This window comes from Macrococcoides caseolyticum (genome assembly GCF_002902665.1).
In the GTDB taxonomy this organism is placed as follows: domain Bacteria; phylum Bacillota; class Bacilli; order Staphylococcales; family Staphylococcaceae; genus Macrococcoides; species Macrococcoides caseolyticum.
Window position 1 is genome coordinate 1 of record NZ_PPRM01000012.1, and the last position, 41,913, is coordinate 41,913.

49 protein-coding genes and 1 riboswitch are annotated in these 41,913 nt (G+C 36.6%); of the genes, 38 read left to right on the top strand and 11 right to left on the bottom strand.

Features of this window, described 5'->3' with window-relative positions; all coding sequences use genetic code 11:
- Window positions 1-169 precede the first annotated feature (169 nt).
- The gene (locus tag CD152_RS02505) at window positions 170-481 is read left to right on the top strand and encodes a sporulation initiation factor Spo0A C-terminal domain-containing protein (protein ID WP_103214346.1); all 312 of its coding nucleotides are present in this window, start codon (window positions 170-172) and stop codon (window positions 479-481) included.
- Between the two features lie 8 nt (window positions 482-489).
- Window positions 490-1,209 carry a glycerophosphodiester phosphodiesterase gene (locus CD152_RS02510; protein WP_232237510.1) on the top strand — a complete coding sequence of 240 codons (720 nt, stop codon included), beginning with the start codon at window positions 490-492 and terminating at the stop codon, window positions 1,207-1,209.
- A gap of 30 nt (window positions 1,210-1,239) precedes the next feature.
- On the opposite strand, the gene CD152_RS02515 is transcribed toward CD152_RS02510, so the two are convergent.
- Window positions 1,240-1,473, bottom strand: coding sequence for a DUF2627 domain-containing protein (locus tag CD152_RS02515; protein WP_041636016.1), 234 nt, complete (start codon window positions 1,471-1,473; stop codon window positions 1,240-1,242).
- A 172-nt stretch (window positions 1,474-1,645) separates the two neighbouring features.
- Here CD152_RS02515 and CD152_RS02520 point away from each other — a divergent pair, with 172 nt between their 5' ends.
- From CD152_RS02520 to CD152_RS02530, 3 genes are all read left to right on the top strand, one after another.
- Complete coding sequence (locus CD152_RS02520; protein ID WP_086038762.1) at window positions 1,646-2,740, top strand: Glu/Leu/Phe/Val dehydrogenase dimerization domain-containing protein; 1,095 nt, start codon at window positions 1,646-1,648, stop codon at window positions 2,738-2,740.
- A 135-nt stretch (window positions 2,741-2,875) separates the two neighbouring features.
- Entirely contained in the window at window positions 2,876-3,313 is a 438-nt protein-coding gene (locus CD152_RS02525) for a BrxA/BrxB family bacilliredoxin (protein ID WP_012657065.1), read from the top strand.
- A 3-nt stretch (window positions 3,314-3,316) separates the two neighbouring features.
- On the top strand, window positions 3,317-4,285 hold the full coding sequence (locus tag CD152_RS02530) for an aromatic acid exporter family protein (protein WP_103214347.1): 969 nt from the start codon (window positions 3,317-3,319) through the stop codon (window positions 4,283-4,285).
- Window positions 4,286-4,310: 25 nt separating this feature from the next.
- Here CD152_RS02530 and CD152_RS12280 read toward each other — a convergent pair whose 3' ends face one another.
- Window positions 4,311-4,409 carry a stressosome-associated protein Prli42 gene (locus CD152_RS12280; protein ID WP_435673498.1) on the bottom strand — a complete coding sequence of 33 codons (99 nt, stop codon included), beginning with the start codon at window positions 4,407-4,409 and terminating at the stop codon, window positions 4,311-4,313.
- A gap of 121 nt (window positions 4,410-4,530) precedes the next feature.
- Here CD152_RS12280 and CD152_RS02535 point away from each other — a divergent pair, with 121 nt between their 5' ends.
- Both CD152_RS02535 and gndA read left to right on the top strand, forming a co-directional pair.
- Window positions 4,531-5,637 (top strand): M20/M25/M40 family metallo-hydrolase, encoded by a 1,107-nt coding sequence (locus CD152_RS02535; RefSeq protein WP_101143565.1) that lies wholly within the window; start codon window positions 4,531-4,533, stop codon window positions 5,635-5,637.
- Window positions 5,638-5,696: 59 nt separating this feature from the next.
- Window positions 5,697-7,100 (top strand): NADP-dependent phosphogluconate dehydrogenase, encoded by a 1,404-nt coding sequence (gndA, locus tag CD152_RS02540; protein ID WP_012657062.1) that lies wholly within the window; start codon window positions 5,697-5,699, stop codon window positions 7,098-7,100.
- Between the two features lie 113 nt (window positions 7,101-7,213).
- On the opposite strand, the gene CD152_RS02545 is transcribed toward gndA, so the two are convergent.
- From CD152_RS02545 to zwf, 3 genes are all read right to left on the bottom strand, one after another.
- Window positions 7,214-8,062 carry an AraC family transcriptional regulator gene (locus CD152_RS02545; protein ID WP_165983000.1) on the bottom strand — a complete coding sequence of 283 codons (849 nt, stop codon included), beginning with the start codon at window positions 8,060-8,062 and terminating at the stop codon, window positions 7,214-7,216.
- Between the two features lie 13 nt (window positions 8,063-8,075).
- The gene (locus CD152_RS02550) at window positions 8,076-8,675 is read right to left on the bottom strand and encodes an SAM-dependent methyltransferase (protein ID WP_101141532.1); all 600 of its coding nucleotides are present in this window, start codon (window positions 8,673-8,675) and stop codon (window positions 8,076-8,078) included.
- Between the two features lie 142 nt (window positions 8,676-8,817).
- On the bottom strand, window positions 8,818-10,296 hold the full coding sequence (gene zwf, locus CD152_RS02555; protein WP_101141530.1) for a glucose-6-phosphate dehydrogenase: 1,479 nt from the start codon (window positions 10,294-10,296) through the stop codon (window positions 8,818-8,820).
- A 106-nt stretch (window positions 10,297-10,402) separates the two neighbouring features.
- Here zwf and rnz point away from each other — a divergent pair, with 106 nt between their 5' ends.
- Window positions 10,403-11,323 carry a ribonuclease Z gene (gene rnz / locus CD152_RS02560; protein WP_101141528.1) on the top strand — a complete coding sequence of 307 codons (921 nt, stop codon included), beginning with the start codon at window positions 10,403-10,405 and terminating at the stop codon, window positions 11,321-11,323.
- Window positions 11,324-11,441: 118 nt separating this feature from the next.
- Here rnz and proC read toward each other — a convergent pair whose 3' ends face one another.
- Window positions 11,442-12,245 carry a pyrroline-5-carboxylate reductase gene (gene proC, locus CD152_RS02565; protein WP_101140844.1) on the bottom strand — a complete coding sequence of 268 codons (804 nt, stop codon included), beginning with the start codon at window positions 12,243-12,245 and terminating at the stop codon, window positions 11,442-11,444.
- A gap of 78 nt (window positions 12,246-12,323) precedes the next feature.
- Between proC and CD152_RS02570 the strand changes: the two genes are divergently transcribed.
- Window positions 12,324-13,070, top strand: coding sequence for an SDR family NAD(P)-dependent oxidoreductase (locus CD152_RS02570; RefSeq protein ID WP_169926147.1), 747 nt, complete (start codon window positions 12,324-12,326; stop codon window positions 13,068-13,070).
- Here CD152_RS02570 and CD152_RS02575 read toward each other — a convergent pair whose 3' ends face one another.
- Window positions 13,071-14,012 (bottom strand): alpha/beta hydrolase, encoded by a 942-nt coding sequence (locus tag CD152_RS02575; RefSeq protein WP_101140846.1) that lies wholly within the window; start codon window positions 14,010-14,012, stop codon window positions 13,071-13,073. It lies immediately after the preceding gene.
- Window positions 14,009-14,920, bottom strand: coding sequence for an aldo/keto reductase (locus tag CD152_RS02580; RefSeq protein ID WP_101140847.1), 912 nt, complete (start codon window positions 14,918-14,920; stop codon window positions 14,009-14,011). The genes CD152_RS02575 and CD152_RS02580 overlap by 4 nt, the downstream gene beginning before the upstream one ends.
- A 65-nt stretch (window positions 14,921-14,985) precedes the next feature.
- Here CD152_RS02580 and CD152_RS02585 point away from each other — a divergent pair, with 65 nt between their 5' ends.
- The 3 genes from CD152_RS02585 (at window position 14,986) to xerD (ending at window position 17,080) form a co-directional block, all read left to right on the top strand.
- Window positions 14,986-15,522 (top strand): NUDIX hydrolase, encoded by a 537-nt coding sequence (locus CD152_RS02585; protein WP_101140848.1) that lies wholly within the window; start codon window positions 14,986-14,988, stop codon window positions 15,520-15,522.
- A 115-nt stretch (window positions 15,523-15,637) separates the two neighbouring features.
- Entirely contained in the window at window positions 15,638-16,117 is a 480-nt protein-coding gene (gene fur, locus CD152_RS02590; RefSeq protein ID WP_012657052.1) for a ferric iron uptake transcriptional regulator, read from the top strand.
- Between the two features lie 75 nt (window positions 16,118-16,192).
- A complete protein-coding gene (xerD, locus tag CD152_RS02595; protein ID WP_099483064.1) occupies window positions 16,193-17,080 on the top strand; it encodes a site-specific tyrosine recombinase XerD in 888 nt (295 codons plus the stop codon).
- A 120-nt stretch (window positions 17,081-17,200) separates the two neighbouring features.
- On the opposite strand, the gene CD152_RS02600 is transcribed toward xerD, so the two are convergent.
- Entirely contained in the window at window positions 17,201-17,719 is a 519-nt protein-coding gene (locus CD152_RS02600) for a DUF309 domain-containing protein (protein WP_157819656.1), read from the bottom strand.
- A 29-nt stretch (window positions 17,720-17,748) separates the two neighbouring features.
- Here CD152_RS02600 and CD152_RS02605 point away from each other — a divergent pair, with 29 nt between their 5' ends.
- From CD152_RS02605 to CD152_RS02645, 9 genes are all read left to right on the top strand, one after another.
- Window positions 17,749-18,465 (top strand): segregation and condensation protein A, encoded by a 717-nt coding sequence (locus tag CD152_RS02605; protein WP_101140849.1) that lies wholly within the window; start codon window positions 17,749-17,751, stop codon window positions 18,463-18,465.
- The gene (scpB, locus tag CD152_RS02610) at window positions 18,458-19,003 is read left to right on the top strand and encodes an SMC-Scp complex subunit ScpB (RefSeq protein WP_012657048.1); all 546 of its coding nucleotides are present in this window, start codon (window positions 18,458-18,460) and stop codon (window positions 19,001-19,003) included. Before CD152_RS02605 ends, scpB begins: the two co-directional genes overlap by 8 nt.
- Window positions 19,000-19,737, top strand: coding sequence for a pseudouridine synthase (locus tag CD152_RS02615; RefSeq protein ID WP_012657047.1), 738 nt, complete (start codon window positions 19,000-19,002; stop codon window positions 19,735-19,737). The genes scpB and CD152_RS02615 overlap by 4 nt, the downstream gene beginning before the upstream one ends.
- A gap of 84 nt (window positions 19,738-19,821) precedes the next feature.
- A complete protein-coding gene (resA, locus tag CD152_RS02620) occupies window positions 19,822-20,355 on the top strand; it encodes a thiol-disulfide oxidoreductase ResA (protein ID WP_101142401.1) in 534 nt (177 codons plus the stop codon).
- Window positions 20,356-20,371: 16 nt separating this feature from the next.
- Window positions 20,372-21,991, top strand: coding sequence for a cytochrome c biogenesis protein ResB (gene resB, locus CD152_RS02625; protein WP_101140851.1), 1,620 nt, complete (start codon window positions 20,372-20,374; stop codon window positions 21,989-21,991).
- Window positions 21,984-23,192, top strand: a complete 1,209-nt coding sequence (gene ccsB, locus CD152_RS02630) for a c-type cytochrome biogenesis protein CcsB (RefSeq protein ID WP_041636012.1) — start codon at window positions 21,984-21,986, stop codon at window positions 23,190-23,192. The genes resB and ccsB overlap by 8 nt, the downstream gene beginning before the upstream one ends.
- Before the next feature lie 18 nt (window positions 23,193-23,210).
- Entirely contained in the window at window positions 23,211-23,918 is a 708-nt protein-coding gene (locus CD152_RS02635) for a response regulator transcription factor (RefSeq protein ID WP_012657043.1), read from the top strand.
- The gene (locus tag CD152_RS02640) at window positions 23,918-25,675 is read left to right on the top strand and encodes an ATP-binding protein (protein ID WP_103214349.1); all 1,758 of its coding nucleotides are present in this window, start codon (window positions 23,918-23,920) and stop codon (window positions 25,673-25,675) included. The genes CD152_RS02635 and CD152_RS02640 overlap by 1 nt, the downstream gene beginning before the upstream one ends.
- 24 nt (window positions 25,676-25,699) lie before the next feature.
- A riboswitch (FMN riboswitch) is annotated at window positions 25,700-25,817 on the top strand.
- A gap of 49 nt (window positions 25,818-25,866) precedes the next feature.
- Window positions 25,867-26,397: an ECF transporter S component gene (locus CD152_RS02645; protein WP_232237511.1), complete on the top strand. Its 531-nt coding sequence runs from the start codon at window positions 25,867-25,869 to the stop codon at window positions 26,395-26,397.
- Between the two features lie 62 nt (window positions 26,398-26,459).
- Here the strand turns inward: CD152_RS02645 and CD152_RS02650 are convergent, their stop codons facing one another.
- Entirely contained in the window at window positions 26,460-26,684 is a 225-nt protein-coding gene (locus CD152_RS02650; RefSeq protein WP_041636407.1) for a ferredoxin, read from the bottom strand.
- Window positions 26,685-26,816: 132 nt separating this feature from the next.
- On the opposite strand from CD152_RS02650, the gene CD152_RS02655 reads away from it, so the two are divergent.
- From CD152_RS02655 to CD152_RS02675, 5 genes are all read left to right on the top strand, one after another.
- A complete protein-coding gene (locus CD152_RS02655) occupies window positions 26,817-27,761 on the top strand; it encodes a helix-turn-helix domain-containing protein (protein ID WP_157820981.1) in 945 nt (314 codons plus the stop codon).
- Window positions 27,751-29,133, top strand: a complete 1,383-nt coding sequence (locus CD152_RS02660; protein WP_101140855.1) for a RecQ family ATP-dependent DNA helicase — start codon at window positions 27,751-27,753, stop codon at window positions 29,131-29,133. Before CD152_RS02655 ends, CD152_RS02660 begins: the two co-directional genes overlap by 11 nt.
- A 76-nt stretch (window positions 29,134-29,209) precedes the next feature.
- On the top strand, window positions 29,210-30,214 hold the full coding sequence (locus CD152_RS02665; protein WP_169926148.1) for a LysM peptidoglycan-binding domain-containing protein: 1,005 nt from the start codon (window positions 29,210-29,212) through the stop codon (window positions 30,212-30,214).
- An 18-nt stretch (window positions 30,215-30,232) separates the two neighbouring features.
- Complete coding sequence (locus tag CD152_RS02670) at window positions 30,233-30,880, top strand: CBS domain-containing protein (protein ID WP_103214351.1); 648 nt, start codon at window positions 30,233-30,235, stop codon at window positions 30,878-30,880.
- A 45-nt stretch (window positions 30,881-30,925) separates the two neighbouring features.
- On the top strand, window positions 30,926-31,906 hold the full coding sequence (locus tag CD152_RS02675) for a YpdA family putative bacillithiol disulfide reductase (RefSeq protein WP_101140857.1): 981 nt from the start codon (window positions 30,926-30,928) through the stop codon (window positions 31,904-31,906).
- Between the two features lie 15 nt (window positions 31,907-31,921).
- Here the strand turns inward: CD152_RS02675 and CD152_RS02680 are convergent, their stop codons facing one another.
- Window positions 31,922-32,887 (bottom strand): asparaginase, encoded by a 966-nt coding sequence (locus tag CD152_RS02680; protein ID WP_101140858.1) that lies wholly within the window; start codon window positions 32,885-32,887, stop codon window positions 31,922-31,924.
- 74 nt (window positions 32,888-32,961) lie between these two features.
- Here CD152_RS02680 and cmk point away from each other — a divergent pair, with 74 nt between their 5' ends.
- The 12 genes from cmk to CD152_RS02740 form a co-directional block, all read left to right on the top strand.
- The gene (cmk, locus tag CD152_RS02685; RefSeq protein WP_012657033.1) at window positions 32,962-33,612 is read left to right on the top strand and encodes a (d)CMP kinase; all 651 of its coding nucleotides are present in this window, start codon (window positions 32,962-32,964) and stop codon (window positions 33,610-33,612) included.
- Between the two features lie 80 nt (window positions 33,613-33,692).
- Window positions 33,693-34,856: a 30S ribosomal protein S1 gene (gene rpsA / locus CD152_RS02690; protein WP_101140859.1), complete on the top strand. Its 1,164-nt coding sequence runs from the start codon at window positions 33,693-33,695 to the stop codon at window positions 34,854-34,856.
- A 108-nt stretch (window positions 34,857-34,964) separates the two neighbouring features.
- The gene (gene der / locus CD152_RS02695) at window positions 34,965-36,275 is read left to right on the top strand and encodes a ribosome biogenesis GTPase Der (RefSeq protein WP_012657031.1); all 1,311 of its coding nucleotides are present in this window, start codon (window positions 34,965-34,967) and stop codon (window positions 36,273-36,275) included.
- 10 nt (window positions 36,276-36,285) lie between these two features.
- Entirely contained in the window at window positions 36,286-37,284 is a 999-nt protein-coding gene (locus tag CD152_RS02700; RefSeq protein WP_103214352.1) for an NAD(P)H-dependent glycerol-3-phosphate dehydrogenase, read from the top strand.
- Between the two features lie 9 nt (window positions 37,285-37,293).
- Entirely contained in the window at window positions 37,294-37,500 is a 207-nt protein-coding gene (locus CD152_RS02705; protein ID WP_050742437.1) for a DUF2768 family protein, read from the top strand.
- Complete coding sequence (locus CD152_RS02710) at window positions 37,493-38,194, top strand: hypothetical protein (RefSeq protein ID WP_232237457.1); 702 nt, start codon at window positions 37,493-37,495, stop codon at window positions 38,192-38,194. Before CD152_RS02705 ends, CD152_RS02710 begins: the two co-directional genes overlap by 8 nt.
- Window positions 38,195-38,305: 111 nt before the next feature.
- Complete coding sequence (locus tag CD152_RS02715; protein WP_041636009.1) at window positions 38,306-38,578, top strand: HU family DNA-binding protein; 273 nt, start codon at window positions 38,306-38,308, stop codon at window positions 38,576-38,578.
- A gap of 100 nt (window positions 38,579-38,678) precedes the next feature.
- Window positions 38,679-39,110, top strand: a complete 432-nt coding sequence (hexs-a, locus tag CD152_RS02720) for a hexaprenyl-diphosphate synthase small subunit (protein ID WP_086038740.1) — start codon at window positions 38,679-38,681, stop codon at window positions 39,108-39,110.
- A complete protein-coding gene (locus CD152_RS02725) occupies window positions 39,103-39,825 on the top strand; it encodes a demethylmenaquinone methyltransferase (protein WP_103214353.1) in 723 nt (240 codons plus the stop codon). The genes hexs-a and CD152_RS02725 overlap by 8 nt, the downstream gene beginning before the upstream one ends.
- A 5-nt stretch (window positions 39,826-39,830) precedes the next feature.
- A complete protein-coding gene (gene hexs-b / locus CD152_RS02730) occupies window positions 39,831-40,808 on the top strand; it encodes a hexaprenyl-diphosphate synthase large subunit (protein ID WP_012657026.1) in 978 nt (325 codons plus the stop codon).
- 71 nt (window positions 40,809-40,879) lie between these two features.
- On the top strand, window positions 40,880-41,326 hold the full coding sequence (gene ndk, locus CD152_RS02735) for a nucleoside-diphosphate kinase (RefSeq protein WP_103214354.1): 447 nt from the start codon (window positions 40,880-40,882) through the stop codon (window positions 41,324-41,326).
- A 171-nt stretch (window positions 41,327-41,497) separates the two neighbouring features.
- Window positions 41,498-41,913: hypothetical protein (locus CD152_RS02740; protein ID WP_205757037.1), on the top strand; the 416-nt coding region annotated here is incomplete at its 3' end.

The window sequence follows — 41,913 nt, forward strand, 5'->3', positions numbered from 1 at the left end:
TTTATCAAATGAAATTTTCTTGTTTCTCAAATTAAAAACTCCCTATAAAATTTTCACTTTTTAAGTGTCTACCTTATAGGGAGCATATCAGTCGTTAGGTGTCGATTATTTCATACTTAAGCCGATTAACTTTGATAATTTTATAAGTAGAATTTATCAAATATGCAATATGGATTTTGTTAATCATACAGATCAGCTATTGAATAATCTAGGCTTTAATAATAAGCATAAAGGAACGAGATATTTAAAGGATGCGCTTGATATCGTAAATAGCCATCCGAATGAGAAGATTCAGCTGACAATCAAGTTGTATCCTGAAATCGCTGAATTACATCAAGTTAAACCGGCGAATGTTGAAAGGTCTATTCGCCATGCGATAGAAAAAGCATGGAGCAATGGATTAGAACAAATTTTTAATGAGCAGGGCAGATACGTAAAGCCGACAATAGGTGAACTTATTAAATTTTTGAAGGATGGATAGTTGTGGTAATGATATTTGCACATCGCGGTTATTCCGCTAGATACCCAGAAAACTCATTACTTGCCTTTAACAAGGCAGTTGAATATGGAGCAGATGGCTTCGAATTAGATATACATCTGACGAAGGATGAACAGATAGTTGTGATTCATGATCATACAATCAACCGAACGACAACTGGACGAGGAAAAATTGCAGAAATGTCATTTGATGAAATTCAGCAGTTTAACATTAAGAAAGGCCTCTTTAATGTAACCGATGAAAAAGTACCACTGCTCAGCGATGTTTTAGATATTGTGAAAAAGCATAATAAGCTATTGAATATAGAAATTAAATCTGAAGCAGGTAAGATAGAGGATAAATTACATGAATTGTTAACACGTTATGATATTATTGACCAGATTATCATATCGAGCTTTAATATTGAAAGTTTAGTAAAGATGGAAGCATTAGATTCATCATACGAAACTGCTTTGCTATTCGATAGATATCATAAGTCACCCTGGGACTATAAAACAAGTCATAAAATAAAGAGCATTCATCCTAATGCAAAGCATATCACGATTGATCATCTTGTTGAACTCGAACATAATGAACTTCCAGCGAGAGTATATACAGTAAATAAAGAAAAAGATCTGAAGACATGGATGAGCAGCAGTATTACCGGTATTATTACAGATGAAGTTGAACGTGCAGTGCATTTAAAACGAATGAAGAAAATCGAGAGCTGAATTTACAGCATCTCGATTTTTTGAATATAATTATTTACGAAACTTTTGCTGTGCTCGTTTACTTTTCTTTTCGATGTGCAGTATATATCCACCAACAAAACTAACACCAAGCACCATCAAAACAAACCCAATAATAAATTGTAGCCAAATATAATGGAGTTCTGGCACAAGAATACCAAAAAGTGCATCTCTCATCCATTTAATACCTAATCCAGCTAAATAGATGGGAATGACAAGCACCATCAATGCAATAACCTTTTTCAAAACATCACCAATTTCATTTTTATATATCGTTATTATAACATGATTGTATCAATTTGATAGCCGAAAAATATGCTGCAATCTAATAACACTTCGTAAATTGAAATATTTATTTATTAGTACTATAATAAAAATGTAATCAGTTACATATTTTGATTTGAAAAGGGGAATAGTAATGATATTTGAAACATTGGAGCGATACGATTATGAACAGGTTGTATTCTGTCAGGATAAGGCGAGCGGTCTTAAAGCAATCATTGCAATACATGATTCTACGCTAGGTCCTGCACTTGGGGGATGCAGAATGTGGCCATATAATAGTGAAGAAGAAGCAATTGAAGATGCGCTTCGATTAGCTCGTGGAATGACGTATAAGAATGCAGCAGCGGGACTTAATCTAGGTGGTGCGAAGACGGTTGTCATCGGAGATCCTAAGAAAGATAAGTCTGAAGCGATGTTCAGAGCGTTAGGACGTTATATTCAAAGTTTAAATGGTCGTTATATTACTGCAGAAGATGTCGGTACATCCGTTACAGATATGGACACGATATATGCAGAAACTGACTATGTTGTAGGATTATCAGAAAGTTATGGCTCTAGCGGTAATCCAAGCCCGATGACAGCATTAGGGGTATATCGTGCGATGAAACGTACGGCCAAAGAAGCATTTGGCGATGACAGCTTAGCAGGTAAGACGATTTCTGTACAAGGTGTAGGAAATGTGTCTTACACTTTATGTAAATATTTACACGAAGAAGGTGCGAAACTAATCGTTACAGATATCTTCCAGGAATCAATTGATAGAGCGGTGAATGACTTTGGAGCAACAGCAGTGAAGCCTGAGGAAATCTATTCTGTTGAAGCTGATATCTTTGCACCTTGTGCATTAGGTGCCGTTCTAAACGATGAGACAATTCCGCAATTGAAAGTTAAGGCAGTGTGTGGATCTTCGAATAACCAGCTGAAAGATATGGAGATACATGCAGCTATGCTTAAAGAAAGAAATATTATCTATGCACCAGACTTCGTAGTGAACTCTGGCGGGGTGATTAACGTAGCTGATGAGTTAAGCGGATATAATCAGGACCGTGCCACGAAAAAAGTCAATGAAATCTATGATCAGATGGATAAAGTATTTGAAATTGCGAAACGTGATAACATTTCCACAGCATTAGCAGCAGAACGATTAGCTGAAGAACGTATTGATCAGATGATGCGTGTACGCAGTACGTTTAGCTTAAATGAACATTCATTGATTTCAAGACGTTAGAGCTACTCTGAGCACCTGCAAAAGATTTTTGCAGGTGCTTACCTATAGGTATTAAAATTTCACGGATTAATCACTAGATTTAACAGGCTTTATTCGTTATGATAGTTGTATCAATTTATAAGAGGTGTTATATCGATGGATATGAATTTTAATATGTATATGGAAGATTTTGTTAACACAGCCCGTCAAGAGATTGAAAATGCAGGATATAAGCAATTAACGACGTCTGAAGCAGTAAAAGACACATTCGATAAGCCGGGTACAACTTTTGTTATGATTAATTCAGTTTGTGGATGTGCAGGCGGAATTGCTCGTCCAGCTGCAGCACATGCTGTTCACTATGATAAAGTACCAGATCAGCTTGTGACTGTATTTGCAGGCCAGGACAAAGAAGCAACAGCTACAGCGCGTGAATATTTCGAAGGTTATCCACCAAGCAGCCCATCATTTGCATTACTTAAAGATGGTAAGATTATCTCTATGATTGAAAGACATGAAATTGAAGGTCATGATCCTATGAGCGTTATTACAAACATTCAAGCATTGTTCGAAGAGCATTGTGAAGAGCGTTAATAGATGAAGATTAGACCTTATCGTATTGGATTCAGAACGATAAAGACAGCATTCGGGATGGCCCTGGGTGTAATTATCTGTAAGTTATTAGGACTTGATAATTACGCATCAGCAGCCATCCTGGTTGTTTTATGTGTGAAGAATACTCGTGTAAAGTCATTACAGGCAGCCAGTGCGCGTTTCTTTTCGTGTATGCTAGGATTACTGTTTTCTTATCTATTCTTTACACATCTTGGGTTTAATCCGGTCGTGCTTGGTTTACTTGTATTATTCTTTATTCCAGTGACTGTTATGTTCGGTATTGAAGAAGGTGTCGTCACAAGCTGTGTCATCATTCTACATTGTTTTAATTTTGGTTATATAAACTGGCATGTAATAATCAATGAAATAACTTTAATTGTCGTCGGACTTGGTATTGCATTATTGCTTAATCTATATATGCCGGACTTATCAAGGAGATTGAATGAGTATAGGAAAGAAATTGAAGCGGAGTTTCAGGTCATCGTCTCAAAGTTGAGTGATGCGCTTATCTATCCAGAAATAGCATTAGATAAACAACAGATTGTTAAGCTGCATGGGACGATAGAACGTGCTAAATCTGTAGCCTATACAGAAGTTGAAAATCACTTTACAAGAAATGAAAATTCATACTATCATTACTTTGATATGCGTGAAGCACAGCTTGAACTTTTGTTGCGGATGGTGGACCTAATTAACCAGATGGATCATAGTGATAAGCTTCATGTTAATTGTAGCAAGCTCTTACAAGACTTATCAAGCAACATATCAAGCAACAATTTCACTGCTATGCGATTACATGATCTGTATGCTATTATGCTGGATATTGATAAGTATCCTTTACCGATGAATAATAAACAGTTGAAATCAAGAGCAGCTTTAATCCAGCTTCTGAATGAGATTGAGCAGTATCTTGAGATTAAATCAAATTTTGGATCACTAAGACTCTACTAAAAAATCAGGACGCAGTCCTGATTTTTTAGTTCATTAAATATGGTAGTACACTGCTTAAAATAAGTGCAGATACGATAAGTACAAGTAAAATGATGATTGTAAAACGTAAAAAATTTTTGTTCAAGGAAACCATCCTTTCATAGGTATTAAAATAATTATAACAAATGTCTCCTTCCAATGCTTAGACTTTTCTGTTTACGCAACCTTTGGTACATTAGTAGTAACGAAAAAAAAGGAGAGATGATATGAATACTGAACGATTAGTAGAAACATTTAAAAGTCTTGTCAAGATTGATAGTGAAACAGGGCATGAAAGAGCAATCGCTGACCACCTTAAAAATGTATTTTCAGAGCTCGGACTACAAGTAGAAGAAGATGATACTCAGCAGAAGACAGGTTTTGGTGCGGGCAACCTTTTTATTACGTTAAAAGGAAATACAGATCAAAAACCGATATTATTATCTTGTCATATGGATACGGTGACCCCTGGTCAAGGTATAGAACCAATCGTAACCGATGGTATCATCCATACAGATGGGAGTACTATTCTCGGTGCAGATGATAAAGCAGGTATTGCAGCAATTATCGAAACGATTCACACATTGCAAGAAGAGCATCGTGACCATGGTGAAATTCAAATCGTGATTACTGTAGGTGAGGAGTCATCACTAGTCGGGGCTAGAGCTTTAGATGGTAGCAAATTAGTTGATGGCTATGGATTTGCACTAGATGCAGGTAACAAAGTCGGTACAATCGTCAATAGAGCGCCTAATAATGCTTCTTTAAATGTCAACATTAAAGGTGTTACAGCACATGCTGGTGTTGAGCCTGAAAAAGGTGTAAGTGCGATTAATATTGCTTCACGTGCAATCAGTAATATGAAGCTCGGAAGAATAGATGGTGAAACCACTGCAAATATTGGCCGTATAGAAGGTGGAGAAAAAACGAATATTGTAGCTGACAGCTGCTCTATCCTCGCTGAAGCAAGAAGCCTGGATGAGGAAAAGATGCATCAACAAGTACAGCATATGAAAGAGGCATTTTTAACAGCAGCCGCAGAACTTGGGGGGTCAGCAGAGGTAGAAGTTACTGTGAATTATCCATCATTCCATGTACCTGAAGAAAGCCAAGTAATAAAGATAGCACAGCAATCAGCACTTAATATCGGTCGAACGCCTGAGGTGGTATCCAATGGTGGCGGTAGTGATGCCAACTTTATTAATAGCTATGGTGTTCCAACAGTTGTTCTTGCGGTTGGTTATGAGAAGATTCATACAGTAAATGAAAGTATTGCAGTTACGGAGATGGAGAAATTGACAGAACAGGTCCTTGAAATCATTAAGCTTGTTTAATCAAAGTGACATTACAATATGTTATAATGAAATGGAATAATTATTGAAAGAGGTAGAGTATGAGTAAACAACAAATAGGTGTTATTGGTCTTGCAGTTATGGGTAAAAATCTTGCATGGAATATTGAATCGAGAGGTAATTCTGTTTCAGTCTATAATCGTTCAAGTGACAAAACAGACTTAATGATGAAAGAATCAGCTGGTAAGAACATTCATCCGACATATACTTTGGAAGAATTCGTAAATAGTCTTGAAACTCCACGAAAGATTATGATGATGGTTAAAGCAGGACAAGCAACAGACGCGACAATTGAAAGTCTATTGCCATTATTAGATAAAGGTGACATTCTAATTGACGGCGGCAATACCAATTATAACGATACGATTCGTCGTAATGTCTATCTTTCTGAAAAAGGAATCAACTTTATCGGAACGGGTGTTTCTGGTGGTGAAGAAGGTGCACTTCACGGGCCATCTATCATGCCTGGTGGTCAGAAGGAAGCTTATGAACTCGTTAAACCAATTCTAGAATCTATTGCAGCAAAAGCTAAGGATGGCAAGCCGTGTGTCGCTTATATTGGGCCAGATGGCGCAGGGCATTATGTGAAGATGGTACATAATGGTATAGAATATGCGGATATGCAGCTTATAGCAGAAAGCTATGATCTGATGAAGAATGTACTCAATATGTCACATCAAGAAATTGCAGAAACATTTAAGACATGGAATGAAGGAGAGCTAGATAGCTATCTTATCGAAATTACGGCTGATATCTTTAATAAGCTTGATGAAGATGGCACACCGCTTGTAGAGAAAGTACTGGACAAAGCAGGACAAAAAGGTACAGGTAAGTGGACATCAATTAATGCGCTTGACTTAGGGGTTCCATTAACGATTATTACTGAATCTGTATTTGCCAGAACGATATCCAGTCAAAAAGATGAACGTGTAATTGCGCATGAAGCTATTCAAAATGAAAAGAATAATTTTGAAGGAAATAAGGATGAATTCCTTGAAGCCATTCGTGAAGCATTATATATGAGTAAGATTTGCTGTTATGCTCAAGGATTTGCGCAGATGAAAGAAGCTTCAGCCAGCTATAACTGGGATTTACAGCTTGGTGATCTCGCAATGATCTGGCGTGAAGGGTGTATTATACGTGCGCAGTTCTTACAAAAGATCAAAGACGCATATGATCTTGATAATGATCTTCAGAATTTATTACTCGATCCTTATTTTAAAGGGATTGTTGAAAAATACCAGCAAAGCTTAAGAAAGGTTGCATCAACTGCAATTTTAACAGGTACACCGGTACCGACTTTTGCTTCTGCAATCAACTATTTTGATTCATATACTGCGAAAGATCTTCCTGCTAACCTTATTCAGGCGCAGCGTGATTATTTTGGAGCGCACACCTATGAAAGAAAAGACAAAGCAGGTACATTCCATACAGACTGGAAATAATATTTTCACCTATAAAATATAATAAGTAAATTAAAATAAACCAGAACAATACTGTCGCTGTACGGTATCGTTCTGGTTTATTTGATAAATGGATGTATAACCTGAACTTTCTTTCAATAAAATTGTCTCTCTATAGGAATCCATAGCTCTACTTTATTAAAGTTGTTGTCGAATGCATAATCTGAAGGAAGGACATATACAAACTGCTCATTCCTCAAATAATTAAGTTGAAGATCCACCTGTTTTTCGATAGAATACCAAATCTCACTGAAAATATAATCCAGATGTCCTCTTGAATGAAATACTGCATATTGAGCACGATTGATAGCGGAAGTTTCATAATGATAAGATCGTTCTGACTGAACACCGATAAATATATGAACGCCCGTTATATCAGGATGAAGTGTTACATATAATTTACCATTCGTACTCAAGTGCAACAATTCATCGATAAATCCATCCTGGTTTTCATTATAGATTAGATCAGGGATTAAAAATTGATTCGATAGATGCTGGTTATCTATTCTAACGGATTTTCCGACTAACTCAGTGTGATCAGCACGTTTTATACTATAATGCGCAGGTGGCTTCGTTGTTGTTGAGAGCTGCAGATAAAGCCGATGAACCATCTGGAGTTTCTCTGGATTTGCACGTGCTTGTATCGGAGAAGTTCCATGAAATTCACTAAAAGCTGTACTGAATTCATGAGCGCTCGTATAGCCGTACTTTTTTGCAACGTCGACAAGTCTATAGTTTCCGTTCAATAAATAGTTTGCAGCTTCTGTCATCTTCCTACTGTGAAGGTATTCCTCCACAGTCATTCCTGTGATCATGGTAAAGGACTGTGTAATATGGAATGCACTCTCTTCAAGGTAATTACTAAGATCATCAAGTGTAAATGGCTGTAATAAATGATCTTCAAGATATACGATTGTTTTTTGGACGGTTTCAATTGATTTCATCATTTCACACTTTCTAAATCTCGTAGTTAATAGCATAGATGTGTAGCATTTCCTGCTTATCTTTATCATAGTCCTCTAGCTTGATCGTATGAAGCAGGGTGACTTCATCGAAATATTGCAAGTAGTTAATATAACTAGCATCAGGATAATACAAGATGAGTAATTTTCTTTGTGAGTCCTTGATTGACAGTAGCGAATCGATAAACTTTTTGAAGATATGTACTGAAAAAGGATTGAATAGAAAGAAAATGCTATCCTGTGCTTTGATATTATAATCCAATATATCACAGTTGATTGCTTCGATATGGCATCGGTGATGCTTTGAATATGCCTGGATATTCTTTAATGCATGCATATAAAGCTGTTTGTTAATTTCAATGCCTTTAGTTTGAACTTGTAGCTGATGGGCCGCAAAGATTGGTACTCGATGCATCCCTGAGCCGATATCGACAAGCACGTCATCAACAGTTATCAATGGCTTGATCTTTTGGAATAGTTTTTCGAGATGTATATAGTCTGTCGGTTCATAGCGATGAATTGCACCACGAGAGTATGACTCATAATAAATTTCTGTCTGGATATTAAGCTGGTGATCAAAGTATGCATCGTTCATAAAGTTAAATCCTTTTTATGTTTAAGATAACATAAATAAATAGAAAATAAAATTATTACTTTGAATTATAGAGTTGAATCGTATTAAATAACACCTGAACAAAAACTGTTCAGGTGTTATTTAATGATAAGGCTGTATATGTTTAGAAGTCCCACCAATGAAAATTGTCACGACTAAGCAGTAATTCGCTCTTGATTGGTCCGTTGCTCCCTGCGGGGTAGTTTGGAAATGGTGCTGGATTATTATCCCAGTATTCCGCTACTGTATCAACATACGACCAGGTTGCTTTCAATTCTTCCCAATGTGTAAAGTTTGTCGCATCGCCACGTAAACAGTCGTAGATTAATCCTTCGTAGGCATCTACGGTATTCATCTTATCTTGTGTAGTCATCGCATAAGAGAGTTTTACAGGCTCTGTATCGATACCTTCTATATATTTACGAGCATTTAAATGAAGTTCAATGCCTTCATTTGGCTGAATATTGATGATCAGCAGATTTGAATCGAGTTCTTTATCTTTTTGATAATATAGATTCATCGGCATTTCTTTGAATTCTACAACCACTCTGATTTCTTTTTCTTTCATACGCTTTCCGGTTCTAATATAAAATGGTACACCAGCCCATCTGAAGTTATCGAGCATGACTTTCGCTGCAACGAAAGTAGGGGTGTTACTATCTGGTGCGACATTATCTTCATCACGATATTTTTTTACCTTCTCACCATTGATTTCACCAGCATCATACTGTCCGCGAACAAAATAGCTTCTGACATGTTCTGGTTTGATCTTGCGAATGGAACGTAAAGCCTTTACTTTTTCATTTCTGATATCTTCTGATGAGAGTGAGATAGGAGGCTCCATCGCCAGAAGAGAAACGATTTGCAGCATATGATTCTGAACCATATCTTTAAGTGCACCACTCTTATCATAGTAGCCACCTCGGTCTTCAACACCAAGGATTTCAGATGATGTGACCTGGATATTTGAGATGTATTTATTGTTCCATAATGGTTCGAACATAGCATTGCTAAAGCGAATAACCTCAATGTTTTGTACCATGTCTTTTCCGAGATAGTGATCGATACGATATATTTCTTCTTCTTTGAATGATTTACGAATCTGCTGATTCAACTGTTCAGCTGATTTCAGATCCTTACCGAATGGTTTTTCAATGATTAAACGTTTGAAACCATCCGTCTTTGTAAGGCCACTTAATTTTAAATGATCGGTAACAGTACCAAAGAATTCTGGAGCCATTGCTAAATAAAATAGACGGTTACCTTGCAGATTAAATTCAGCATCCAAAGTTTCTGAAAGAGCTTTGAGCGATGCATAGCTTGCTGCATCATTTACATCATGCGGCTGGTAAAATACGTGTTCCATAAAGGCATCAATCTTATGTGTATCAGCTACGAAGTTCTCGATAGATGCTCTGATTTCGGCTCTGAATTTATCGTTTGACCAGTCGCGTCGACCTATTCCTATGATTGCAATTTGGTCATTGAGATTTCCCTGTTGAAAAAGGTGGAACAGGGATGGAAATAATTTACGATGACTTAAGTCTCCTGTCGCACCAAAAATGGTAATTAAGCAGGGAATGTTTTGCTTTTTTATATCCAAGATAACTAACCTCGATTCTATTATTATTCTTTATATTTTTTCATAGAACACATAAAAATACAATTAAAACATGCTATAATTACGTGATGAAAAGGTGGTTTTTAATTTGAAGATTATTTGCTTAGGAACGAGCGCCGGATTACCTACAAAAGAAAGAAATACGCAGACGACAATCCTTTCTTTAAATCCACTCTATAATGAATACTGGATGTTTGATTGTGGGGAAGCAGCACAACATCAAATATTACATACTAGCATTAAGCTTGGTAGGCTTACGCATATATTTATTTCTCATCTGCATGGGGACCATATCTTTGGACTACCAGGAGTATTAACTTCAAGAAGCTTTCAAGGGGGTCAGGACAAAAAACTGACATTATATGGTCCGACCGGGTTAAAACAGTTTGTTGATACAGTTCTGACGATCTCCTGTTCACATCTTAATTATCCTCTTGAGATTATCGAGATTGATCATGGTGACGAATTTGTTATCAACGATATCGAAATAACAGTCGGAGCACTAAAACATGGCATACCTTCATTCGGATATAGAATAGTAATGCCTGATACTGCTGGTAACTTAATAAAAGAAAAGTTGATAGCTGAAGGCATCGCTCCAGGTCCAGTCTATAAAGAGTTTAAGTTGCATGAACAAGTCACACTGAATGGGAAAATCTATAACACTAAGGATTTTAAGACTGCCGGAAAAAAAGGGAAGAAGCTCGTGTTCTTTGGAGATACAATGCCTTGTGAAAACGAAGTTTCTTTGGCAGAGAATGCAGATGTTGTTGTACATGAATGTACATATCTCGATGAGGATATAGAATTAAGTCATAAATACTATCACAGTCATATTGATGATGTCCTATCCTTGGTGAGTAGCGGGAATGTGAAGAAACTTATTATCAATCATGTCAGCAATCGCTATACTACTAAAGATATAAATCGATTATCAGCTGAGATAAACACTAAAACAGAATGTGAAGTTTTTATTGCGGATGATTTTTCCGAGTATGATATTGAATAAATTCAAATGAAGGTCTATTAAGAACAGATACGATTAAAATCAAAAAAGACGGAAGGAAACAAAGATTATTTCTTTCCGTCTTTTTGATTTTATTCATGTATATCGGTGTCATGACTTTTTATTCACTTAGTTCCTTGCTTCTGTTCAATGCCTGTTCTAAACAATCAATAAACATCTCTTCTATTGGATGCTTACGCAGAGCATCTAATCCGGCTTTAGTTGTTCCACCTTTAGAGGTAATGTTTTCGCGAAGCTGATCAATTGAAAGTTCTGAGTTTTCCAGCATTCTTCCAGTCCCTATGATTAAGTTTCTTACTGCCATGTCCGTATCATCAGGAGACAGTCCAAGATGCTTTGCAGCTTTTATATATTCTTCATATACATAGTAGAGAAACGCGGGGCCACTTCCTGTTATTGCAGTGACATCATGAAGAGAGTCTTCTTTCACTTCGATAGATGTTCCGAATGCTTCCAGTAATGCAGTAAGATTTGATTTAGCGTTTTCACTGAAATTATCAGAATAAGAAATGCCGGTAACCGATTGTTGAACGTGTGCATTCGTATTCGGCATAATGCGTGCAACCGGGTTATGTGTATTTAATTTATTCTTGATTTGATTGATTGGGATACCAGCCATCATTGATACAAAGTGGTTTTCTTCAAATAGATAAGGTTTGATTCGTTGTGCTACTGAATCAAAGTCGTACGGTTTTACCGCCAGGAAGACGAAATCAGCATCTTTTAACAGAGCCTCGTCATCATAGCTATAATTTATTTGATAAAGTTGATTAAAGCGTTTTAACTCTTCTTCATTAGAGCGGTTCGTGATAAATATATCCTTGCCTTGAATCGTTTTACTCTCAACAAGTCCGATAAAAATGGCGCTTGCCATATTACCAGAACCAAAGAACACGATTTTCATACTATCCCTCCATAAATTGTTCATAGCATTTATTATAGTGTAAACTATATATAATTTACAATTGCGATGGTGAGGATTATGAGTAAAAGAATATTGATAACGGGTGCCTCAGGAGGCATTGGAATTAAACTTGTTGAACAGCTTTTAATAGAAGGAAACACGGTATATGCATGTGCGAGAACATTAAATAAACTCTTTCATCTAAGAGAATCATTCGCTGAGCGATGTGTATTGCTATATGCAGATTTTAAGTCGGAGGAGTCAACTTTGGCTTTTATTGATGAGATATATCGTATTGATATTGATGTTGTAATATTTTGTGCGGGCTTCGCAAATTACCGATCGCTTGTGTCGATGACCCCTGAAATAATGAATGAGATGCTGTTCGTCAACTATCAAAGTGTGGTCTATATTATCAGGTCGATGTTAAATGAACAACGCACCCCCCATTTTATTATCCTTGGGTCATTGGCAGCTTATACAGCGAATCCTGGAGGGGCTATCTATTCTGCTTCTAAAGCTGCTATGAATCAAACGATAAATGCTTTGCGACTCGAGATGCCTGAGATTTTATTTACTGTAGTTAACACAGGTCCAGTTGATACAGAGTTTATTTTCAAAGCAAGTGGCAATGTATCTCGCTTAAATCGTCTGATTATGATACGTAGTGATACACTGGCACAAGAAATAATAAAAGCAATACACCATCCACGAATAGAGATTAATCGTCCAATGTGGATGTATATGGCCTTAAAAATATATAACTTCGCTCCACGCACCATCGAAAAGTTGTTGAAACCATTTTTTATGACGAAGATAAAATGATTATTGCTGAGCTGGAGGTAATAGATTGTATGTTTCAAGAAAGTTTTGTACGACTTTCTTATATGTTAAAGGATTGACGTTATAGCTCGCGGCATGACCACCATGTTCCGGATACCAGCGCATCTTAGGTCCAGTCTTCTTGTTGTAAAGGTCAACAGAATGTGTATATGGAATAAACGTATCTGGTTTTGAATGTATGAACAGGATAGGTTGTTCGACATTGTGTATAACATTGATAGGTGAGACCTGGTTTAAGGTAAAGTGTGTTCTTAGTCTTAATATCCGATTCATGGAATAGAGGAGGAACCCGCTCCCTAATCTCGACTTCTGTTCGATGAGCTGAGTCAGCAGCTGACTAAAGTTACTAAAAGCACAATCGGAAATATAGAACTCTGCTTCATTTGCGAGCTCTCCAGCATAGAGCAATGTCGTTGCTGCACCCATAGACTCACCATGAATACCAAACTTAATATCGTAGCCATGATGCTCCTTTAAGAAAGTGATTACGCTTTCCAGATCGATTTTCTCATAGTATCCATATGTTGAGTGATTACCTTCGCTTTGGCCATGTCTTCTGTGATCGAAGATGATACCGTTAAAGCCTAATGATATGAATAGATTCAAATATTTTATGCTTGTAATCTTATTTTCAGTCACACCATGACAAAAAATCATCCAGTAATTATGTTCATAGGGTTTAACCACTGTTCCGCTAAGATTGTAGCCATTGCGTGAGGGGATTGTAACATCGATTGGATTCAATGCTTTAAAGGCTTGTTCATCCAGCCGTTTTGCTTTGATCTCTCTTCTTCTGATCACCTCAACATCTCTTAGCTTAAAGTTCAGAAGATAATTTGAAGCAATAATACCAGTGATGCTGGAAGTAATGCTGCTCGCAACAGATAGACCGAACAATGTATTCATCAGTGTTCTTGATTTCATTTAATGTGATCCTTATAAACAATATCTTTAAAAAATGTCCTTACTTGTTCGATGTTTGATGCTTGTTGCTTCATCGCATTTTCAAAATGCTTAATATTTTCCAGCAACTGTTCCTTGCTTGATGCGCCGTTTACAATCGATGCTACCGGATACTGCAGTAAATATTGATACGCAAGTTCAGTTAGATTTCCCAAGTGTTTAGCTTGATTGATACTCTGTTTTAATTCTTCATAACTCGAATCTAAAATGCCGTCTTTAAATTTAGTATCTAATATACGGGATGCATGATCTGTCAGTAGACCTTTCATTAAAGGACCTCTTGCCAATATTCGAACATCGTGCTTCTCGATACTTTCAACTAACTGCTCTGGTCTATTATCGATTAAACTGAACTGCATCATTATTGTGTCGATATTGCTATGTTCAAGGTAATAATCAATAACGTTCGGTCTGATAGAGCTTATTCCATAAGCACGAATTAATCCTTCTTTCTTTAAGCTTTCAAACGTGTCTATGACTTCATCCTTATCATCTTCAATTGTCCCGCCATGCAGCATATATAAATCCAGATAATCTGTCTTTAAACGCGCTAAGCTGTCAGTAATACTAAGTTTTATATGAGATTTAGAAGGATTCCATTTGACTTCATCGTTAATCATATTAAACTCATTCCCAACTTTAGAAGCAAGGGTTACTTCATGTCTGAGCTTGTTAGAGTTCAAAAATTCTCCGATAGTTTCCTCGTTACGTCCTTTTTGATACAGGTCGGCAGTATCAATATAAGTAATATTATTTTCTAACGCCGACTTTAAAATTATATCTGCCTTCGCTTGTGTTTGAGGGAGATTCATTGCTCCTAAGCCAAGCTGTGAAAATATAAGCCCGCTTTTCGTATGATTTTTCTTCAAGATTATTCCTCCATTCGTTATAATAAGTATAGTTTAACATGACTAAGGAAAGAGAGTGAATTGATATGGATTTGACGGAACGTACGATTGACAAAACGCAAATATTTGACGGTAAGGTGATTAAGGTTGAAGAACATATCGTTACATTACCTAATGGCAAAGAAACAGTGAGAGAAGTTGTAAAACATCCAGGAGCTGTTGCGATTCTTGCTGTTAAAGATAATAAGATTCTATTTGTAGAACAATTTCGCAAGGCAATGGAGAAATGCCTGATTGAAGTCCCGGCAGGAAAGGTTGAACCAGGAGAAGAAAGAATAGAAACTGCTAGGCGTGAACTTGAAGAGGAAACTGGGTATACGCCTCTGCAATTATCACTTTTAAAAGAATTCTATGTATCTCCAGGTTTTTGTGATGAATTTATTTCGCTTTATTATACTGATACTTTAGTTCCATCTGATCTCCTATCTCCTGATGAGGATGAGTTTGTCAGTCATCATTGGCTGACATTAGATGAAGCCTTGCGCTGGATAGATGAAGGTAAGATAGAAGATGCGAAGACGATTATTGCGATATTAAATTATCAGCTCAAACTAAGAAAATAAGGTATAAATTAATTATCATTTAATAATCATTCTAATCTGAGAATAAATTTATTTGCATTAATTCTCAATTACTGATATTTTATATATATTAATCGTTACCTTTAGGAGTGAGGATATGCAGGAAAGAATTAATAGAATAAAGGAGCAGTTACATGAAGCTTCTTATAAACTAACCCCTCAAAGGGAAGCGACAGTTACTGTATTATTAGAGAATGAAGCAGATCATCTAAGTGCGGAAGATGTTTTTCTGAAAGTAAAGGAAAAATCTCCTGAAATTGGACTTGCAACGGTTTATCGGACACTAGAGCTTTTAGCTGAACTGAAAGTTGTAGATAAAATAAATTTTGGTGATGGGGTCGCACGTTTTGACCTGAGAAAAGAAGGTGCAAAACACTTCCATCACCACCTTGTGTGCATGAATTGCGGTGCGGTGGAAGAGATTGAAGAAGATTTACTTGAGGATGTTGAGAAAAAGGTTGAACGTGATTATCACTTTCAGATTATGGACCACCGTCTGACCTTTCATGGAATATGTAGAGTGTGCAGTGAAAAAGGTTTCAGAGCAGATGAACTTAATAAACGTATCAATGAATAAAGAGACTGCAGTCTCTTTTTTTTATATATTCATATAAAATATTATGGTAAACTTAATCTATAAAGAGGTGAGGATATGCAGGAAATCATAGATGAATTTTTACACTTTATTATGATTGAAAAAGGGCTGAGTGAAAATACGATTGCAGCGTACAGAAGAGATTTGAATCATTATAAGAAGTTTTTAGAAGAATCACATATTGGTTCTATAGATAATATCGATAGATTTACGATTTCATTATTTCTCGGCAAGCTAAAGGACGATGGTAAATCTTCAAAGACGCTTGCAAGAGTCACTGCATCAGTTCGAGGATTCCATCAGTTTGCACTTAGAGAAAAATATGCAGTGAAAGATCCTACAATAATTCTAGAACCTCCAAAGTTCGAAAGGAAACTTCCTGATATACTCACGGTTGAGGAAGTTGACATTTTCTTATCTTCACCGGATACTTCTAAAGTGACAGGTAGAAGGGATCAGGCAATGCTCGAACTACTATACGCAACAGGTATGCGCGTGTCAGAACTTATCAATCTTGATGTTGCGGATGTAAATACTATAATGGGATTTGTTAAAGTGACAGGTAAAGGTAATAAGGAGCGCATTGTCCCTATAGGAACACATATGATTAAGCTGATGGATGCTTATATTGCGAACACACGTCATAAGATGCTTAAGAAAGAAATGACAGATAGCTTATTTCTGAACTTCCACGGGAAGCGTATGACAAGACAGGGCTTCTGGAAGATTATGAAACAGGTTCAGGCGGAGTCAGGAATACAGAAAAAGCTGACACCTCATACGTTAAGACATTCGTTTGCGACACACCTGCTTGAAAATGGTGCAGACTTACGTGCTGTACAGGAGATGCTTGGACATGCTGATATTTCATCTACGCAGCTATATACACATATCGATACGAAACAAATTCGTGAAGTTTATAAAAATACACACCCGAGAGCATAGGAGAAATGTATGAATAAAAAAAGCGCAAGTAAAAAAAAGGTATTCAAACCACAGGAACAACGACAGATACTGAAAGCATCTGAACACAACGATGAAAAGCCTCGTAATAATATGATGCTGCTAACCTTTATTACCATGATGGCCGTTGTGTGGGGACTCGTCTATTGGCTTTTTATTGTATAATGCACTGTGTCTGGCCAAAAGGACTTCTGTTCTATCACGTTTCAAATGTTTGTGAATGATATTTTCGTGGATATCTGATGAAATGTGATGATCTTTATCACTCAATAATGAACGAACTTCTGAACGCGCTGGAAGAGTGATCTGCTTATATACTGCTGAGTTTATAAGCAGATCAATCTCGGATGTTAATCTCGCAATATCAATAAATTGTTCATAATGGGAATCAATATAAAGTTTGAGGATTCGCTTTGCTTTCGACAGTGAGCGATGTCCCCCTGTAATATTGCCACGGCGCATATGATACTGACCAGTTGCAAGTAGTATTAGACCAACTTCAAAGTCCTGCTTGGTAAATTCGGGTTTATTTTTCCAGAATTCTTCTAGTAGTTCATGACATTCGAAATAATCTCTCAGATATTCAAAATAATAGACGTACTCAGCAACAATAGTTTTCAATTTAACCACTCCAGAATATAGGTGAAATAATGTATGAAGTAAAACTGGCGTCCTTTCACGGACCACTCGATCTACTGCTACATCTTATAAAGCAGTATGAAATCGATATCTATGATATATCGATGAAGATTCTAACTGAACAATACATCAATTATATCAAAGATGTCACTGATTTAGATATCAATGTGCATGGTGATTACCTCGTAATGGCGAGTGAGTTATTGCGCATCAAAAGCAGGATGCTTCTGCCAGAAAGTACAGAAACGGTTGAAGAAACCGAGGATCCAAGAGAGGGTCTGATGAACCAGCTTATTGAGTATCAGAACTATAGAATGTTAGCAGAAATACTCAATGAAAAAAAGAAGGAAGAAGAGAAGTATTTTATTAAACGTGGGAATGATCTTTCTCGATTCGAGAAAGTTGATACCTCGTTAGAACTTGAATTGATGGATCTTATAACGGCATATTATAAGGCAAAGCAAAGACAGCACGTAGTAAAACCTACAATATCAATGGCAAGGGACACCTACTCAATTGAAGATGCAACTAAAAATATTATTGAAAATTTGCAGCAAAAGCAAAGTATTACGTTTGCTGATTTTGTAACTTTTTCCGAAACGAAGACGCAGATTGTCACCCTTTTTATGGCTTTATTAGAACTAATGAAGACGGAGACGGTAAAAATACGTCAAGAGCGTACATTTGGTGACATTTATATAGAAAGGGGCAGACGTTATAATGGTTGATAAACTGGAAATAATAACCGGATTATTGTATGCAGCTGGAGATGAGGGTGTGGATGAATCGACTTTATGTGAAGTTGTACAGCTAACACCAGTACAGATAAGTGATATGACTAGGAAATTTCACCATAGTGTATTAGAGATAAGAAAGTTAGGAGATAGTTACTTTCTTATGGCTAATGACAGTTTAACACCGTATCTACAGCACCTTGTTACACATACGAAAGAGAAGAAGCTGACCCAGGCGTCTATGGAAACTTTAGCGATTATCGCATATAATCAACCTCTAACGAGACAAGACATAGAAATTGCACGTGGAGTAAATTCCGATGGACCAGTAAAGACACTCATTGAAAAAGGACTTATTAAAGCAAATGAACAAAAAGATGCTCGAGCTAAAGTATTGGTAACAACACAGGAGTTTTTAAGAGCATTCGGCTTAAAAAGTCTGGATGAGCTTCCGATGGACGAAGAGGGGAATACAGAATCAGATGAAATTGAACGATTCTTTAAAAATTTAGAGACGGAGGATGAATTATGAATGAACAGTTAGAAAGATTGCAAAAAGTAATCGCAAAGAGTGGTGTTACATCAAGAAGGAAAGCTGAAGTGCTGATTACTGAAGGGAAAGTAACGGTAAACGGACAAACTGTGACCGAGCTCGGCACAAAAGTAAAACCAAGTGATATCATCGAAGTAGAAGGCATTCCACTAGAGAACCCAGAGAAAATTTATATTCTTTTCCATAAGCCTACAGGTGTCATCACAAGCGTTTCTGATGAAAAAGGAAGAAAGGTCGTTACAGACTATTTTCCAGGCCTCAATTTAAGAATCTTTCCAGTTGGACGTCTGGATTATGATACGTCGGGCTTACTCCTATTGACGAATGATGGAGACTTTGCAAACCAAATGACCCATCCTAAATATAAGATGAAGAAAAAATATGTTGCTAAACTAAAGGGATTTTTGTTGCGTGAACAAGTAAAGCAACTTGAAAAAGGTATTATGCTTGAAGATGGTAAAACTGCTCCTGCACTTGTAAAAGTTAAATCTCAAGATAAAGAGAAAAACACGACATTAGTTGAAATTACTATTTATGAAGGCAGAAATCGTCAAGTCCGTAGAATGTTTGCTCATTTTGGGCATGAAGTCGTTAAACTATCACGTATTGAGTATGGTCCGCTAACACTAAAAGGGTTAAATGCAGGAGATGCAAGGGAATTAACTCCCCATGAAGTTAAGACTTTAAGAAATATGGCATTAAATAAATCGTAGTCCAAAATTCACATAGTTGCCACAGACTATGTGTTTTTGCATGTTATAATAAAAATTATATTGCAAAAAGGAGAATGGGTTTATATGCAAAAATCACAGAAAAAGTGGATTCAGTATATAATAATGCTGCTGATATTAGTGGCTATCGGTTTTATATTATATGTGAGTGTTGCTAAAGATGGTGAGAAGGTTGTTAAAGTCGGAGATAAGGCACCATTATTTGAACTTAAGAATTTAGAAGGTGAAAAAGTAGCGTTAAGTGATTATAAAGGTAAAGGTGTTATTCTAAACTTCTGGGGTACATGGTGTAACCCATGTAAAGAAGAGATGCCTGATTTAAACCGCATGAACAAAATTTATCACTCTAAAGGTGTTGAAGTACTTACAGTACATGTGAAAGATTCACCACAGCAAGTAAAGCAGTTCTTTAGCGAACTGCCTGAAGAAGTAGAGTTAATGGTTGCGCTTGACGGTTCAGGAGATGTGATGAGAGCCTATAATGCAAATGACTTACCAAATACATATGTTATAGATAAAAATGGTATTATAAAGGCACACCATAAAGGGCAGATGTCACGTGTAGACATAAAAAAATATATGGATATGGTACAACCATAAAGGGGTGCAGTATTAAATGAAAGACCAATCAATTCAATGTACATGTGGACATATTAATCCGCCTGGTACACAGCTTTGTCAAAATTGTGGTCGCTTAATCAACGATAATTATGATAAGAAGAAAATTGCTGATGTAATGCGCTATGATGGACAGGCTATCCGTAGTAAGACGAAAAATAAATCATTGGCAGATAAAGTGTGGAACTTTTTCGCTTCTGTAAAGACGGGAGTTATACTACTCGTATTGACGGTAATTGCTTCTGCAATCGGTACGATGTTTCCACAGCAGTACTTTATTCCGGTTGGGGAAGATCCCTCAACCTTCTATCAGGACAAATATGGAACACTTGGACTGATTTATTATAGATTAGGCTTTGATAATCTTTATACCTCCTGGTGGTTCTTAATCTTACTTGCGCTTGTTGCATTCTCAATTATTGCAGCAAGTATCGATCGAGGTATACCACTTCATAAATCGTTGACGAGACAGACAGTAAAAAAACATCCGTCATTTTTTAAACGTCAAAGACTCACTTTGCACGATGATAGATTAGATATGTCACTCATTGAGACATTGAAGGACAATAAATATAAAGTACGTGAGGAAGCAGGTTTCATTCTTGCAGAAAAAGGAAGAATCAGTAGATATGGACCATATATCAATCATACTGGATTAATAATTCTGCTTGCTGGAGCAATGCTGCGTTTTGTACCAATGTTTTATGTAGATGAATTCGTAGGTGTCGGAGAAGGAGAGACGAAAGTTATTCCTGGTACTGAAAATCAGTATTACATAAAAAATAATCAATTTATCTTTGAACAGTATGATAAAGAATCCATGTCTAATACAAACAGTAAATCAGCTGATGCGACAATGAACAAAATCGCTAAAAACTATGAATCAAAAATTACGCTATTTGAGAATAAATCTGACTCATCAGTTATTGGTAGTAAACCAGAACTTGTAAAACTAAAAGATGATAGTATTCGCGTCAACCATCCAGTAAAGTTTGGTCAGTTTGCACTCTACCAAAATAGTTTTGATCAGTCGCAGTTAAAAACAATGATTTTTAAAGTACAAGATAAACAAGGTAAGCAAATCGGAAAAAACTTCGAGGTCGAGCTTGATAATCCGAACGATGATTACAAAATCAGTGATACGTTGAATGTGCACCTACGTAACTATGCACCTGATTTTGATAAAATTACGGAGAATGGGGCACTAGCAACAAAATCTCCTTTACCTAATAATCCAGCGTTTGTCTTTGAAGTGAATGATGGAAAAAAATCAGAATACAGCCTGCTAAAAATCCGATCATCACAAGATATATCGAAAGATAATCAGTATGACGTTAAATTTGTCAGCGCGACGAATAAAACAATAACATATTTAACGGTCAAGAAGGATCTGACACTCCCTATATTATTTGTAGGATTCACAATTTTCCTATTTGGACTTGCGATAGGGTCTTATATTAATCATCGTAGAATCTGGATTAATACGAATGAAGGGATGCTAGCAGCTCATACGAATAGAAACTACTATGGATTCAAACGCGAGATAGATACGATGTTACATAAACATCATTTACGAGAAGTAAATGATAAGTATGAGGTGGAGGATAAGAATGAATAATGAAACTTTATTAAATTTTAGTAGTACTTCTTTATACGCAGCATTTATTCTATATTTAATAGCGATTTTACCTTTTTCAGCAAGTATTAAAGCAAAATCGAAACGCTACGAAAATATGGGTATCTTATTGACAACGATTGGTTTTGTATTGCAGCTTGTCTATTTTATCACGAGATGGATTGCTGCGGGCCACGCACCAGTAAGTAATATGTATGAATTCTTGACGATGTTCGGGATTATGATGGTAGGCGGATTTCTAGTTATCAATTATATCTACCATACACCGATACTTGCACTCTTCTCTTTACCGATTGCGATGCTTGTTATCGTCTATGCAAGTATGTTTTCTAGAGAAGTATCACCGTTAATTCCAGCGTTACAGAGTAACTGGCTTGCGATACACGTTATAACTGTAACTATCAGCTATGGTATCCTTTCAGTAAGTTCGGTGGCGGGATTGATCTATCTTCTGAGATATGTTGATGCGAAAGAGAAATCTAAAGACGCATTCTGGCTTGAGGTAGTCATGTATTTCATCGTATTAGTTTTAGCATTTATATTAACAACGATTGTAATGAAAGGTATTGTTGATTATAAGGAAGAATATTTCTATCAAGACAAAAATGGCATGAATGCAGTTGCTGAATACCATTTACCAGGATTAGTTACATTCAAGGATAGTACGCCTGTTGTTAAAGTTGATGGGACGAAAGAAAACTATAAAGAAGTTAAACGCTTTGACACAGGAATCGAATTACCACCTGTAATCAATGCGCAGAAATTAAATACAGTCGTGTGGTCAATCATCATCGGTTCTATCCTTTATGGGATAATCAGGCTCATCACACGCAGAACTATTTTTTCGATAATCAAACCTTTGACTAATAAAGTTTCGTTGAGATTAATGGACGAAATTTGTTATCGCTCTGTCATCATCGGTTTTCCGTTATTTGCTCTTGGAGGATTATTATTTGCGAGTATTTGGGCACAGATTGCATGGAGTAGGTTCTGGGGCTGGGATCCTAAAGAAGTCTGGGCATTAATTACGTTCTTGTTCTATGCCATTTTCCTACATTTAAGATTAGGAAAGGGCTGGGAAGGTAAAAAATCAGCATGGCTTGCCGTTATTGGTCTCGGCATCATCTTATTTAATGTGATTGCGGTGAATCTAATCATTGCAGGTCTCCATTCCTATGCATAATGAAAGGGTGAGCATAATATGAAAGAAAAGATTTTAATAGTTGATGATGAAGATAGAATTAGAAAGCTTGCTAAGATGTATCTAGAAAGAGAAGGCTATGAAACTGTAGAAGCAGAAGATGGAGAGCGTGCGCTTGAACTAGCGCTAAGTGAAAACTTTCATTGTATCTTACTAGATATCATGCTGCCAGGTATGGATGGTATTCAAGTATGCAAACGATTACGTGAAGAGAAATCTACACCTGTTATTATGCTGACTGCAAAAGGAGAAGAGCATAATCGTGTAGAAGGCTTTGAAATTGGAGCAGACGATTATATCGTCAAACCGTTCTCTCCACGAGAGGTTGTACTACGTGTAAAGGCAATTTTAAGGCGTTCGCAATCAACAATGTTCTTACAACAGGAAGCGCATGCGAAAGATCTGATCGTTTTTGATTCACTAGTGATAGATAACGATGCACATAGAGTGCTTGCAGATAATAAGGAGGTTAATTTAACTCCAAAGGAATATGAACTATTACTTTTTCTGGCTAAGAGTCCAGATAAAGTATTTGATCGTGAGCAGCTGCTTAAGGATGTATGGCATTATGAGTTTTATGGCGATTTACGAACAGTTGATACACATGTGAAGCGATTAAGAGAAAAATTAAACAAAGTCTCACCTCATGCTGCAAATATGATTCATACAGTATGGGGCGTAGGATATAAATTTGAGGTCAGAGACTGATGAAATATATCAATAGTGTCGTCATTAAACTGTGGTTAACTATATTGTTTATAGTAACCACAGTTTTAATTATATTATCGGTTGCACTGATGAGTTTTTTTAATGCTTACTTGATGAGTGAATCCGCACATACATTAAAGCAGCAGGCAGAGAAAGTTGAACTCGTCCTTATGAGTCGGCATGACAAAAGTGATGCAATGAACTATGTGAAAGAACTGATTGAAAATCCCGCTGGACTTATATTGATTACTAATGAGCAGGATCAACATAAGACCGTTGAGGATCCATTAAAAGCATTGATGCTAAAAGAAATTCAGACGAACAAAGCATTTGATGCTGTGTATAAAAAAGATGAGACCGTTGTTCAGTCTATTGAAGTCGAATATCAAGGTAGTAAACATGAATATCTGCTCGTAGGATACCCTTCTCAGGCATTTGAATATAATGGAAGTGCAATATTTATTTATCAAGATACCAATACGATATCCGATGCTTTCAACTATATTGCAATTATCATATTTTTAGTTGCGCTCGTACTGCTAATTTTGACGACCATCTTTGCATTTTTCTTATCTACACGTATAACCAAACCATTGATTCACCTGAAGCAAGCGGCTTTTAAACTTGCACGAGGTGAGCGAAATGAGAAAATCAAGGTTCAGTCACGTGACGAAATTGGAGAACTTGCACTTGCATTTAATAAGATGGAAGAAGATATTATCTTGAATATGAACCGAATATCTTCTGAAAGAAACTTGAGAGATAGATTAATCAATGCAATGGAGGATGGTGTGCTGAGTTTCAATATGCATCTAGAGAAGCAGCTTCAAAATCCAATGGCAAAGAAATTTCTGGATGATATTAATCAACAGCAGATTGAAGCTTTAAGTGATACTGTGAATCAAGTGATGCAGTCTGAAGATACAATATATAATGAAATTACAACGAATGATAGGCACTATGTGCTTATAGTTTCTCCGGTTGATAACCCAGAAATAAAACAAGGTAACGGAGCAGTGGCTATCATTAGAGATATGACTGAAGAGAAGAAGATTGATCAAATGAAGCAGATGTTTATTGCAAATGTCTCTCACGAACTGAGAACACCGATTCAAATGCTTCAAGGATACACAGAGGCCATATTAGATGGCATTGTCAGCGAAAAGTCTGATGTGGATGAATTTTTAAATATTATTCTTGACGAATCTAAGCGTCTGAATCGTCTTGTGAATGAACTGCTGAATGTAGCTAGAATCGATGCTGGTGAACAAGTCCTGAATTTAGAAGCTACTGACATAGAGGAGCTGATAGAAAGAACTATAATGAATTTCAAACATGTGGCGGAGAAGCATGAGACAGAACTTCAAACTCATTATAGTCATCATTCTAAAGCATGGCTAGACTATGATAAGATGATTCAGGTGATCACCAATATTATTGATAACGCCCTACGCTATACTGTTGCAGGAGATGTAATCAGTATTCATACTGATGAAGACGATGAGAATCTCATCATCAGAATTTCTGATACAGGTGTGGGTATAGCGCCGGAACATATCGATAATATATTTGAACGTTTCTACAAGGTGGATCAGGCTAGAACGAGAGGTAAACATGGTACGGGATTAGGATTATTTATCGTCAAATCAATTGTAGAAGGTCATCATGGCAGTATAAATGTTGATAGCACGGTCGGCAAAGGTACAACATTTGTTATCTCAATCCCAAAAGTTGACGATACAAAGAATAACAAGTAAGATATACACTATAAAAAATATATCATTCATCTTCGGGGTCGGTGCAATTCCGAACCGGCGGTTACAGTCCGCGACCTGATCACTCAGCTGAACTGGTGAAATTCCAGTACCGACAGTACAGTCTGGATGGGAGAAGATGGAGGGTTTCCTCCTCTTTGTAAGATGGATAGAAGGAGAAGGAAATGACACAGATTAATAAGACAAAACGACTCATTACGGTGAGTCTATTAAGTGCGGTTGCTTTTTTACTCATGTTTTTAAAGTTCCCGTTACCATTTTTACCACCATATCTCACTATTGATTTAAGTGATATTCCTGCGATTATCGCACTTTTCACTGTTGGACCGTTTGGAGCGATAGGAGTTGAAGTTATTAAGAACTTGCTGAATTTCTTGATAAATATGGCTGATCCAGTTGGGCCTGTTGCAAATTTTCTTGCAGGCACATCATTGATACTTACTTTATATGCAGTGACAAAAGGGAAAAAGCACCGTTTAATTGTTGGATTTATATGCGCAACAATCGTATTGACGATGGTAATGAGTATTATGAATTATTTCGTATTATTACCGCTTTACGGTATGATAATGAATTTCAGTGATATCTCTAATAACTTAAAGGTAATTATTACAGCAGGCATCATCCCGTTTAATATTATCAAAGGTATACTCCTTGCGATATTATCAATCATATTGCTCAATGTACTGCCTAAAACAACATAAAAACAACCCGGACTATTACAGAAAATAATCTCTATTTTCTGTAATAGTCCGGGTTTGTTATATTATTCGAACTTCAGTGCGTCACCATCAAATGATTCATCAGCCACTTTGATTGAATCTGTAGGACAACCTTCAAATGCATCGATCATATCTTCTTCAAGTTCTTCAGGTATTTCCTGAGTCCCTTGGTTGTCATCTAATATTACGTATGCAATACCTTCGTCGTCGTAATCATATATATCTGGAGCTGCAGCACCACAAGCACCACAAGCAATACATGTATCCATATCAACAATTGTATATTTACCTGCCAAAATTTTCGCCTCCCACCAATTTCATGATAAAATATATAAACAATATACATAACTATTTTAGTGATTGTTTAATGGTTTTTCAACAAAAAGATTCAGGAGATGCATATGAATTCTATATCAACTTACATACGGACACATTATCGTGAAGATAAATCTATAAAAAGCCTATGGAATATTGTAACAGGAGCAAGAACACAGCAGACATATTTTGACGCATCAATGCAGCATCTGTTACCTGTTTACGAGATTGCACCTGGTTATCCTTTTGAAGCATTCACAAGTATGTTAAGCCATTATGATAAGCAACGAGAGCACATACTTTTTCCTTATTTTTATCTTGCATCTGAGATGAGTTTTGAGACGCTAAGTCTACTTATCCAGGCCTCTTCTGAAATGAGTTACGGCACAAATAGGTATGTGCCAGTCTCGAACAACCTGATTGTACAGTCCCGGGTTAAAGAAGTTATCAGGCAGGCGAAAGCTCATGACTTCAATCTTCTGCAGCTAGATTTCTTTAAACTTGTAGACTTGGTCCAAGATAAATTTAAACATAGCTATTTCGTATACAAAATAACGGGTCATGATGTACATCCAAGGAACGATGAACAATTGGCACGCTTATTGAATATTGAAACATCCCATTTGAAATTTAAGTTGTTGGCAGAGAAAAACTATATACTGCATCTGCTTCGTAATGAATCATTCCATCTATTAAATCAACTTTATTACAAGGTGCCTTTGCATAAGAATACGGCAAGAACGTACCAGCTGATTAACAGCTATTCTATCAATGAAACTGCTCGTTTGCTTCGTTTAAGAGAGCATACGATTCAGGATCATATTATTGAAATGATGATTAAAGATTATCCAGTAGAATTCTCACGTTTTATTAACGCGGATGAACTGCAGACAATTGTTAATCTTTATAGTCAGTTAACACATGGAAAGCTAAAATCATTTTATGAGCATTCAGAGGTTAAAGATTATTTCAAACTGAAGATTGGCATTGCATACGCCAGTCTGATGGAAAGGAACGATCATGTCCATTGAACATTTGTTAAATAAGCGTTTTGGGATTAGAAAGTTAAATGAGGAACAAAGGATAATAATTGATAGTATATTGAATAATGAAGATGTATTAGCACTGATGCCTACTGGAAGTGGTAAATCAATCACATTTCAGCTGCCGGTTGTATTTACCGGAGGAAGAGCACTCGTTATTACCCCATTAATCGCTTTGATGGAGGACCAGGTGATGCAGCTGAAAATGAGTAAAATTAATGCTGTAGCTATTCATGGAGGGCTGTCACGTGCAGAACTTTCGATAATTACGCATCGAATTGATAGCTATCAATTTATTTATTGTTCTCCTGAATGGTTACAAAGTGAACTTGCAGAAGCATTATTCTCTCATATAAAATTTACGCATGTTGTACTAGACGAAGCACATTGCATTTCCCAATGGGGATTCCAGTTCCGCCCTCATTACTTACTTGTGAATGAAGTGATTGATAGACATAATGCACAGGTAATCGCTCTAACAGCTACAGCAACAAAAAAGATTATACTTGATATCGAAGAGATTATCGGAAGGTCATTGAAAGTACATGACTTTCTCAAAAATAAGGACAATATGTATTTATATAAGTATGAAGTACATGAAGATGATAAGCTCAAATTTCTGCAAAAAGTACTTAGAGAGAGTGGGCCTTCTATTATCTATTTCTCATCAAAGAAGGTATGCGATGCCATATACCAAGCGCTTTCTGAAAATTTTATTGTGGATAGATATCATGCAGATATGACCTATAGTGAACGAACTGAAGTACAGAGTCGATTTATGGAAGACGAAGTACAGGTAATATGTGCAACCAGTGCTTTTGGAATGGGAATCAACAAGAAGAACATCCGTACGGTGATTCACTATCATATCCCGGCATCAATCCTTCAGTTTATTCAGGAAATTGGTCGTGCGGGAAGAGATCATCACTCTTGTCAATCGATACTCCTATATAACAATCATGATATTGCACAAGCATCAAGGCTGCTCGAATTAGATGCTATTGACACAGTTGATCTGCACAATTATGCTCTGCAAAATATTTATGATGCAGAAAAGAAAGAAAAGCTTGATATTTTTCATCGTAAGTTTGCTAACAACGTTATCGCTGATAAAATAAAGGCGCACCAATATGAGCAACAGCAGTTATTGTCAAAGATGCTTGCGTATGCGCATAGCATTAATTGCCTCCACCATGAACTTTCTGGGATGTTGAAGGCATCTTCGAATAATTCAGATGAATCTTACAGACGTAATCATTGTCATAAGTGCAAAGTGACAGAATTACAAAGATATGAAAGTATTACGAAAAGTATTCAACTGGAGCCTGTGTCATTAATTTTAGAAAGGTTATTTTTATAGCTGTAATACTTTACTAAAGCAATACTGTTTGTCTATAATAAGAATAGACTATAAATTGATGAGTGGGTGGATAAACGTGTCAAAAAATGATTTTAAAGATGAATTTGAAAAGAATAAACAGAAGATCGAAAGACAACAAGAAGAGGCAGTTGAAACTGAAGAAGTAAGTTCAGAAACATATGAAGCAAAAAAAGAAACTGAAGAAGATATTTTTCCGCCTCGTGGAGCCTCACGTCGTAGCCGTTCACAAGAAAGAAAGAAACGTGAAGACAAAGCTGACGATAACAAAGAGGAAGGTATCATTGGCGCTGGCGCTAAGAAACAGAACAAAAGAAATAATAGTAAAAAGACTGATAAACAAGTCTCGAACAGTAAAAAAGCAGCTGGTGCTGCAGGGGCAGCAGGAGCTGCTGCAAAAGTAAATAAAGCAAATGCTAAGACCATGGAAGAAGCGCCTGCAAAGGACAAACAGCAAGAAGATAAAGAGAATAGTGGACTTAAGAAATTTATTCCGCTGATTGCTGCGATTTTAATACTGTTGCCAATTATGTTGTTGCTTGCGAATTACATCAATTCTCAAAGTGATAATAAACATAATAATACCGAACAAGTAGCAACGAATGACAAGAAAACTGCTGAAGATAAAACGAACAAAACTAAGGATCAGACTGCTAAAGAGAAAGCGTCAGAAAAAGCAGCACAGGAAAAAGCAGCACAGGAAAAGACAGCTAAGGAAAAAGCAGCACAAGAAAAGGCAGCTAAGGAAAAAGTGGCAGAAGAAAAAGCGGCAGAAGAAAAAGTAGCACAAAAAGCTGCTGATGAAACAGAAGCGGCAAGATTAGCAGAAGAAAAAGCAGCACAAGAAGTTCAGGATAATGCATCGCAACCATCAGCCGCATCAAACAATGACAATCAGCAAACTCAGGCAACACACGTTGTTAATGCGAAGGAGAATCTTTACCGAATAGCGATTAAATACTATGGCAGCGGCTCTCCAGAAAATGTTGAAAAGATAAGACAGGCAAATGGGATTTCAGGCAATAATCTTTCACAAGGTCAGACGTTAGTTATACCGGAATAAAATAAAGGGGGCGGTACTATGTATTTAAAGTCAATAATGATACCTAAAGAAAAATGTTACGTTGCAAATCCAGATGACACAGTTAAGAGTGTGTTTGACAAACTTGAACACCATGGTATTGACGGGATGCCTGTTGTTGAAACAGGAAAATATATTGGCACAGCAACACGTTATAGCATTTTTAGACATTTCTTCTTTATGAAGACACCCAAACTAAGAGATGAATTCATTGAAAACACAAAGATTAAGGATATCCTTCCTCTTGATGAATATAGTGTTAAAGATGATGCGTTATTCGAAGAGTCTTTCTTAACACTACAAGATTTTCCGATTTTAAGTGTTATCAATGAACGCAACGATTTTTTAGGCGTGGTGTCACGATTTGATGTTATGGAGCAGTTTAAATCTGCATTTGGAATGAATCAAAAAGGTGTGCGCATTGCCATTACATCAATAGATGCAGAAGGGCGTATCATGCGTCTTGCTTCAGCATTGAAGAAGTATAAGTTAAATGCTATTTCTTTTGTAACGTTTGACGAAACAGATAAGATGCATCGAAGAATGATTGTTAAAGTTGAAAATAATAAAAATATTAAGAAGTTTACAAAGTATCTTAAAAACAATGGCTTTAAGATTCTCGATATACAAGAACATGACGAAATCTAGAGGGGGCTCTTTTGAGCCCTTTTTTATTTAAGAAAGGTGAAAAAAATGAAACACGTACAAAGTATTATAATTGGAGCTGGTCCATGTGGATTATCAGCAAGTATAGAGCAAAAAAAGAAAGGTATAGATAATATTATTATCGAAAAAGGGAATGTCGTTGAAGCAATCTACAATTATCCGACACACCAGACTTTTTTTTCGACGAGCGAAAAATTGAGTATCGGTGATATTCCGTTTATTGTTGAAGAACATAAGCCGCATCGAAATCAAGCACTTGTCTATTACAGAAGTGTAGTGAAATATCACGATTTAAAGATTCATTCTGGCGAAGAAGTTCTAAAAGTGGAGAAGCATGAAGACGAATTTATTATCACGACAACTAAAGCACACTATACATGTAATTACGTTACAGTTGCGACGGGTTATTATGGGCAGCCGAATACATTGGATGTGCCGGGTGCTGATTTAGATAAGGTGCAGCATTACTTCAAGGAAGCACATCCTTATTTTGATCAGGATGTGTTGATCATTGGTGGTAAAAACTCTGCAATTGACGCTGCGATCGAACTCGAAAAAGCCGGTGCACGAGTGACGGCTGTGTATCGTGGTGATACATATTCTAAGAGTGTGAAACCCTGGATACTACCTCTTTACGAATCCCTTGTTAATCATGAAAAAATTAAACTCTATTTTAATAGTCATGTAACATCTATCAATGATTCTGAAGTGATCATTCAAACCCCTGACGGAGAAATGGCAATCAAAAATGATACTGTTTTTGCGATGATTGGCTATCATCCTGATTACACTTTCTTAGGTGATATGGGGATAGCGCTCATAACGAATGAATTTGGTACAGCACCATTCTATGACAGAGAGACGATGGAGACGAATATAGACAATTTATATATCGCAGGTGTCATCGCAGCAGGAAATGACGCAAATACGATATTCATTGAAAACGGAAAATTTCATGGCGGACTGATAGCTGATGATATTATAAAAAAAGAAATACGTGGACAATAATTTGTCCACGTATTTTTAACGTTTGAAATAATCATCAAGAAGAGCGTCATTTAAACCATTACTTATTGCAACGATGAGTTTTAGACGCGCTTTCTGACCGTTAAGTCCGTTGGAGAATATGAGTCCCATCTTCTGTAGCTCATATCCCCCACCTTCGTATTGATAGTTGCCACTTGCAATACCATTGAAACATCGGGATACGATGACAATCGGGATATTTTTATCGATTAGATATTGAATGCCGTCTAATGAAGAAGGTGGCAAGTTTCCTTGTCCAAGCGCTTCTATAACAAGCCCGTCATATTCTTGATCAGCGAAGAATTTGATTAAGTTTGAATCCAGATCGCTATGGGCTTTAACGAGTCCGACTTTAATCGCTTCATTGACTTTAACAAACGGGGGATGTGTCAATGGATGATGATGGAAATAAATATTGTTTTTCGTGATGATACCGAGTGGTCCGTAGTTCGGACTTTGAAAAGTGCTTGTATTTGATGTATGGGTCTTTGTTACGTTCATAGCTGTATGAATTTCGTCATTAAACACAACAAGTACGCCTTTATTTTTGGCATCATCATGGCAAGCTGTACGTATTGCGGAGATGTAATTATACAGACCATCTGCCCCGATTTCGTTGGATGAACGCATTGCACCGGTTAAGATTACTGGAATTGAAACGTTGAGCGTCAAATCTAGAAAATATGCTGTTTCTTCGAGCGTGTCAGTGCCATGTGTGATGACGATACCATCATAGTTCTCTTCATATATTTCATTGATAATTGACTTTCTTAATATATTCATATGTTTAAGCGTTATATGGGGGGAAGGGATTTGAAATGGGTGTTTTTCGGTAATGTTTGCGATTGACTGAATGATTTCGATATTTGACATAGGGTTTGTGTCATTCGTTGTGACGACACCTTGTGCATTTTCAGACATACTGATTGTTCCACCTGTATGCATTACGAGAATATTTTTCATGTTAGTCCTCCAATATACATTGATATAGCTCTATGATAAAATAACTAAGATTAAACAACAAGGTAGGTATATAAATGAATAAGATAAATATCGCAATAGATGGACCTGCAGCAGCAGGAAAAAGTACGATTGCTAAGCGTGTTGCTGAAGCATTAAGCATGATTTATGTGGATACAGGTGCAATGTATCGTGCGATTACACTCGCACATTTAGAGCAGCCTGAAACAGAGATCGATAAGTTAGTTGATCATATAGATTTAAAGCTGGTCAATAGATCTGGTCAGCGCATTTATCTTAATGGGAGTGATGTCAGCGATAGAATTAGAGAACACGATGTTACATTGAATGTGTCCAGAATTGCTAGTATTGAAAGTGTTAGAACGAAACTTGTGAATCTTCAGCAGAATATGACTGCGAATAAAGGTGTTGTTATGGATGGGCGAGATATTGGGACGAAAGTTATTCCTGAAGCTGAACTAAAGGTGTATATGGTAGCCTCTGTAGAAGAACGTGCAGAACGTCGTTTGATTGATAATAGAAATAGAGGTATTGCCTCAACATTCGAAGAGTTGAAAAGAGATATTGAACGTCGTGATCACCTGGATATGACACGTGAAATCTCACCGCTGACAAAAGCAGAAGATGCTATTGAAATCGATACAACAGGAAAGTCAATAGAAGAAGTAACAGCGCAAATTATTGAATTAGCAAAAAGCGCAATGTAAAAAGCGTATTTCTTGACTTTCACCTCAATTTGTAAGAAGTTTATAATAACACTAGTTGTAATTTCAAGGAGGAATCCATAATGACAGAAGAATTTAACGAAGCAATGATTAAAGAAATTCAAGAAGGAGACAAAGTTAAAGGAACGGTACAAGCGATTGAAGAGAAACATGTCGTTCTTAACTTAGATGGTGCGAAATATGATGGTATCATCCCAATTAGTCAACTTTCAAGTCTACATATTGAAAACGCTGAGGAAGTCGTTCAAATTGGCGATGAAATTGAAGCATTTGTTACTAAGATTGAAGATAAAGAGGAAGATGGTCATTACATCTTATCTAAACGCCAGCTAGATGAATCTGAATCATTTGAGTCATTGAAAGAAAAGTTCGAAAATGGTGAAACGCTAGAAGCAGAAGTTAAAGAAGCTGTAAAAGGCGGTCTTGTGGTAGATGTCGGTCTTAGAGGATTCATTCCTGCATCATTAATCTCTACGAATTATATTGAAGACTTCTCAAGTTACGTTGGTCAAGTATTGACTTTAAAGATTGAAGAACTAGATCAAGAGAAGAACCGTGTTATCTTAAATCACAAAGTAATCGAGGCTGAAGAGAACAAAGTGAAAAAAGAACAGCGTCTTGATGAAATTGAAGTGGGCTCTGTAATCGAAGGCGAAGTTTTACGTATTACAAACTTTGGAGCTTTCGTAGATATCGGTGAAGTAGATGGACTTGTGCATATCTCTCAGATCACGCATGACCATATCGATAAGGTTGAAGATGCGCTATCCATCGGTGATAAAGTAAAGGTTAAAGTATTAAGCGTAGATAAAGAAGCAGAACGCGTTTCTTTATCGATGAAAGCTGCTTTACCTGGCCCATTTGAAACGATTGAAGAGAAGTTTAGTATTGGAGACATCATTGATGGAGAAGTTGTTCGTCTAGCAAACTTTGGAGCTTTCGTTGAAATTGATAAAGGATTACAAGGCCTTGTGCATATTTCTCAAATTAGTCACGACCATATCGGTAATCCGTCAGAAGTGCTTGAACCAGGTCAAAAGGTTAAAGTGAAGATTCTGGACATTAATAAAGAAGAGAAACGTATTGGACTTTCTATTAAAGCGACTCAAGAACAAGTAGAAGATTTTGATACTACATACTTGAGCAATGATTCAAATCAAGAGAATCAAGATGCACCGACACTTGGTGATGTGTTTGGAGACAAACTTAAAAATTTAAATCTTTAATAGAGTTCAAAGGAGACAATGGCGCTTGCCTTGTCTCTTTTTTTTAAATATTAATAAATGATAAACTATGTTAAAATAATAGGGATATTATTTGAGAGGATAGATAAAATGACAAAACCAACGATAGCGATTGTAGGTCGTGCAAATGTAGGGAAATCTACAATTTTTAATAGAATCGTCGGGGAACGTGTTTCGATTGTAGAAGACACACCCGGAGTTACAAGAGATAGAATTTATTCGAGCGGAGAATGGTTGACACATGAATTCAATATAATAGATACAGGTGGGATTGAACTGGGTGATGAGCCTTTCCAGGAGCAGATTCGTGCTCAGGCAGAAATTGCGATTGAGGAAGCGGATGTTATCATCTTTATGGTGAATGGGCGTGACGGAATTACGAATGAAGACGATTTCGTTGCAAAACTATTATTTAAATCAAGCAAGCCTGTTGTACTAGGTGTCAATAAAATTGATAATCCCGAAATGCGTGCAGATATATACGAATTCTACTCATTGGGATTTGGGGAACCTTTTCCGATTTCTGGATCACATGGTCTAGGTATCGGTGACTTACTGGATGAAGCGGCAAAGCACTTTCCTGAGCAGCAGGAAGAAGATTATGATGATGATGTTATCAAATTCTCGCTAATAGGAAGACCTAATGTGGGGAAATCGAGTTTAATCAATGCAATCCTTGGTGAAGAGCGTGTTATCGTATCACCCGTTGCAGGTACAACACGAGATGCAATAGATACGGTATACACTTTCGAGAACCAGGAATATGTGATGATTGATACAGCTGGAATGCGTAAAAAAGGTAAGGTATATGAGGCAACGGAACGTTATTCTGTATTGCGTGCCTTAAAAGCAATCGAACGTTCGAACGTCGTGCTGGTTGTTATCGATGCTGAAGAAGGTATTATTGAACAGGATAAGAAGATTGCTGGATATGCCCATGAAGCAGGTAAAGCTATTGTTATCGTTGTAAACAAATGGGACACTGTTGAAAAAGACTCGAAAACGATGAAGAAGTTTGAAGATAAAGTGCGTGAAAACTTCCAGTTCTTAGATTATGCGCCGATTGCCTTTGTTTCTGCAAAGGAGCGCAAACGTCTGAATACATTGTTCCCGCTAATTAATATGGCAGGGGAGAACCATCGTAAACGAGTTCAAAGCAGTACGCTAAATGAAGTGATCACTGATGCTGTTGCGATGAATCCAACACCGACCCATAAGGGCAGTCGATTAAACATCTTCTATACGACACAAGTTGCGATTGAACCACCGACTTTTGTATTCTTCGTCAATGATGTTGAGATGATGCATTTCTCATATCAAAGATTTTTAGAGAACAGAATTCGTGCAGCCTTTGGATTCGAAGGAACACCATTACATTTAATTGCAAGAAAGAGAAATTAGGAGTGATTGTATGCTACAAGTTTCAGTAATCGGAACAGGTTCATGGGGTACCGCACTAGCGAATGTACTTTCAGAGAATCGACATGACGTTTTAATGTGGGGGAAGACTCAGGCTACCGTTAACGAAATCAACACACATCATACGAATGCAAAGTATCTTAAAGACACTCAGCTGCACCATGCACTGAAAGCAACTTCAAATATTCAGCAAGCAGTACTGCATGCTAAGATAATCATAATAGCTGTTCCTACGAAAGCAATTCGTTCGGTAATGCAGCAGATTAATGAGGTTGCGAATGAAAAGAAAGTTTTTATTCATGTTTCTAAAGGGATAGAGCCCACAACATTTAAAAGAATCTCTGAAATGATAACTGAAGAGATGGATCCTGAGAAGTTTCAAGGTGTCGGTGTTCTGAGTGGGCCGAGTCATGCTGAAGAACTTGCGCTTAAGCACCCCACAACGGTTGCTGTAGCAAGTGACGATAAACAGATTAGGCAGATTGCACAAGATATTTTTATGAATTCGTATTTTAGAATCTATACAAATGATGACCTGATTGGTGTCGAAATTGGAGGTGCGCTTAAGAATATTATCGCACTTGCAGCTGGAATCACAGATGGCCTTGGCTATGGAGACAATGCTAAAGCAGCCTTGATGACACGTGGTCTCGCTGAAATCACACGCCTTGGAACGAAGATGGGGGCAGATCCATTAACATTTCTTGGTCTTGCAGGGATCGGTGATCTGATTGTGACATGTACATCAGTACATTCACGAAACTGGAAGTGTGGTAATATGCTTGGTAAAGGTGCTTCGCTCGATGAAGCGCTGGCACAAATGGGTATGGTCGTCGAAGGGGTCCGTACGACACAAGCTGCAAACGAAATGGCGCAGGCATTTGGAGTTGAGATGCCAATTACACAATCATTATATAAGCTGTTGTTTGAAGGTCTTGATGTCAATGAAGGAGTTAAGAATCTGATGAACAGAGAAAAAACGAACGAATAGAGGTAGACTATGTTTAATATTTCTAGAATGGATTTAATGTGGGTATCATTTTATTCGCTTGGGCTAATGCTTCTTGCAATGATGCTTATATATATCGCAAGGTTTAAGATTGCTAATAAACCATTGAATATGATTGTTACGTTTCTTGCATATGCAGCATTACTTATAAGTGCACTGCTCATGTTTGTCGTGTTAGGTGGTTCTAGTCATGCGTAAATCTTTATTATTATTACTGGTTTCTATGCTGCTCGGTGGGTGTATGTATCCTAAAGAAGAGCTTGAACAAAATCAAGTCGCACCTCAAGATCAGCTGAACATGGTTCAAAATGCTGTTGAAAGTTATCAGAAGGATACCGGTGGATTACTGCCACTGAAAGATAGGGATCAGACTTATGAAATCTATTTGAAGCATCCAATTGATTTTGGAAAGTTAAAACCAAAATATCTTTCGCAGTTACCAGGATCATCATTTGAAATGGGTGGCTATTATCAGTATGTGATGATGGACGTAGATAAAAACCCTAAGGTGATGCTTATAGATCTTAGAACATCAGATACTTTAAAAAATTTAAGAATTCGACTTGAAACGAAATCGAATGAATTGGCTTTAGGAAAGAAGATAGGCCCAAACCTTTATAAGATCGACTATAAGAAATACGGTCTTGATCAATATCCGACAGTGAAGAGCCCTTATTCAGGTGAGGCATTACCTATCTATATCAACGGGGGTAACGAATTTAAGATAGATTACTCCCTTGATCTAGGTCGTGCATTACAGAAACATAAGGTAAAACAAGGGGAGGATATCCGATATATTCTCTATCAGGACAATCCAATATTACCTGCTTATTCAGTACCTTATACTGTAGATGATAAGAATGAACCCGTTTTCAAAACCGTACAACGTTAAAAAAATGTTGATAATATACAATAACCGTTGCAGTGACAGCGTTTATTGTGTTAAAGTCATAACAGAATGATATTTTATATCATTTACATAATGTTGGGGAGGTGAATTGACATGAATAAAACAGATTTAATCAATGCAGTTTCTGATAGTGCAAACTTAACTAAGAAAGAAGCAGGTTTAGCAGTTGATGCTGTTTTCGAATCAATTCAAAAATCACTATCTAATGGTGAGAAGGTACAATTAATTGGTTTCGGTAACTTTGAAGTTCGCGAACGTGCTGCACGTAAAGGACGTAATCCGCAAACTGGTGATGAGATTGAAATCCCAGCAAGCAAAGTTCCAGCATTCAAAGCTGGTAAAGCATTAAAAGATGCAGTAAAATAATTGCATCTAAAGCCCACTATGGGCTTTTTTTATTTGTTCTTATACCATTTTTTATGAATTATCGTTATAATAATGGAAGGACAAAAATTGAGGTATGGCAATGAAATATTTAGTTAACCTAGAAAATCAGATTAAAGAGCTAAAAAAACGATATACTTATTTTCAGATGATCAACTTTGAGCAGGAAATCATCGATATTGTCAGCAATCTTAAAGTAGATGACAACGTCAAAAGTGCAATCGTTGTTATTGATACAAGTATGCGTATGCAAAGTGTAATCAATGACGGTAATAAGGACAGGCTCGTGCTATCTACCGACATATTAAGTGCATTGTTTTATCGTTATTTATCACAGCCGTTTTTACAAGATGACTTTAAAGTTTTAACGCGATGTGTCACGCGTATTAATGAATTGAAAGAATTGCGATTAACCATAACTGAACAAGATAGATTAACAGAAATAGATCAGGAAATTCATTATATGTTTGTACAACCTTATATGAATGATGAGAAAGTGGTGGCTTATGAGTAAACAGCTAAATGGACAAGAAAAAAGTGAATTAGTGCATGATGTTTTTCAAAATGTATCAACGAAATATGATCGACTAAACGATATAATAAGTTTCAATCAGCACAAATCATGGCGTAAATATACGATGAAACAGATGAAGGTTAAAAAAGGTGCAAAAGCGCTGGATGTATGCTGTGGTACAGGAGACTGGACAATACAGATGTCTCAGGCAGTAGGTAGTCATGGCCACGTTACAGGCTTGGATTTCAGTGACAACATGTTAAGTGTCGCACATAAAAAAACGGATCATATTGCTAATATTAATCTTATTCATGGTAATGCGATGGATTTACCATTCGAAGACAATACATTTGACTATACGACAATTGGTTTTGGATTACGTAATCTGCCGGATTATAAGAAAGGCTTAGAAGAAATGTATCGTGTATTAAAACCTGGAGGAATGATTGTAGTCTTAGAAACAAGTCATCCGACGATGCCAGTATTTAAACAAGGATATAAGCTGTATTTTAAATACATTATGCCTTTCTTTGGTAAAGTTTTCGCGAAATCAATGAAAGAATACAGCTGGTTACAGCAAAGTGCATTTGAATTCCCGGATAAATACACGTTAGCGCATTTAATGGCTGAAACAGGCTTTACAGATATTAAATTCAAAGGCTTTACAGGTGGCGTAAGCGCGATGCATCTCGCATACAAACCAAAAGAAAACTAGAATGGATGATTGCTGTGAGTTATAAAGCATTTTTACAACCATATATATATGAAGTCGAACAGAGATTACAGACGTTAATTCAAAGTGAATCTACAGTGATCACCAATGCCTCTATGCATATATTAAATTCTGGCGGTAAACGCGTGAGACCGATGTTTGTATTGTTAAGCGGATTTCTAGCTAAGGGTGAAAAAGAACATTTGATTCGTACAGCTGTATCGCTGGAACTTATACATATGGCAAGCCTTGTTCATGACGATTATATAGATAATAGTGATAAACGTAGAGGCAATACTTCTGTGCATATGGCTTTTAACAAGGACACAGCAATTCGAACAGGACATTTCTTATTGGCTCGCGCATTAGAGAATATTGCAGAAATTAATGATTCACAGTATCATCAAATATTCAGTAAAACAATATTAGAAGTTTGTTTCGGTGAATTTGATCAGATGGCAGATCGCTTTAACTATCCGATTACATTCACCGAGTATTTAAGACGCATTAATCGTAAGACTGCAATTCTCATTGAAGCAAGCTGTCATCTGGGGGCTGTGAGTACGAATCTTGATTCATATACAACCTATCATGTTAAGCAGTTCGGGCACTGCATTGGTATGAGCTACCAGATTATCGATGATATCCTGGATTATACAAGTGACGAAGTGACACTCGGTAAACCGGTCGGAAGTGACATCCGAAATGGACACGTCACCTACCCGCTTATAGCAGCGATTGATGTATTAAATCAGCATGAAGATTACAGACTGGAACAAAGCGTAATGCAATTACAGCAATCTTCAGATGAAGCGGTATTTGATTATATCATTGAACAGGTGAAACGATATGGTGTACATTCTTCGGAAGTACTGAGCAGAAAATACGGTGATAAAGCGAAATTTCATCTAGATCAACTGCCAGACAGTAACATCAAAAGCTATTTAATACAAATTCATGAAAAAATGTTGAAACGTATCTATTAGCAATTGCAAGAAATCGCTTACAATGTTAAACTGTTTAAGGATTTACTAAATTAAAAGAGGTAGGGATAACCATGGAAAAAACATTTTTAATGATTAAACCTGACGGTGTAGGTCGCGGTCTTATCGGAGAAATCGTAAGACGTATTGAAAACAAAGGCATCAAAGTTGTAGGTGCTAAATTAATGACAGTGTCAGAGGATTTAGCTAAAACACATTACGGTGAGCATAGCGAAAAACCATTCTTCGGCGAATTAGTGGAGTTTATTACTTCAGGACCTGTATTTGCAATGGTACTTGAAGGTGACAACGTTGTTGAAATCGGACGTACATTAGTGGGTAAAACAAACCCTGCTGAAAGTGCTCCTGGAACAATTCGTGGAGACTTTGGTATGACTGTTGGTAAAAACATCATCCATGGTTCAGATTCCGTTGCATCAGCTGACAAAGAAATCGCATTATGGTTTAAAGAAGAAGAAATTCTATCCTATGACTTAGTGACATCTGCTTGGGTGTACTAATCAATTAACAGCAACACAAATATTATAGCTATAGGCTTTTGATAAGCTTATGGCTATTTTTAGTATATAAATGATGAAAAAAAGGGCAGAAAAAGGGCGAGAATACTCTATTGTATGATTGGCTAATTAAATATAATATATAGATAACAAATCAATATATAAGGAGTAAATATGATTAACTTAAATATTAAGAATATCGGTAAAATTAGAAATGTTGACATAAACATAGATGGAATAACTGTTGTTGGTGCGAAAAATGATAGTGGGAAAAGTACAATTTCTAAAGTACTAGGTACCACGTTTATTAGCATGAATAAATATAAAGATAAATTTCAGATGTATAGAATAAAAAATATACAACAAATTACAAATAGAATAATTGATTTACTCGAAAATACATTAATCGATAACAGTATAAATATAAATGAATTACCAATCGATTTACGTGAATTAATTGATTTTGAAGATGGAGGAATATTTAACTTCAGAACCTTTAGAAGGTTAAATAAAAAAAGCTTTAAAGATGGTTTAGAAATATATTTAAATGCATTAAATAGTTTATATGATGAACTAAAAGAGTATATTAC

What these genes read in the sequence shown, in the direction of transcription:
- scpB (WP_012657048.1), top strand. Translation starts at nt 18,458, where the DNA reads ATGGTTGATAAACTGGAAATAATAACCGGATTATTGTATGCAGCTGGA.
- CD152_RS02520 (WP_086038762.1), top strand. Translation starts at nt 1,646, where the DNA reads ATGATATTTGAAACATTGGAGCGATACGATTATGAACAGGTTGTATTC.
- CD152_RS02605 (WP_101140849.1), top strand. Translation starts at nt 17,749, where the DNA reads ATGTATGAAGTAAAACTGGCGTCCTTTCACGGACCACTCGATCTACTG.
- CD152_RS02545 (WP_165983000.1), bottom strand. Translation starts at nt 8,062, where the DNA reads ATGAAATCAATTGAAACCGTCCAAAAAACAATCGTATATCTTGAAGAT.
- ccsB (WP_041636012.1), top strand. Translation starts at nt 21,984, where the DNA reads ATGAATAATGAAACTTTATTAAATTTTAGTAGTACTTCTTTATACGCA.
- cmk (WP_012657033.1), top strand. Translation starts at nt 32,962, where the DNA reads ATGAATAAGATAAATATCGCAATAGATGGACCTGCAGCAGCAGGAAAA.
- fur (WP_012657052.1), top strand. Translation starts at nt 15,638, where the DNA reads ATGCAGGAAAGAATTAATAGAATAAAGGAGCAGTTACATGAAGCTTCT.
- hexs-b (WP_012657026.1), top strand. Translation starts at nt 39,831, where the DNA reads ATGATTGCTGTGAGTTATAAAGCATTTTTACAACCATATATATATGAA.
- CD152_RS02725 (WP_103214353.1), top strand. Translation starts at nt 39,103, where the DNA reads ATGAGTAAACAGCTAAATGGACAAGAAAAAAGTGAATTAGTGCATGAT.
- CD152_RS02655 (WP_157820981.1), top strand. Translation starts at nt 26,817, where the DNA reads ATGAATTCTATATCAACTTACATACGGACACATTATCGTGAAGATAAA.
- CD152_RS02635 (WP_012657043.1), top strand. Translation starts at nt 23,211, where the DNA reads ATGAAAGAAAAGATTTTAATAGTTGATGATGAAGATAGAATTAGAAAG.
- CD152_RS02535 (WP_101143565.1), top strand. Translation starts at nt 4,531, where the DNA reads ATGAATACTGAACGATTAGTAGAAACATTTAAAAGTCTTGTCAAGATT.
- CD152_RS02660 (WP_101140855.1), top strand. Translation starts at nt 27,751, where the DNA reads ATGTCCATTGAACATTTGTTAAATAAGCGTTTTGGGATTAGAAAGTTA.
- CD152_RS02530 (WP_103214347.1), top strand. Translation starts at nt 3,317, where the DNA reads ATGAAGATTAGACCTTATCGTATTGGATTCAGAACGATAAAGACAGCA.
- CD152_RS02585 (WP_101140848.1), top strand. Translation starts at nt 14,986, where the DNA reads ATGGATTTGACGGAACGTACGATTGACAAAACGCAAATATTTGACGGT.
- CD152_RS02650 (WP_041636407.1), bottom strand. Translation starts at nt 26,684, where the DNA reads ATGGATACATGTATTGCTTGTGGTGCTTGTGGTGCTGCAGCTCCAGAT.
- CD152_RS02505 (WP_103214346.1), top strand. Translation starts at nt 170, where the DNA reads ATGGATTTTGTTAATCATACAGATCAGCTATTGAATAATCTAGGCTTT.
- proC (WP_101140844.1), bottom strand. Translation starts at nt 12,245, where the DNA reads ATGAAAATCGTGTTCTTTGGTTCTGGTAATATGGCAAGCGCCATTTTT.
- ndk (WP_103214354.1), top strand. Translation starts at nt 40,880, where the DNA reads ATGGAAAAAACATTTTTAATGATTAAACCTGACGGTGTAGGTCGCGGT.
- CD152_RS02550 (WP_101141532.1), bottom strand. Translation starts at nt 8,675, where the DNA reads ATGAACGATGCATACTTTGATCACCAGCTTAATATCCAGACAGAAATT.
- CD152_RS02615 (WP_012657047.1), top strand. Translation starts at nt 19,000, where the DNA reads ATGAATGAACAGTTAGAAAGATTGCAAAAAGTAATCGCAAAGAGTGGT.
- CD152_RS02675 (WP_101140857.1), top strand. Translation starts at nt 30,926, where the DNA reads ATGAAACACGTACAAAGTATTATAATTGGAGCTGGTCCATGTGGATTA.
- rpsA (WP_101140859.1), top strand. Translation starts at nt 33,693, where the DNA reads ATGACAGAAGAATTTAACGAAGCAATGATTAAAGAAATTCAAGAAGGA.
- CD152_RS02680 (WP_101140858.1), bottom strand. Translation starts at nt 32,887, where the DNA reads ATGAAAAATATTCTCGTAATGCATACAGGTGGAACAATCAGTATGTCT.
- resB (WP_101140851.1), top strand. Translation starts at nt 20,372, where the DNA reads ATGAAAGACCAATCAATTCAATGTACATGTGGACATATTAATCCGCCT.
- CD152_RS02670 (WP_103214351.1), top strand. Translation starts at nt 30,233, where the DNA reads ATGTATTTAAAGTCAATAATGATACCTAAAGAAAAATGTTACGTTGCA.
- CD152_RS02710 (WP_232237457.1), top strand. Translation starts at nt 37,493, where the DNA reads ATGCGTAAATCTTTATTATTATTACTGGTTTCTATGCTGCTCGGTGGG.
- xerD (WP_099483064.1), top strand. Translation starts at nt 16,193, where the DNA reads ATGCAGGAAATCATAGATGAATTTTTACACTTTATTATGATTGAAAAA.
- CD152_RS02640 (WP_103214349.1), top strand. Translation starts at nt 23,918, where the DNA reads ATGAAATATATCAATAGTGTCGTCATTAAACTGTGGTTAACTATATTG.
- hexs-a (WP_086038740.1), top strand. Translation starts at nt 38,679, where the DNA reads ATGAAATATTTAGTTAACCTAGAAAATCAGATTAAAGAGCTAAAAAAA.
- CD152_RS02705 (WP_050742437.1), top strand. Translation starts at nt 37,294, where the DNA reads ATGTTTAATATTTCTAGAATGGATTTAATGTGGGTATCATTTTATTCG.
- gndA (WP_012657062.1), top strand. Translation starts at nt 5,697, where the DNA reads ATGAGTAAACAACAAATAGGTGTTATTGGTCTTGCAGTTATGGGTAAA.
- CD152_RS02575 (WP_101140846.1), bottom strand. Translation starts at nt 14,012, where the DNA reads ATGAAATCAAGAACACTGATGAATACATTGTTCGGTCTATCTGTTGCG.
- der (WP_012657031.1), top strand. Translation starts at nt 34,965, where the DNA reads ATGACAAAACCAACGATAGCGATTGTAGGTCGTGCAAATGTAGGGAAA.
- CD152_RS02700 (WP_103214352.1), top strand. Translation starts at nt 36,286, where the DNA reads ATGCTACAAGTTTCAGTAATCGGAACAGGTTCATGGGGTACCGCACTA.
- CD152_RS02715 (WP_041636009.1), top strand. Translation starts at nt 38,306, where the DNA reads ATGAATAAAACAGATTTAATCAATGCAGTTTCTGATAGTGCAAACTTA.
- CD152_RS02570 (WP_169926147.1), top strand. Translation starts at nt 12,324, where the DNA reads ATGAGTAAAAGAATATTGATAACGGGTGCCTCAGGAGGCATTGGAATT.
- resA (WP_101142401.1), top strand. Translation starts at nt 19,822, where the DNA reads ATGCAAAAATCACAGAAAAAGTGGATTCAGTATATAATAATGCTGCTG.
- CD152_RS02510 (WP_232237510.1), top strand. Translation starts at nt 490, where the DNA reads ATGATATTTGCACATCGCGGTTATTCCGCTAGATACCCAGAAAACTCA.
- CD152_RS02525 (WP_012657065.1), top strand. Translation starts at nt 2,876, where the DNA reads ATGGATATGAATTTTAATATGTATATGGAAGATTTTGTTAACACAGCC.